The following is a 56,985-nucleotide window of genomic DNA, read 5'->3' on the forward strand; positions in this document are numbered from 1 at the left end:
TGACTATCCGCCTGAAGGCCGTGAGGCCAAGTGCCTGACCACCGTAGCGGAACAACGGGCGGGGAATATCCACGTGCATGACGGGGTGGATGAAGCGACGTTTGTAGAGATGCGCACCACCCGTGATGCCGGGCTGGGCATGCCGACGCTGTTGTTGCCGGCAATCCAGGTGAATGTGCGGGCGGGGAACATGCCGCCAGCGGAAGACAACGGCGTGACCTACCTGAAGATCCCCCTCAACCAACTTTGAAATGCAAAACCAACTGTGGGAGGGGGCTTGCCCCCGATGGCGGTGTGTCAGTCAACTTATCTGTAACTGATCCACTGCTATCGGGGGCAAGCCCCCTCCCACATTTTGTTCTGCGTTAAATCAAGAACCGAGGCTGATGCCATTGGCTGGCAGCGGCAGCGCTGTTTTGTAGCGCACTTGCTTTAAGGCAAAGCTGGAGCGAATGTTGGCCACCCCCGGCACCTTGGTCAAAAAGTCCATCATGAAACGCTCCAGCGACTGGATGGTCGGCACCAGCACGCGGATCAAATAGTCCGGGTCGCCGGCCATCAGGTAGCACTCCATCACCTCAGGCCGGTCGGAGATCGCCCCTTCGAATTGCTGCAGCGCCAGCTCGTTCTGTTTTTCCAGGCTCACATGGATGAACACATTCACGTGCAGCCCCAGCAAATCAGCATCCAACAGCGTGACCTGCTCCCGAATCAGCCCCAGTTCTTCCATCGCCTTGACCCGATTGAAACACGGCGTAGGCGACAGGTTGACCGAGCGGGCCAGGTCGGCATTGGTGATCCGTGCATTCTCCTGCAGAGCGTTGAGAATGCCGATATCGGTACGGTCCAGTTTGCGCATGAGACAAAATCACCTGTTTATTATGTTTATGCAGTTTTTTTATCCGCAAATGGCCGGCGACGCAACGAAACACAGATAAATATTCTTCTACGCCACGCCTATGATTGTTGTAGGACAAGATTTCTTCTACCCGAAGACTGACTGTCAGCTAGCGCGCCCACTACAAGAAATTCACAAGATAGAGCGTAGAAAGCCATGACCCAGCCGTATGCACCGCTGCGCCTGCACGTTCCCGAACCCTCGGGCCGCCCGGGCTGCAAGACCGACTTCACCTACCTGCGTTTGACCGACGCCGGCCTGGTACGCAAACCCGCCATCGACGTAGAGCCGGCCGACACCGCCGACCTGGCCAAAGGCCTGATCCGCGTGCTCGACGACCAGGGCCAGGCCCTGGGCCCGTGGGCCGAGGGTGTTTCCACCGAGATCATGCGCCGCGGCATGCGCGCCATGCTCAAGACGCGCATCTTCGACAACCGCATGGTGGTCGCCCAGCGTCAGAAAAAGATGTCGTTCTATATGCAAAGCCTTGGCGAAGAAGCCATCGGCAGCGCCCAGGCCCTGGCCTTGAACATCGATGACATGTGCTTCCCCACCTATCGCCAGCAAAGCATCCTGATGGCCCGCGATGTGCCGCTGGTGGACCTGATCTGCCAATTGCTGTCCAACGAGCGTGACCCGCTCAAGGGCCGCCAGTTGCCGATCATGTATTCGGTCAAGGATGCAGGTTTCTTCACCATTTCCGGCAACCTCGCCACCCAATTCGTCCAGGGCGTGGGCTGGGGCATGGCCTCGGCGATCAAGGGCGACACCAAGATCGCCTCGGCCTGGATCGGCGACGGCGCCACGGCTGAATCAGACTTCCACACCGCCCTCACCTTCGCCCACGTCTACCGCGCGCCGGTGATCCTCAACGTGGTCAACAACCAATGGGCCATCTCCACCTTCCAGGCCATCGCCGGCGGTGAAGCCACCACCTTCGCCGGACGCGGCGTCGGTTGCGGCATCGCCTCCCTGCGCGTGGATGGCAACGATTTTATCGCGGTGTACGCCGCCTCGGCCTGGGCTGCCGAGCGTGCGCGCCGCAACCTTGGGCCAACCCTGATCGAATGGGTCACCTACCGCGCCGGCCCGCACTCCACCTCCGATGATCCATCCAAATACCGCCCCGCCGACGACTGGAGCCACTTCCCCCTGGGCGACCCGATTGCCCGTCTCAAGCAGCACCTGATCAAGATTGGCCAGTGGTCCGAAGAGGAACACGCGGCGGTGAGTGCCGAGCTTGAAGCCGAAGTGGTCAAGGCGCAGAAAGAAGCCGAGCAGTACGGCACCCTGGCCGGCGGCCAGATCCCAAGCGCCGCGACCATGTTCGAGGACGTCTATAAAGAGATGCCGGAGCACTTGAAGCGCCAGCGTCAGCAGTTGGGGGTGTGACATGAACGACCACAACAACAGCATCGAACTGGAAACCGCCATGACCACCACCACCATGACCATGATCCAGGCCCTGCGCTCGGCCATGGATGTGATGCTTGAACGTGACGACAATGTGGTGGTGTTCGGCCAGGACGTCGGCTACTTCGGCGGCGTGTTCCGCTGCACCGAAGGTCTGCAGACCAAGTACGGCAGCTCGCGGGTGTTCGACGCCCCCATCTCGGAAAGCGGCATTGTCGGCGTGGCCGTGGGCATGGGTGCCTACGGTTTGCGCCCGGTGGCTGAAATCCAGTTCGCCGACTATGTGTACCCCGCCACCGACCAGATCATCTCCGAAGCGGCGCGCCTGCGTTATCGTTCGGCCGGCCAGTTCACTGCGCCCCTGACCATGCGCATGCCCTGCGGCGGCGGCATCTACGGCGGCCAGACCCACAGCCAGAGTATTGAGGCGGTGTTCACCCAGGTCTGCGGCCTGCGCACGGTGATGCCGTCCAACCCCTACGACGCCAAGGGCCTGCTGATCGCCTCCATCGAAAACGATGACCCGGTGATCTTCCTCGAACCCAAGCGCCTGTATAACGGCCCGTTCGACGGTCACCACGACCGCCCGGTAACGCCGTGGTCCAAACACCCCCAAGCCCAGGTGCCGGACGGTTACTACACCGTGCCCCTGGACGTAGCCGCCATCGTGCGCCCAGGCTCGGCCGTGACCGTGCTGACCTACGGCACCACCGTGTATGTATCGCAAGTCGCCGCTGAAGAAACCGGCATCGACGCCGAGGTCATCGACCTGCGCAGCCTGTGGCCGCTGGACCTGGAAACTATCGTCAAGTCGGTGAAAAAGACCGGCCGTTGCGTGGTGGTGCATGAAGCCACCCGCACCTGCGGCTTTGGTGCCGAGCTGGTGTCGCTGGTGCAAGAGCATTGCTTCCACCACCTGGAAGCGCCGATCGAGCGCGTCACTGGTTGGGACACCCCCTACCCGCACGCGCAGGAATGGGCGTATTTCCCAGGCCCGTCCCGAGTGGGCGCGGCGTTGAAACGGGTCATGGAGGTCTGAATGGGCACGCACGTTATCAAGATGCCGGACATCGGCGAAGGCATCGCGGAAGTTGAATTGTCGCAATGGCATGTGAAGGTCGGCGACCTGGTGGTTGAAGACCAGGTGCTGGCGGATGTAATGACCGACAAGGCGATGGTGGATATTCCCTCGCCGGTCCACGGCAAGGTGATTTCCCTCGGCGGCGAGCCGGGTGAAGTCATGGCGGTGGGCAGTATTTTGATCAGCATCGAAGTGGAAGGCGCGGGCAATACCAAGGAGGTGCCGGCGGCCGCCGAACCGGTGAAGACCGCGCCTGTGGCCGAAGCCAAACCGGCACCGGCACCGGCACCGGTAGAAAGCAAACCCGCGCCTGCCATGAAGGCGTCGCAAGCACCCGTGGCCCGTGAAGCCAGTGAGCGCCCCCTGGCCTCCCCTGCGGTGCGCAAGCACGCGCTGGATGCCGGCATTCAACTGCGCCTGGTCCAGGGCACGGGCCCGGCGGGCCGAATCCTGCACGAAGACCTGGAGGCGTACCTGCAGCAGGGGCCGGCCGCCGGTGCGAGTGCAGCCAACCCTTACACCGAGCGCAATGACGAACACCAGATCCCGGTGATCGGCATGCGCCGCAAGATCGCCCAGCGTATGCAGGACGCCACCCAGCGCGCCGCGCATTTCAGCTATGTGGAAGAAATCGACGTCACCGCCCTCGACGAGTTGCGCGTGCACCTCAATGACAAGCACGGGGCGACACGCGGCAAGCTGACCCTGCTGCCGTTCATCGTGCGCGCCATGGTGGTGGCGCTGCGCGAGTTCCCGCAGATCAACGCCCGCTATGACGACGAAGCCCAGGTCATCACCCGCCTCGGCGCCGTGCATGTGGGCGTCGCCACCCAGAGCGACGTGGGCCTGATGGTCCCAGTGGTACGCCACGCCGAAGCCCGCAGCCTGTGGGGCACTGCCGAGGAAATCGCACGCCTGGCCAACGCTGCACGCACGGGCAAGGCCAGCCGTGAAGAGTTGTCCGGGTCGACCATCACCCTGACCAGCCTTGGCGCCTTGGGCGGCATCGTCAGCACGCCGGTATTGAACCTGCCGGAAGTGGCCATCGTCGGTGTCAACCGCATCGTCGAACGGCCGATGGTGATCAAGGGCCAGATCGTGGTGCGCAAGATGATGAACCTCTCCAGCTCCTTCGATCACCGCGTGGTCGACGGCATGGACGCGGCGCAATTCATCCAGGCGATTCGCGGCCTGCTCGAACAACCCGCCAGCCTGTTCCTGGAGTAAAGGCATGACTCAGACATTGCACACCACGCTGCTGATTATCGGCGGCGGCCCCGGCGGTTATGTGGCGGCAATTCGTGCCGGTCAGTTGGGTATCCCCACCATCCTGGTGGAAGGCCAGGCACTGGGCGGCACCTGCCTGAACATCGGCTGCATTCCGTCCAAGGCCCTGATTCATGTGGCCGAACAGTTCCAGCAAACCGTGCACCACAGCCAGGGCTCGCAACTGGGTATCGAAGTGGATGTGCCGACCCTGGACATCCGCAAAAGCGTGGAATGGAAAGACGGTATCGTCGACCGCCTGACCACCGGCGTCGCCGCGCTGCTGAAAAAACACAAGGTGCAGGTGGTCCACGGTTGGGCCAAGGTGGTCGACGGCAAGACCGTCGAGGTGGGCGACCAGCGCATTCAATGCGAGCACCTGCTGCTGGCTACCGGCTCGAAAAGCGTCAACCTGCCGATGCTGCCCATTGGCGGGCCGATCATCTCCTCCACCGAAGCCCTGGCGCCAACCCGCGTGCCCAAGCGCCTGATCGTGGTGGGCGGCGGTTATATCGGCCTGGAACTGGGCATTGCCTATCGCAAGCTCGGTGCCGAGGTCAGTGTGGTCGAGGCCCAGGAACATATCCTGCCCGCCTACGATGCCGAGCTGACCTTACCGGTAGCCGAGTCCCTGAAGAAACTCGGGGTGAAGCTGTACCTTGGGCACAGTGTCACCGGCTTTGCCGACAACAAACTGCAAGTGCGCGCGCCCGACGGCGACGCTCTTGCACTGGACACCGACCAGGTACTGGTGGCCGTGGGCCGCAAGCCCAACACCCAGGGCTGGAATCTCGAAGCGCTGAACCTGGACATGAACGGCGCGGCGATCAAGATCGACAGCCGCTGCCAGACCAGCATGCGCAATGTGTACGCCATCGGCGACCTCAGCGGCGAACCGATGCTGGCTCACCGGGCCATGGCCCAGGGCGAGATGGTTGCCGAACTGATCAACGGTAAAACCCGCGAATTCAACCCGGCGGCGATTCCAGCAGTGTGCTTTACCGACCCGGAGCTGGTGGTAGTCGGCAAGACCCCGGACGACGCCAAGGCCGCCGGCCTGGACTGCATCGTGTCGAGCTTCCCGTTCGCCGCCAATGGCCGGGCCATGACCCTGGAGTCCAAAGCCGGCTTCGTGCGGGTGGTGGCGCGGCGTGACAATCACTTGATTGTTGGCTGGCAAGCGGTGGGGGCTGGGGTGTCCGAGCTGTCCACCGCGTTCGGCCTGAGCCTGGAAATGGGCTCGCGCCTTGAGGATGTGGCCGGCACCATTCACGCCCATCCGACCCTGGGCGAAGCGGTACAGGAAGCGGCGTTGCGGGCGTTGGGCCACGCGTTGCACCTTTAAAACCGCGGCGTGGCCATCGCGGGCAAGCCCGGCTCCCACATTGGAATGCGTTCCAAGTGTGGGGGCTGGCTTGCCTGCGATAGCGGTGGATCAGCCAATGCAGATGTTGAATGGTCCGCCGCCCTGCTCCCACACCGGCCAAGAATGCAGTATTGTTGCGCCCTTCCAGAAAAAAAACCGACTTGACCAGAGATAGAGGGTGTCATGGGTAACGAAAGCATCAATTGGGACAAGCTGGGTTTTGACTACATCAAGACCGACAAGCGGTTTCTCCAGGTCTGGAAAAACGGCGAATGGCAGGAAGGCACCCTGACCGACGACAACGTGCTGCACATCAGCGAGGGCTCCACCGCCCTGCACTATGGGCAGCAGTGCTTCGAGGGCTTGAAGGCCTATCGTTGCAAGGACGGCTCGATCAACCTGTTCCGCCCGGACCAGAACGCCGCGCGCATGCAGCGCAGCTGCGGCCGCCTGCTGATGCCGCAAGTACCGACCGAAGCCTTCATTGACGCCTGTAAACAAGTGGTCAAGGCCAACGAGCGCTTCATTCCGCCGTACGGCAGCGGCGGCGCGCTGTACCTGCGTCCGTTCGTGATCGGCACCGGTGACAACATCGGCGTGCGCACTGCGCCGGAGTTCATCTTCTCGGTGTTCTGCATCCCGGTCGGTGCCTACTTCAAGGGTGGCCTGGTGCCGCACAACTTCCAGATCTCCGGCTACGACCGCGCCGCGCCGCAAGGCACCGGCGCCGCCAAGGTCGGTGGCAACTACGCCGCCAGCCTGATGCCAGGCTCCGAAGCGAAGAAATCCGGCTTCGCCGACGCGATCTACCTGGACCCGATGACCCACTCGAAAATCGAAGAAGTCGGCTCGGCCAACTTCTTCGGGATCACCCACGACAACCAGTTCATCACACCGAAGTCGCCTTCGGTACTGCCAGGCATCACCCGCCTGTCGCTGATCGAACTGGCCCAGACCCGCCTGGGCCTGGAAGTGGTCGAGGGCGAAGTGTTCATCGACAAGCTGGACCAGTTCAAGGAAGCCGGCGCCTGCGGCACCGCTGCGGTGATCTCGCCTATCGGCGGCATCCAGTACAACGGCAAGCTGCACGTGTTCCACAGCGAGACCGAAGTCGGCCCGATCACCCAGAAGCTCTACAAGGAGCTGACGGGCGTGCAAACCGGTGATGTGGAGGCGCCGGCGGGTTGGATCGTCAAGGTTTGAAAATGATCTGAACCTGCCATTTCAGAAAAGGCCCATTCACCTCTGTCGGTGAATGGGCCTTTTTTTGCTGTGGAGCACTGGATGTGCAATCACCTGTGAAAGTTGACAGTAGACAGTAAAAATCGGCGCGCCTAGCTTAGGTCTCCCTTCCAGACCCAGCAGGAGCCCGCCATGGCGATCTATGAATTACGTGTTTCAGCAGAAGATTTCGAGAGCGACGGCAGTAAAGAAATCGTTATGGAAACTTACATTAACAACACGCTCGATTGGGCAGTTTACGCGTCGTCCAGCAAGCAAGACGGCATTTACGATACCGCCTCGGCTCCCGATGACGTCGACGGCGATGGAGACTACGATGACGATGACAAGGCGCATTACCTCAATGTCGCCAACGCTTTCGCCAAAATGACAGCCTATGCCATAAAGAAACGAAAAAAAGCGAAGAAGTAAAGGTCACCAGCCATGACCAGGTTGTCGTCGGTCATGCGCCTCAACCCTCAATGTTTTCCGTAATCCTCTTCCCCATACTGATCCTCGGCTCCACCCCGTACCCCAGCGCCTCATAAAATCCCACCACCACGTCATTGCCGCCGGTGATCTGCAGGTTAATCTTCATGCAGCCCAAGGCAGTCAACGCCTGCTCGGCATGGCGCACCAGCGACGATCCCAAACCATGGCGTCGATAGTCGGCATGCACAGCCACGGAGTACAGCCAGCCACGGTGACCGTCATAGCCGGCGAGTATCGTGCCGATCACGGCTTTCTTGTCGGTGGCGACGAAGAACAACCCATCGCCGACCGCCAGCTTCTTGTCAATCGCCAGACTCGGCAGGTTATGCGCGGTGTCATAGCCAAACGCCTCCTGCCATAACTCGATCACTTGGGTACGGTGCTGACGGTCTCGATAAGGGCCGATGGGATGTCGTGACAGCAGCGCCTTTTCCATCAACAGCGTGCGCTCGTTGCCATGGTAGACATCGCGCACGGTATGAAAACCCAGCCTGGTATAGAAGGGCTCCGCAGTCAGTGAGGACGGCACGCTGAGTATCGTCACGCCCGCCTCCCGGGCACGCAGTTCGATCTCGATCATCAACAATCGGCCAATGCCCTGCCCTTGCAGCGCCGGGTTGACGAACACCGAGCGCACCACATTACCATCCAGTGCGGCCGTAGCGACGATCAGTTGATCCTGAGTCGCCACCAATACCACCCGGCGCTGGAGTAAAGCCAATACCGCGTCGGGGGTGAAGTTGCTGGCAACCCGCGCAATCACATCCGCAGGGTAATCACGTGCGTTGCTGCTGTGCAGCGCAGCCAGGATGACTCGGCTGATGCCCTCGGCATCTGAAGATTGGGCAAGGCGAACAGCGGTAGACATGGCTCCTCCTGGCGGACATAACAATAACAATCACCACAATACCAATGTGGGAGCTGGCTTGCCTGCGATAGCGGTGGGCCAGCCAGATTAATGGGGCTGACACACCGCTATCGCAGGCAAGCCAGCTCCCACAGTTTGATTGCATTTCAACCTAGCAGCTGATTCGGCTGCGTCACTCCCCTTTTCAGCTTTCCCGGCTGAGCAGCCCTACTGTTTCAGCCGGGATCCTCCCCGCACAACGCACAAAATAGCGCTACAAGATCACCCCATGGATTCGTGCCCCCATGCAAACCACCAACACCGTCCTGATGATCCGCCCGGCGCGCTTTGCCTTCAACCCGGACACCGCGATCAACAACCGCTTCCAGCGCCCGCCGCTGGACCCGCTCAGTGCACAACACAAAGCGCTGGAAGAGTTCGACGGTTATGTCGACACCCTGCGCAATCACGGCGTGGAAGTGCTGGTGGTGCAGGACACCCCGGCGCCCCACACCCCGGACTCGATCTTCCCCAACAACTGGTGGAGCAGCCATGCCGACGGCAGCCTGGTGCTCTACCCCATGGAGGGCCAGAACCGCCGCCTGGAGCGCAACAAGGGTGTGCTGCAGGTGTTGGAGCAGCGCTTTGCGATCAAAGACACCATCGACCTGAGCCACCTGGAACAACAGAACATCTTCCTCGAAGGCACCGGCAGCATGGTGCTCGACCGCCAGCACCGCATCAGCTACGCCTGCCACTCCGGGCGCACCCACCACGCCGCCCTGCGCCAGTTCGCCGAACGCCTCGACTACCAGCTCTGCGTGTTCCATGCGCTGGACCGCCACCACGCGCCGATCTACCACAGCAACGTAATGATGAGTGTCGGCCGCGACCTCGCGGTGGTGTGCCTGAAAGCGCTGCCCGATGAAGGCGAGCGCCTGACGTTGGAACGCTCCCTGCGCGACACCGGCAAAGACATCCTCAGCCTGGACTTCGACCAATTGGAAGCCTTCGCCGGCAACATGCTCGAAATCCACGACCGTGACGGTCAGCCGCTGCTGGTGATGTCCGCCAGCGCCTGGGGCGCCCTGCAACCTGCCCAGCGCCAGCACGTAGAGCGCCACACACGGCCGGTGGTGGTGAATATCGACAACATCGAACGCATCGGCGGCGGCAGTGCCCGCTGCATGCTGGCCGAAGTGCATCTGCCGGCCCGTCCCTCATTTCAATAAGGAGTCTTGCCATGACCCGTTACATCGACGTCAACGACCTCAGCTACCTGGTCTCGCAGAAAGGCCTGCAAACCTGCATCACCGAGATGGCCGACTATATCCGCGCCGACTACCTGCGCTGGCAGGACTTCGAGAAATGCGCGCGCCTGGCCAACCATTCACCGGATGGTGTGATCGAGCTGATGCCGGTGTCCGACGCTTCGCTATACGCCTTCAAATACGTCAACGGCCACCCGAAAAACACCCTGGCTGGCATGCTCACGGTGATGGCGTTCGGTGCCTTGGGCGATGTGGACACCGGCAAACCGGTGCTGCTGGCGGAAATGACCCTGACCACTGCGATCCGCACCGCCGCCACCTCGGCCTTGGTCGCCCGCTACCTGGCCCGCGCCGACAGCCGCAGCATGGCGCTGATCGGCAACGGCTGCCAGAGCGAATTCCAGGCCCTGGCCTTCCACGCCATGCTCGGCATCACTGAAATCCGCTTGTTCGATATCGACCCCAAGGCCACCGCCAAGCTCGCCGCGAACCTCAAGGCGTTCCCGGCAATCAAGGTGATCCTGGCCGGCAGCGTCGCCGAAGCGGTCAAAGGCGCGGATATCGTCACCACCGTCACCGCGGACAAGGCCTACGCCACCATCCTGACGGACGAGATGATCGAGCCCGGCATGCACCTCAACGCCGTGGGCGGCGACTGCCCAGGCAAGACCGAGCTGGACCGCCGTATCGTCGAGCGCGCCAGGGTGATCGTCGAGTACGAACCGCAAAGCCGTATCGAGGGCGAGATCCAGCACATGCCGAAAGATTCGCCAGTCACCGAGCTGTGGCAGGTGATCAACGGCCAGAAACCCGGCCGCGAGAATGAGCGCCAAGTCACCCTGTTCGACTCGGTGGGTTTTGCCATCGAAGACTATTCGGCATTGCGCTATGTGCTGGACGTGGCCAAGGCCCTTGATGTAGGCAGCGAACTGGAACTGGTACCCGACCTGGCCGACCCGAAAGACCTGTTTGCCCGCCTGGCCCAGCGGCCGGCCGCACAGCAGAAAAAGCGCGCCTGAGACCGCTCTGGCCTGCCGCTTTGCGCCAAGGGCAGGCCGGATTTTCACCGATGAAAAGCCGATTCAGCGGGTGTCACAGCCGATTCAGCTGCATTGACCGTTTTAACAGCGCAATTTGCGCCTCGTGCACCGGGTAAACGACACAAAAAACGCACCATCATGAAGCATTCTCTGCTCCCAGTTATTCACTGCCCTGACATCAATTACAAAATAAAGGGACCTCCACATGACTCCACTGCGATCACTTTTCGCTGCTTTGCTGTTGCCACTGTGCGCTACTGCTGCCCACGCCCAGGAGTGGAAAGAAATCCGCTTCGGCGTTTTCCCCGAATACCCGCCCTTCGAATCCGTAGCCGCCGACGGTAGCCTGCAAGGCTTCGATATCGAGTTGGGCAACGCCATCTGCGCCAAGCTTGAAGTCAAGTGCACCTGGGTGCACAACGAATTCGACGGCATGATCCCGGCCCTGCGGGCGCGCAAGTTCGACGCAATCATGTCGTCCATGGCGGTGACCCCCGCGCGGGAAAAAGTCATCGATTTCACCGATCGGCTGTTCCTCAGCCCGACCTCGGTGATCACTCGCAAAGGCGCGGATTTCGGCGACACGCCCGAGTCGCTCAACGGCAAGCAAGTCGGCGTATTGCAAGGCTCGCTGCAGGAAGCCTATGCGCGGGCACACCTGGCCAAGCTTGGCGCGCAGATCAAGGCGTACCAATCCCAGGAGCAGAACTACGCCGACCTGCAGAACGGTCGCCTCGACGCTACCTTGACCGACAAGCTCGAAGCCCAGCTCAACTTCCTGTCCAAGCCCGAAGGCGCCGACTTCAAGACCGGCCCCGCCTTCAAGGACCCGACCCTGCCCCTGGACATCGCCATGGGCCTGCGCAAGAACGACCAGGCATTGCGTGAGCTGATCAACAAGGGTATCGCCGCCGTCCAGGCCGATGGCACCTACGCGCAGATCCAGAAGAAATACTTCGGCGATCAAGATATCTACAACGAATAACCGGCAACCCGTGCCCCTGTGAGAGCGGGCTTGCCCGCGATAGCGATGGTTCAGGCACCCACACCGTGACTGCACCACCGTTATCGCAGGCAAGCCAGCTCCCACAGTAAATCCGTGCACTCCTTCGAGATCTTCCCCATGAACGACCTCCTCAACCTGCAAGGCTACGGCCCGATGCTGGCCCAGGGTGCCTGGATGACGCTCAAGCTGGCCTTCCTGGCCCTGGCCCTGAGCCTCACCCTGGGCCTGGTCGCCGCCGGCGCCAAGCTTTCCAGCGCCAAATGGCTGCGCGTACCGGCCACGTTGTACACCACGCTGATTCGCAGCGTGCCGGACCTGGTGCTGATCCTGCTGATCTTCTACAGCCTGCAACTGTGGCTCAATGACCTGACCGAAGTGTTCGGCTGGGCCTATTTCGAAATCGACCCGTTTACCGCCGGGGTGGTCACCCTGGGGTTTATCTATGGAGCGTATTTCACCGAGAACTTCCGCGGCGCGATCCTCAGCGTGCCGGTAGGCCAACTGGAAGCCGCTACCGCCTATGGCCTGAGCCGCTGGCAGCGCTTTCACCTGGTGCTGTTCCCGCAACTGATGCGCTTTGCCCTGCCGGGCCTGGGCAATAACTGGCTGGTGCTGCTCAAGTCCACGGCGCTGGTGTCGATCATCGGCCTGTCGGACCTGGTCAAGGCCGCGCAGAACGCCGGCAAGTCCACCAGCGAGCCGCTGTACTTCCTGATTCTCGCGGGTCTGGTGTACCTGGTGATCACCACCCTCTCCAACCGCATCTTCAAGCGCCTCGAACGGCGCTACAACCTGGGCATCAAGGGGATGGCGCGATGATCGAACTGTTCCAGCAATACGGCCTGGCCTATCTGTTCAGCGATGGCACGGGGTTGTCCGGCGTGGCCATGACCTTGTGGCTGTTCATCATCTCGGTGGTGCTCGGCTTTTGCCTGTCGATCCCCCTGGCGCTGGCGCGGGTTTCGCAGCACTTCTGGCTGCGCTGGCCGGTGGAGGCCTACACCTACCTGTTCCGCGGCACGCCGCTGTATATCCAATTGCTGATTTGCTACACCGGGCTGTACAGCCTGGAGGTGGTGCAGGACAACGCCCTGCTCAATCAGTTTTTCCGCAATGCGCTGAACTGCACCCTGCTGGCGTTTGTGCTCAACACCTGCGCCTATACCGTGGAAATTTTCGCCGGGGCGATCCGCAATATTCCCCACGGCGAAATCGAAGCGGCACGCGCCTATGGCCTGCACGGCTGGCGGCTGAACCTGTATGTGGTGGTGCCCGCCGCCTTGCGCCGCGCGCTGCCGGCCTACAGCAATGAAATGATCCTGATGCTGCACGCCACCTCGTTGGCGTTCACCGCCACGGTTGCCGACATCCTCAAGGTCGCCCGCGACGCAAATGCCGAAACATTCCTGACCTTCCAGGCCTTCGGCATCGCCGCCCTGCTCTACATGCTGCTGTCCTTTGCACTGGTGGGCCTGTTTCGACTGGCCGAACGTCGCTGGATGCGTTTTCTTGTTCCTACCCGAGGCTAACCCATGAATCAGTCCGCGCAGGCCCTGGCCGCTTATCCGGTGGATGTACCCGTGACCAATACCGCAAGTGCCGCGATCAAGCTGCAAGTCGAAGGCATCCATAAACGCTACGGCGAACACGAAGTGCTCAAGGGCGTATCCCTCAATGCGCGCCAGGGCGATGTGATCAGCCTGATCGGCGCCAGCGGCTCGGGCAAAAGCACCATGCTGCGTTGCATCAATTTTCTCGAACAGCCGGACGCCGGGGTGATCACCCTGGACGGCATCAGCATCCAGATGCAGCAAGGCCGCGCCGGCAGCCGCGCACCGCATCAGGCGCAACTGCAAAACCTGCGCACGCGCCTGGCCATGGTGTTCCAGCACTTCAACCTGTGGAGCCACATGACCGTGCTGGAAAACATCACCATGGCCCCGCGACGGGTGCTGGACGTGAGCGCCGCCGAAGCGGAAAAACGCGCACGCCTGTACCTGGACAAGGTCGGCCTGCCAAGCCGCGTGGCGGACCAGTACCCGGCGTTCCTGTCCGGCGGACAGCAGCAGCGCGTGGCGATTGCCCGGGCGCTGGCAATGGAGCCAGAGATCATCCTGTTCGATGAACCGACTTCTGCCCTGGACCCGGAACTTGTAGGAGAAGTCCTCAAAGTCATACAGACGTTGGCCGAGGAAGGTCGTACCATGCTGATGGTCACCCACGAAATGGGCTTTGCCCGCCAGGTGTCCAGCCAAGTGCTGTTCTTGCATCAGGGCCGGGTCGAGGAACACGGCGGCGCCGAGATCCTCGACCATCCCAACAGCGAACGCTTGCAGCAATTTCTTTCCAACCGTTTGAAGTGAACCCATGGATACCAAGGCCAACGGACCCCATTCTTCCCCTGCGCTGGATCGCATCGACGAGGCGATCATCGACGTGCTGCGGCACCAGGGGCGTATCACCTACGAAAGACTCTCATCGCTGGTGCACCTCACCCCCAGGCCCTGCCTGGAACGGGTGCGCAAGCTGGAGCGACGCGGGGTGATCCGTGGGTATGGGGCGATCATCGATGTGCAGATGGTCTCGCCAGGGCTGTCGCTGCTGGTGCTGGTGGCCTTGTCCAACCAGAGCGGGCGTTCGGCGCAAAAGGCTTTCGAAGCCTGCGTAAAAGCCTGCCCGCAGGTGTTCGAATGCCAGCTGATCAGCGGGCCGTTCGACTACAGCCTGCGCATGCGCTGCCGGGACATGGAACATTACCGGGTGCTGACCGAGACCTGGTTGAATAATGATGAGTTGCACATTGATAAGCTGGTGGCGCATCCGGAGTTGGCGGTCGTCAAGAACACTGCGACCGAACTGGCCTGATACCCACTCCCCCAGGCTGCGAAAATCAACTGTGGGAGCTGGCTTGCCTGCGATAGCCATAGGTATCTACACAACTTTGGGGCGACGTTGGACCTGTGGCGAGGGAGCTTGCTCCCGTGACGGACTGACAGCCGACGCTGATCGAGCTGACGCACCGCGATCCAAATGTGGGAGCTGGCTTGCCTGCGAAGGCGGCCTTAAAGCCGACCAGGATCTCGGGTCAGACCGCGTACATATCCGTTCCTGCGGTAATGGCTGCTATTGGTTCCGCTTTTACAGCGGGTCACTTTTGAAAAGAGCCCAAAAGTAACCAAAAGGCTCTTGCCCCACCACTCGGCACCTCGCTCAGGCTCGGTGTGCCCGTAATTCGCCAGTGATTTGGGGGGTCGCCGCCACGCGCCATCCATGGCGCGGGGCGGCTAAACCGGCATCCCTGCCGGTTTACCCCCCAAACCCCTGTCGAATTCCGGCCAGCGTGGTTTAACGGGGCGCCTAAGATCAAAAGCAGATCAAGATCAAGAGCGACTCGCTTCGCATCGTGGTTACCGTCGGCTGCTACAGCCTACAAAGTTGTGTAGATACCTATGCTGCGATAGCGGCGCATCAGTCACCCCACATCTGACTGGTCGACCGCTATCGCAGGCAAGCCAGCTCCCACATTGACCGGGCTTGCAATTCTTTTGCCTGGCTTGGCCCCCACCCACTTCGCCTGTCCATCCTTTTGCTTCCCCGTGCGCGCCTCGCTGATCAACCCCGGTATCAACTTGCCCTCCGGCAGATTCTTCCAGAACCGGCTGGGCAAGTGCCCCTCCATCACCTTGGGGTTCAACCGCGCCGGGTTGAAGATGTGGCTGTAGTAGGTCAGCCACATCGCACTGTGGGGATCCTCGACATTCTGCGCCAGTTGCTGCCAGGACTCGGGGCACCGGCGTTGGTGAATCAACTGCTCGCCGTCGTAATACACCCCGTCCAGGGGCGTCGCGATCATCCAGCGATGGCGCCCCATGCGCCCGACAAAATGCTGGCTGGCGCTTTTGAGAATGTCGTGGGCCGGCTCATGCCAGGCCACGTACTCCGGCAGTTCTGGTCCTGCCTCGGCGGGAAGAGCAATAAAGCGCACAAACGCATGCAGGTGGTGGGCTTCCCGGCTGACCTGCTTGATGCGCCGTTGCAACTCACTGCCCAGCTTGTCCCCCGCCAGCATCGCGGTGCGGTCGCCGTGGCTGACCCGCCACAGCACCTCGTACAACAGGCTCCAACGCTGATCGCCGTGGTAACAGGCGGCTGACGCCAACAGCTCCAGCAACGCCTTGGGAATCCGTGCCTGGAACGGCCCCAGCCCTGGCGGAATCGGCTCATCGGTAGCGAACAGGTCCGCCGCCTGCGTCTGGCCCCAACTCACCTGGCTGGGGTCGACCTGATGGCTGAGCAGCCAGCGCGCCTGTTCGCGCCAGGTGCTGAACAGGTTGTCGCATTCCAGGCTGATCATCCCCACAACCCCATCTGTTGCGGCTGCGGGCGGTCGCGCAATTGCTCGCGCAACAACACGCTGGTGCTGTCGGCCTGTTGCGGGTGGTAGTCGCTGGTGATGAAAAACGGCTTGGCCTTGGCCAGCACGCAGCGCATGCGTGCGAGGTCTTCGAAGCGGATCTTGCGTTCGCGGCGCAGGTCCACCAGGCGCTGGGTGGTGCGCAGGCCGATGCCGGGAACACGCGCAATCAGGGTCGGCTCGGCGCGGTTCAGGTCCAGTGGGAACACCTCGCGGTGCTCAAGGGCCCAGGCCAGCTTGGGGTCGATATCCAGGGCCAGGTGGCCGGGGCCTGTAAACAGTTCGTTGGCGCTGAAACCGTAGCTGCGCAGGAGGAAATCGGCCTGGTACAAGCGGTGTTCGCGCATCAGCGGCGGCGCGGCCAAAGGTACGCTTTTCGGGCTGTTGGGGATGGGGCTGAACGCCGAGTAATACACGCGGCGCAGCTTGAAATTGCCATACAACGCCTCGGCACCGTGCAGGATGGTGCTGTCGTCGGTGTCGTCGGCGCCGACAATCATCTGCGTGCTCTGCCCGGCCGGGGCGAAACGTGGCGCGCGCGGCTCGTTCAGCACCGTTTGCTCGCCGGTGTAGATGGTCTGCATGGCCTGCTTGATCGAGACGATCTGTTTCTCCGGCGCCAGGGTTTGCAGGCTGGCGTCGGTGGGCAATTCGATATTCACGCTGAGGCGGTCGGCATAGCGCCCGGCCTCGGCGATCAGCGCCGGGTCGGCCTCGGGGATGGTCTTGAGGTGGATATAGCCACGAAAGTCATGCTCCTCGCGCAGCAGCTTGGCCACCCGCACCAGTTGCTCCATGGTGTAGTCGGCCGAACGGATGATGCCGGAACTGAGGAACAGCCCGCTGACGCAGTTGCGCTTGTAGAAATCCAGGGTCAGGGTCACCACCTCTTCCGGGCTGAAACGCGCACGGGGCACGTCGCTGGAACGGCGGTTGACGCAGTATTGGCAGTCGTAGAGGCAGAAGTTGGTGAGCAGCACCTTGAGCAACGACACGCAGCGCCCGTCGGGTGTGTAGCTGTGACAGATGCCCATGCCATCGGTGGAGCCCAGCCCCGCCTTGCCCTCGGAGCTGCGCTTGGGCGCGCCACTGCTGGCGCAGGACGCGTCGTACTTGGCGGCATCGGCGAGGATGCTGAGTTTTTCGATCAACTGCATGACGGGCTACCGATACTGGTTTTTTGTACAGTACCAATAGCCACACCTTGTCACAAGTGCCGTCTGTAGGAGCGGTAGTTCAACTGGCGGTGGCCAGGAGCAGGTCCTGCACCGAACGGCCCTTGTCACGGTTTCGATCGTTCTCATACAACGACGCCGCAATCTCATCGGCGCGAATCGGCAGTACCGACAACAGGGTATCGCTCAAACCATGGCTGGCCTGGCTGAAGCCCTGGATGTAAATGCCGGCCTTGCAGCGCTCGTCAGTGACGATGCGATAGTCGCGGGCCACTTCGAAGTCGCCCATATAGGCCTGCAGTGGCGCCAGCAGTTCGCGGTGCATCTGGCGCTCGTAGCCGGTGGCCAGGATCACTGCGTCGTAATGGTTGAGGCTGGTTTCGCCAGTGGCGTTGTTGCGCAGCACCAGTTCGATGCCCAGCGGGCCGGCGGTGGCTTTCTCCACCACGGTCATGGTGCGGAACGCCTGGCGGGCGATGCCGGAGACTTTCTGGCGGTAGAAAATCCCGTAGATGCGCTCGATCAGGTCCAGGTCCACCACCGAATAGTTGGTGTTGCGGTACTCGGCGACCAGGCGCTCGCGCTCGGCACCGACTTGCTGGAACACCAGGTCGGTGAAGGCCGGCGAGAACACTTCGTTGACGAACGGGCTGTCATCGGCCGGCTTGAGTGCCGAGCCGCGCAGGATCATATCCACCTGCACCGACGGGAAGCTGTCATTGAGGTCGATAAACGCTTCAGCCGCGCTCTGGCCGCCACCGATCACCGCAATGCGCATGGCCTTGCCGTTCACGCAGGGCTGGCTGGCCATGCGGTCCAGGTAGTGGGAATGGTGGAACACACGGGTATCGTCCTTGAGCGCCTTGAACGCCTCGGGAATACGCGGCGTGCCACCGGCGCTGACCACTACCGAGCGAGTGGTGCGCACATGCTGCTCACCCTGGGCATCACGGGAGATCACCCGCAACGCCTCGACCTGCTGCTGATGCAGGATCGGCTCGATGGCCAGCACTTCCTCACCGTAGCTGGCCTGGGCCTGGAACTGTCCCGCGACCCAGCGCAGGTAATCGTTGTACTCCATGCGGCAGGGGTAGAAGGTGCCCATGTTAATGAAGTCCACCAGACGGTCATGGGCCTTGAGGTAATTAACGAAGGAATATGGGCTGGTGGGGTTGCGCAGGGTCACCAGGTCCTTGAGGAAGGAAATCTGCAGTTCACTCTGGGTCACCAGGGTGTTGCCGTGCCAGCGGTAGTCGGCTTGCTTGTCGAGAAACAGCACGTCCAGCTTGCCCTGGGCCTTTTCACGTTCCTGCAGGGCGATGGCCAGCGCCAGGTTCGAGGGGCCGAAGCCGATCCCGATCAAGTCATGAACCGCGGGCGAAGCAATTGCCTGTGTCATTCCAGTGTCCTCTGGATAAGCCCCTTGGCGGTGGGGGCGGGAATACCTTTCATGGCCTGAACAACCGGCCGTGTGTTGATAGGAAACGAGGACAGTGAAATAAAATTTAACCAACAGCTGATCAGTGCGCTTCCCACTCGCGCATGCGCACCCGGCAATGCTTCATCGCGTTGACGATGTGTTTTTCCACCAGACTGCGGGAAATGCCCAGGCGCGCGGCGATCTGCAGGTGGGACAGGCCCTCGAGTTTGCGCAGCAGGAAGCTGTCGCGACAGGCGGCCGGCAACTCGGCCAGGGCGCGCTCAAGCATCTCCAGGCGTTGGCGCTGGTCGTGGCTGGTGTGGGGTGAACAAGGGGCGAAACGTTCTTCGCTGTCCAGCACCTCAAGGGGTTCGCACTGACGCAAGGCATTGCGTCGATGGCCGTCAATTACCAGGTTCAAGGCCGTGCGGTAAAGAAACGCACGGGGCTGCTCGATCGGGGTATCGCTGGCGCGCTCCAGCACCCGCACATAAGCGTCATGCACCACATCTTCGGCCACCTGACGGTTGCCCAGCTTGGCGTTGAGGAAACACACCAGCTCGCGATAGTAGTTTTCCAACCTGACTCCTGACCCCATGGCCGTGGTGCTGACGATGCCCGCCCGAGCAGGAGCGAGGCCATCGATGATGGCAGTTTGAGTGCGTGCAATTTATAGTAATTCTCATCTACTTTTAAAGAAGTCTTGCATCAACGTAGGGTTTTTTTCTCCGCAGACCTGTTTCAGCTTGTGTAACAGCCTAAATCCCTGGGGCTTTTTCTCGTTTAACTGTCAGCTCTGCGCAACTGCGCCCCGATCTTTCCTGGCTGGAACCTATCCATGAAACGCCCTCGACCTGCCCGACGCGCCCTGCTAGCGGTAGCGTGCCTGATTCCCATTGTTGCGTTCGCCACCTGGCAGGGCCTGGCGCCGGGCCGCGACGCCCTGGCGACCGTCACCGTGACCCGCGGCGATATCGAAAGCAGCGTCACCGCCCTGGGCACCCTGCAACCGCGACGGTATGTGGACGTCGGCGCCCAGGCCTCCGGGCAGATCCGCAAGATCCATGTCGAGGCCGGCGACCAGGTCAAGGAAGGCCAGTTGCTGGTGGAGATCGACCCCTCGACACAACAAGCCAAGCTCGATGCCAGCCGCTACGCCATCGAAAACCTCAAGGCCCAATTGCAGGAGCAAAAGGCCCAGCACGCGCTGGCCCGCCAGAAGTATCAGCGCCAGCAGCGCCTGAGCGCCGGCAATGCCACCCGCGAAGAAGACGTGCAGACCGCCCAGGCCGAACTCAGCGCGACCCAGGCCCGGGTCGACATGTTCCAGGCCCAGATCCGCCAGGCCCGGGCCAGCCTGCGCAGCGATGAGGCCGAATTGGGCTACACGCGTATCTACGCACCGATGACCGGCACCGTGGTGGCCGTGGATGCGCGGGTCGGCCAGACCCTCAACGCACAACAGCAAACCCCGCTGATCCTGCGCATTGCCAAGCTGTCGCCGATGACCGTATGGGCCGAAGTCTCCGAAGCCGACATCGGCCACGTCAAACCCGGCATGCGTGCGTATTTCACCACGTTGAGCGGCGGCAGCCGGCGCTGGGCCAGCACCGTGCGCCAGATCCTGCCGATCCCGCCCAAGCCCCTGAACGAAACCCAGGGCAGTGGCAGCCCGAGCAGTTCCAGCAAGAGCGGGACCGGCCGAGTGGTGCTGTACACCGTGCTGCTGGACGTGGACAACGCCGATAACGCGCTGATGGCGGAAATGACCACCCAGGTATTTTTCGTCTCAGGCCAAGTCAAGGACACCCTGACCGTGCCCGTCGCCGCCCTGCAGGGCACACCCGGCGCAGACACACAGACCGCCCGGGTCGTGGCACAAAACGGCGCCATCGAAGAGCGCAAAGTGCGCCTGGGTATCAGCGACCGCCTGCGCATCGAGGTGCTCGAGGGTCTCAATGAGGGCGATCACCTGTTGATCGGCCCGTCCGACAGCAGTGGGGGTTGACGTGACCACGCCGCTGATCGAGCTCAGGAACATCTGCAAATCCTACGGCGGCGGCGACAGCCCGCAGGTCGACGTATTGCGCGGCATCGACCTGTCGATCCATGCCGGGGAATTCGTCGCCATTGTCGGTGCCTCCGGTTCCGGCAAGTCGACGCTGATGAATATCCTTGGCTGCCTCGACCGCCCGACCGAAGGCGACTACCTGTTCGCCGGCGAAAACGTCGCCCACCTGGGCAGCGACGAGCTGGCCTGGCTGCGCCGTGAAGCCTTCGGGTTTGTGTTCCAGGGCTACCATTTGATTCCCTCAGGCTCAGCCCAGGAAAACGTCGAGATGCCGGCGATCTATGCCGGCATCAGCGCTGCCCAGCGGCATGCCCGCGCCAATGCCCTGCTCACCCGCCTGGGGCTGGCCGAACGCACCGGCAATCGCCCGCACCAGCTTTCCGGCGGGCAACAGCAACGGGTATCCATCGCCCGCGCCCTGATGAACGGCGGCCATATCATCCTCGCCGACGAACCCACCGGCGCCCTCGACAGCCACAGCGGCGCCGAGGTCATGACCCTGCTCGACGAACTGGCGGGCCAGGGCCATGTGGTCATCCTGATCACCCACGACCGCGAAGTGGCGGCGCGGGCCAACCGTATCATCGAGATCCGCGACGGCCAGATCATCAGCGACTCGGCCGACACCTGCACGGTCAAGCCAGCCCTGGCGGCCGGCGCCCTGCACGCCGTGGACCTGCGCCAGCGCCTGGCCGACGGCGCCGAGCACAACGGCGCATGGAAGGCCGAGCTGCTGGACGCGGTGCAAGCCGCCTGGCGAGTGATGTGGGTCAACCGCTTCCGCACCGCCCTGACCTTGCTGGGGATCATCATCGGCGTGGCGTCGGTGGTGGTGATGCTGGCAGTGGGCGAAGGCAGCAAACGCCAGGTCATGGCGCAGATGGGCGCGTTCGGCTCCAATATCATCTACCTCAGCGGTTCTTCGCCCAACCCGCGTACGCCACTGGGTATCGTGACCCTCAAGGATGTCGAGGCCCTGGCGGCGTTGCCCCAGGTCAAGCGCATCATGCCGGTCAACGGCGCCGAAGCCGGGGTGCGCTTCGGCAATGTCGACTACATGGCCTACGTGGGTGGCAACGACACCAACTTCCCGCACCTCTTCAACTGGCCGGTGGCCGAGGGCAGCTACTTCACCGAGGCCGACGAACAGGCTGCCGCCACGGTCGCAGTGATCGGCGCGCGCATCCGCCAGAAACTGTTCAAGGACGTGCCCAACCCGATCGGCCAGTACATTCTGATCGAGAATGTGCCGTTCCAGGTGATCGGCGTGCTCGCGGAAAAAGGCGCAAGCTCCGGCGACAAGGACAGTGACGACCGTATTGCCATCCCCTATAGCGCCGCCAGTGTTCGCCTGTTCGGCAGCTATAACCCCGAATACGTGGTGATTGGCACCACCGATGCACGCAAGGTGCATGAAGCCGAAGTGGCGATCGACCAGCTGATGTTGAAGCTGCACAACGGCAAGCGCGACTACGAGCTGACCAACAACGCCGCGATGATCCAGGCCGAAGCGCGGACCCAGAACTCACTGTCGTTGATGCTTGGCTCGATTGCCGCGATTTCATTGCTGGTAGGCGGTATCGGCGTGATGAACATCATGTTGATGACCGTGCGTGAGCGCACCCGCGAAATCGGCATTCGCATGGCCACCGGGGCACGCCAGCGCGACATCCTGCGCCAATTTCTCACCGAGGCGGTGATGCTCTCGGTGGTCGGCGGCCTGTTCGGTATCGCCCTGGCGTTACTGGTGGGCGGCGTGCTGGCGCTGGTCGAAGTGGCGGTACAGTTTTCCCTGGTGGCAGTGTTCGGTGCGTTTGGCTGTGCACTGGTCACCGGCGTCGTATTCGGCTTTATGCCGGCCCGTAAAGCTGCCCGGCTCGATCCGGTTAAGGCGTTGACCAGTGAATAATCGATCCATTCCAGCACGGCTGTCAGCGCTCAGCCTGTGCCTGTTGCTCAGTGCCTGTACCGGCAACCCGCCCACGCTCGACAGCGGCATCGCCCCGCCCGCCGCCTGGCAATACGCCGAACGCGAGGCGACCCAGGCCACCAACCAGCGCTGGTGGACGCAGTTTGGCAGCCCGGCGCTGAACCGCCTGATCGACCAGGCCCGGCGCGACAGTTTCGATGTGGCTGCCGCCATGGCGCGGGTGCGGCAGGCCCAGGCCACGGCAGTGATCGCTGGTGCGCCGCTGTTGCCGGAGGTGAAATTCAACCTCGCCAGCAGTCACCAGAAGCTGCTGCGCGGCCAGGGCGGGCCTGACCTGGACGCCTCGCAAAGCGATGAAACGGTGAATAATTTCGGCGCCAACTTCAGCGCCAGCTATGAAGTGGACTTCTGGGGCGGCCGCGCGGCCGCCCGCGACAGCGCGCTGTACAGCCTGCGCGCCAGTGAGTCGGACCAGGCCACGGTGGAGCTGACCTTGCTCAGCAATGTGGCCGACCGCTATGCGCAAACCCTGGCCGCCCAGCAACGCCAACAAATTGCCGAGCTCAACCTGGCCAATGCACGCAACGTCCTCGGCCTGGTGCAGACCCGCTACGACGCAGGCTCTGCCACCGCCCTGGAGCTGGCCCAGCAGCGAAGCCTGGTGGCCAGCCAGCAACGGCAATTGCCGCTGATCCAACAGGTGGCCGAAGAAGCGCGGATCACCCTCGCCGCCCTCCTCGGCCAGCCAGTGCAGGCCCTCGACCTGGGCCATGAAGCCTTCCAGACACTTACCTGGCCGGCGATCGGCCCGGGTGTGCCCAGCCAACTACTGAGCCGGCGCCCCGACCTGGCCAAGGCCGAAGCCGAGCTGGCCGCTGCCCAGGCGGATGTCAGCGTGGCCCGGGCCGCCATGCTGCCCTCCGTGACCCTCGGCGCCACGCTCGGCTCCGACGCCTATAAGGCTGGGCAAATCCTGCGCAGCCCCTACTACACCCTGACCGCCGGCCTGGTCGCACCCATCTTCAACAACGGCCGTTTGAGCGCCGAGCGCGACAAGGCCCGGGCGCGCCAGGATGAACTGCTGCAAACCTACCGAGGAGCGATCATCAACGGCTTTGCCGATGTAGAGAAAGGCCTCAGCAGCATCACCCGCCTGGACCAGCAACGCCAATGGCAGACCCAAGAGCTGCAACAGGCGCAGGCGGCCTTCCAGATTGCGCAAAACCGCTATGAAGCCGGGGCGGAGGGCTTGCTTACGGTGCTGGAGACCCAACGCACCCTGTACGCCGCCCAAGACTTGAACGTGCAATTGCGCCTGTCGCGCATGCAAGCCAGCATCGCCCTGTACAAGGCATTAGGGGGGGGATGGAACACCGAAAGCTGATAAACAAACTCTCATTTCATACACGAGCTGTTTCTTCACCTTACATTTTCCAACCCAAGGTCCTTGGTAAAAAAGCCGTTATCACACGGCTGCCCGGGACCTCTTAATGAAACCCAGCGTTTTCGTAAAAAGTCTGGCCTGCATCTGCTGCTGGCTGATACCCAGCGTGGCACTGGCCGAGCCCTTGATTGCCCCTACTGCGATCGACTGGCTGCTGGACTGCCCCCTGCCCACGACGGCGCGCCTGGACCCCGAGGTCGTGGAACGCACCCAATGCGGCCTGGTCAGCGTACCCCGCGACCATGCCGCCCCCGAGCGCGGCCGTATACGCCTGAGCGTGACCCGTGTCGGCGCGCGGCAACCGCTCAACCGCGAGGGCGTGGTGTTCATCCAGGCCGGCGAGCCCTCACCGGCCAGGGAAGCGCCTTTCGCCCTGCATCTGGCCAGCCGCTGGGAATCCCTTGCCACCCGCGCCTATCGCACACTGGTCGACCATTACGACGTCATCGAACTGAGCGCCCGCGACCTGCGGCAGATCAATGCGGTCGAGCAAGCCGCACGGGACATGGAGTTCGTACGCGGGCAACTCGGCGAGGCACGCCTCAACTACCTCGGCAACGCCACCGCCGCCCGCCTCGGCAGCCGCTACGGCGCACTGTACCCCGAGCGCGTGGCGCGCATGGTGCTGATCAATGTCGAGCCTGGCGAACCTATCGCCATGGGCGTCGAGCAACTCCTGCTCAAGGAGTCGAACGCCGACGGCTGTGTCAGCCGCTGGCTGGGGGATTTTCTCGCCTTCGGCAAACAACCACCACCGTCCGCCCGTTGCCTCGACCTCGGAACCTGGCGTTGATCAGCGCATTTACGACCTGTTGCCACCGAAAACGACACCCTGCGTTGACGCTCAAGCCCAATCGTTATTAAGTGCTATTTATCCGCATTAATATGATAAATCGCACCCATGCTGACTCGTCCGCTGCGCCGCAAACGCCAGAAGCTTTCCGACGTAATTGTCGAATCGGTCAAGCGCTCCATCGTCACCGATGCCTTGAAGCCCGGCGACCGCCTGCCCACCGAGCGCGAACTGATGGAGAGTTTCCAGTGCTCCAAGGGCTCGGCCCGTGAAGCGCTCAAGGCGCTGGAGGTCGAGGGCCTGGTGAGTACGCGCACCGGCCCCAGTGGTGGCGCCTATCTGAACCAGGCCGGCACCGAGCCGGCCAGCCGCGCCTTGCGCAACTACCTGCACTTCCAGCATCTGGATGGCGAGCAGGTCTATCAATTGCGCAAGGTCATCGAAGTGGAACTGGCGGTGTCAGTACTCGGGCGCTTGGGCGAAGACGACTACCAAGCCCTGCAAGCCAACGTGGATTTCTGCAGCGCCCCCGAAGACAGCGAAGCCGGCCAGCGCGAACAGCGCCTGGCGGAACTGGAGTTCCACAATCTGCTGGCCAGGGCTTGCCCCAATCCGCTGCTGAGCTTTATGGCGCAGTTTCTCAACGACCTGCTGCGCGACCTGGTGGTGCTGAAAAAAGCCTACAAGCCCAAGCGCAAGCAGTTCGACGCGGCCAACCTCGACTATCACAAGCAACTGCTGGTCGCTTTTCGCGCAGAGGATGAAAACGCCGTACGCAGTTTGATGCATGAGCATATGTGCGATGCCGAACACCATATGACGGCCCTGGAAGGCCAGGTCAGCCCGCACTTCCTTCTGGAGTTCGATCACCGTTAGGAACAAAACCCGATCAATGTGGGAGCTGGCTTGCCTGCGATGGCATCGACTCGGTCCCCCTGTAACACCGAGGCGCCCGCATCGCAGGCAAGCCAGCTCCCACATTTGACCCAGCTCACCCGCTGAACCGAGTTATCCAATAACAAGCCTGCCCACAGGCCCTTGCACCACCGTATCGCCCTTGCCGCTCCTGCCAATAACTAAACCAGGGAGTCACCCCATGCAGCGTCGTACGTTATTGAAAGCCAGCCTCACCGCGGCCGCCGCCCTCAGCTTGCCGCTGAGCGTGCGTTCGGCATTCGCCGCCGAGCCCTTTACCTTTTACGGCCTCAAGTCCATGTCTGGTGCCTTTGCCAGCTATGGCAAATTTGCCGACATGGGTTCGCGCCTGGCAGTGGACCAGCACCCCGAGCTGCTCGGGCGCCCGCTGAACTACAAGGTCATCGACACCGAAGGCAACGCCGGCAAGGCGGTGCGCAAGGTGCAGGAGGCAATCGCGCAGGACGGCGCACGGTTCTTCCAGGGTTGCACCTTGTCATCCTCGGCCCTCGCGGTGGCCAAGGAAGTCGACAAGGTCGGCGGCGTGTTCATGACCCCGGTGGGCGCCGATGAAGTCACCGGTAAAGACTGCAACAAGGCGACCTTCCGCTGGTCGGTGCCCACCTACGGCGCGATCCGCGAAACCATGGTGCCGTTGATCAAGCTGCTGCCGGACGCCAAGCGCTGGTACACCATCACCCCGCAATATGTGTTCGGCGAAGCCTTGCTCGAAGGCGCCAGGAACGTGCTCAAGGAACACGGCCTGGAACACGTCGGCAACAGCTATCATTCGCTGCAGGAGCAGGAATTCTCCGGCTACCTGACCAACGCCATTTCCACCCGGCCCGATGTGCTGGTGCTGCTCAACTTCGGCAGCCAGTCGTCCAACACTCTGCGCCAGGCGGTGAACTTCGGCATCAAGGAGCGCATGAAGGTACTGCTGGTGTGGTCGGCCGGCCTCGATCAGTTCCAGGAACTGGGCAGTGATGTGCTCGAAGGCGTGTACCTCGGCGCGCAGTACTGGCACCAGGTCGACACCCCGCTCAACCGTGAACTGGTCAAGCTGACCCAGGCCAAATACGGAATCAACCCCACCTACCCGCTGGCCGCCGACTACATCAGTACCAAGGTCATGCTCGACACCATCATCGCCACCGGCAGCTTCGACGGCGCGACTGTAGCCAAGGCCATGCAGGGCTTGAGCTACGAAGGCCCGACCGGCAAAGAGTCGATCCGTGCCGGCGACCATCAGGTGATCAAGGATTACTACCTGCTGATCGGCAAGGCCAGCGGCGACATGGCCGACAAGGACGACCTGGCCAAAGTGCTCAGCGCCGGCCAATCGTTCCCTGCGGTCGAGGCGACGGGCTGCTCGCTCGGCTGATCCCCTGAATATGTAGCGCAGGGCCGCGCAAGCGGCGTCCTGCCGAGGGTTCCTGCATGCTTAATCTTTACCTGTTCCAGATCCTCAACGGCCTTGGGCTGGGGATGATCTATTTCCTGATTGCGGTCGGGCTGACGATCATTTTCGGCCTGCTCAACTTCGTCAATTTTGCCCACGGCGCGTTCTTCCTGCTGGGGGCCTACATCTGCTACACCGCCGTCAGCCTCACCGGCAGCTTCTGGCTGGCGCTGCTGATCGCGCCGCTGGTGGTCGCCGCGCTGGCCTGGGTGATCGAACGCTTGCTGATCCAACGGATCTACCACTTGCCGCACATGTTCCAGATCCTGGTGACCCTGGGCATCGCACTGATCATCCAGGAAGCCAGCGTGATGATCTGGGGCCCGGTGGGCAAGAGCGTCGCCGTACCGGAACTGCTGCGCGGCGTGCTGGTGCTGGGGGACTTCGTCTACCCCTACTACCGCCTGTTCCTCATTGTGTTTTCCGGGCTGGTGGGCCTGGGCCTGTGGCTGCTGCTGGAGCGCACGCGCTTCGGCGCCCTGGTGCGCGCCGGCAGTGAGAGCACCGAAACCGTGTCGCTGCTGGGCACCAACATCTTCCGCCTGTTCTCCATGACCTTCGCCCTCGGCGTAGCCCTGGCCGGTGTCGCCGGCGTGCTGTTCGCACCGTTGCGCGGCGCCCAGCCCTTTGTCGGCCCGGAGATTCTCGGGGTGGCGTTCGTGGTGGTGGTGATCGGCGGCATGGGTTCCTTCAGCGGTGCGCTGGTCGGCGGTTTGCTGGTGGGCGTGGTGCAAAGCCTGATGACCACACTCTGGCCCCAGGGTGCGAGCCTGATGATCTACGGCGCGATGGCCGTGGTGATTCTGGTGCGCCCCTACGGCCTGTTCGGGAGAGCCTGACATGAGCGAGAAAAACCCCCTGCCATTTGCCAAGACGCAATCCAAAGCCATGCTGCTGTGGGTATTGGCGGTGCTGATCGGCCTGCCGTTGCTATTGCCCTCGGCGACCCTGGCCACCGAGATCCTGATCTTTGCCATGGCTGCCCTGGCGTGCAACCTACTGCTGGGCTACACCGGGCTGTTGTCGTTCGGCCAAGGCATCTTCTTTGGCGCCGGCGCCTATTGCGCAGCACTGCTGATGATTCACCTGCAACTGGGGTTGTTCACCGCACTGCTGGGTGCCGCCATCGCCGGCGGTTTCCTGGCGTTGCTGGTGGGTGCCCTGGCGATTCGTCGCACCGGCATCTACTTCGTGATGCTGACCTTGGCGTTCAGCCAGATGGCCTACTTCGTCGCCTACACCTTGAGCGATTGGACCGGCGGCGACAACGGGCTGCTCAGCGTGCCACGCCCGGAAATCCGTATCGGTGACACCGTACTGTTATCGCTGGCCGACGCTCGGGCCTTCTATGGTTTTGTCGCGGTGCTGTTCCTGCTGATCTTTATCGGCGCACGCCGGGTGATCGCTTCGCCGTTCGGCAGCACGCTGATGGCGATCCGCGAAAACGAAACCCGCGCCTCGGCCATCGGCTACGACACGCGGCACTTCAAGATCCTGGTGTTCGTGCTGTCCGGCGCGGTCACCGGGATTGCCGGAGCGCTGTACGCCATGTTGCTGCACTTTGTGCCGCTGTCGAACATCGACCTGGCGATGTCCGAGAACATCCTGATCATGACCATTGTCGGTGGCACGGGCTCGCTGTTCGGCTCCCTGCTCGGCGCCGGCTCCATCGTGCTGCTGGGGGATTTCCTCTCCGACCTGTGGCCGCGCTGGCTGATGCTGCTGGGGGTGATCCTGATCCTGGTGGTGATCTTCATGCGCGGTGGTTTGTGGGGCGGCCTGGCGTCGCTGTTCGAGAAGGTGCGCGGCAGCCGCAAACCCGCCGCCGTCGCCAAGGAGCAAGAGCTATGAGCATCCTGCTGGAAACCCGGAACCTGGAACTGGCCTACGGCGCGTTCCATGCAGTCAATGGCGTCAACCTCAAGGTCGAGGCCGGCACCATCCACACCATCATCGGCCCCAACGGCGCCGGCAAGACCAGCCTGTTCCACTGCCTGACCGGCGAACGCCAGGCCACCGCTGGGGCAATGCATTTCGACGGCAAGAACCTGATGCGCAAACCGGCCCACGCCCGTGTCGGCCTGGGCATGGCGCGTTCGTTCCAGCTCACCAGCCTGTTCCAGAACCTCAGCGTGCGCGAAAACCTGCGCCTGGCCGCCCAGGGCCGCGACGGTGCACGCGCGCTGAATTTCTGGCGCCGTGTGGACAGCAAGCGCGAACACCTGGAGATGGCCGACCAGGTGCTGGAACGCCTGCAACTCACCGCCCGCGCCGACACCCTGGCCGGCGAGTTGTCCCACGGCCAGCAGCGAGTGCTGGAGGTGGGCATGTCGATCTGTTCCAAACCGAAACTGCTGATGCTCGACGAGCCCACTTCGGGCATGGGCATCGACGATATCCCGATCATGACCCAACTGATCAGCGACCTGGGCCGCGACCACACGGTGCTGCTGATCGAACACAACATGAGCATCGTCATGTCCATCAGCCAACGCATCACGGTGATGAGCCATGGGCAGATCCTGGTGGAAGGCACGCCGGAGTTCGTGCGCGCCGATGAACGTGTGCGTACTGCATACCTTGGGGAGGCTGCCTGATGCTGATCGTCGAGAATATCCATTCCTACTACGACAAGAGCCATGTGCTGGAGGGCGTGTCATTGACCGTCAACCCCGGTGAGCTGGTGACCCTGCTGGGTCGCAATGGCGCCGGCAAGACCACCACCCTGCGCAGCATCCTGGGCATCATATGCCCGCGCCGGGGCCAGATTCACTTCAACGGCCAGGCACTGGTGGGGCAGAAGATCTTTGAAATTGCACGCCAGGGCTTGGCGCTGGTGCCGGAGAACCGTGGGATTTTCCGTCTGCTGACCGTCGAGGAAAACCTGCGCATCGCCGCCCGCAAGAACAGCCGCTGGCAGTTGGAAGACGTCTACGCCATGTTCCCACGGCTCAAGGAACGGCGCAAAAACGCCGGCCATGCGTTGTCCGGTGGCGAACAGCAGATGCTCGCCATCGCCCGCGCCCTGCTCAACGATCCCAAGCTGCTGATCCTCGACGAACCCACCGAAGGCCTGGCCCCGGTGATTGTCGACGAGCTGGTGAAGATCCTGCGCAAGGTCAAGGACGACGGCCTGCCGGTGCTGCTGGTGGAACAGAACCTGATGGTCTGCGACAAGCTCGCCGACCGCCATTACGTACTCGAACAGGGCCGCGTGGTGTACGAAGGCAGCGCTGCTGACTTCCGTGCCGACCCGTCGATCAAGAACCGCTATCTGGCCTTGAGTGCCTGACTGGAGATCTCTGATGAATAGTGTTGCGCAACCGCTCCAGAGCAACGCCCCGCTGATCAACCGCGAGCGCCTATGGCAATCGCTGATGGACCTGGCCCGACTCGGCGCCACCGCCAAGGGTGGCGTGTGCCGCCTGGCCCTCACCGATCTGGACCGCCAGGCCCGCGATCTGTTTGTGCAGTGGTGCGAAGCGGCCGGGTGCAGCGTCACTGTCGACGCCATCGGCAACATCTTTGCGCGTCGTGCCGGACGCAACCCCGCCCTGCCCCCGGTGATGACCGGCAGCCACATCGACACCCAACCCACCGGCGGCAAGTTCGACGGCTGCTACGGGGTGATGGCCGGGCTGGAAGTGATCCGTACTATGAATGACTTGCAGATCGAGACCCAAGCGCCGATTGAAGTGGTGGTATGGACCAACGAAGAAGGCTCGCGCTTCCCGCCGTGCATGATGGGTTCCGGGGTATTTGCCGGAAAGTTCGACTTGCAGGACACCCTCGACAAACGCGACGACCAGGGTCTTTCGGTAGGTGCCGAATTACAGCGCATTGGCTATGCCGGTTCCCGTGCAGTATTGGGCCATCCGGTCGGCGCCTACTTCGAAGCCCATATCGAGCAAGGCCCGGTACTGGAAGACCAGGCCACCACTATCGGCGTGGTCATGGGCTGCCTGGGCCAGAAGTGGTTCGACCTGACCCTCACTGGCGTGGAGGCGCATGCGGGCCCTACGCCCATGCACCTGCGCAAGGATGCCCTGGTGGGCGCTGCCGAGGTGGTCAGCGCGGTCAACCGTATCGCCCATCAGCATCAGCCTCACGCCTGCGGCACCGTTGGTTGCCTGAGCCTGCACCCGGGTTCACGCAACGTGATTCCCGGCCAGGTGCAGATGACCCTCGACTTGCGCCACCTGCATGCCGACAAGTTGCAAGCCATGGTCGATGAAGTGCGCGCAGTGATCGAAGACTCCGCCGCCCGCCACGGCTTGACGTTCGAACTGACACCCACCGCCGACTTCCCGCCGCTGGACTTTCACCCGACCTGCGTCAATGCCGTGCGCGAGGCTGCCCAGGCATTGGGTTTGAGCCATATGGACATTGTCAGCGGCGCCGGGCATGACGCGATCTTCGTCGCTGAACTGGGCCCGGCCGGGATGATCTTTGTGCCGTGCGAGGGCGGTATCAGCCATAACGAAATCGAAAACGCCGCGCCGGATGATCTGGCGGCGGGTTGCGCAGTATTGCTACGCGCCATGGTCAATGCGGCACAGGGGGATGTGGCATGAGCGAGATTGGCCAACTGACAGCGGTGCAACTATTGCAGCATTTTCGCGAAAAGAGCTTGTCACCCGTAGAGGTCACCGAAGACGCTTTGCTGCGCATCGAGCGCTATAACCCGGTGGTGAATGCCTACTGCCATGTCGACCCGCGAGGCGCGCTGGAGGCTGCGCGAGCGTCGGAACAACGCTGGTTGAAAGGTGAACCCTGCGGCGCGCTGGATGGCGTGCCGGCGTCGATCAAGGACCTGACGTTGACGGTCGGTATGCCCACGCGCAAAGGCTCGCGCACCTCATCCGCCGAGGGCCCGTGGGACATGGACGCGCCCTTCTCGGCCTTCATGCGCAAGGCCGGCGCGGTGCTGCTGGGCAAGACCACCACCCCTGAATTCGGCTGGAAAGGCGTCACCGACAACCCGCTGTACGGCATCACCCGCAACCCGTGGGACACCCGCACCACGGCGGGCGGTTCCTCCGGTGGCGCCGGTGCGGCAGCGGCGCTGAACCTGGGGGTGCTGCACCAGGGCAGCGACGCCGGTGGCTCGATCCGCATTCCCTGTGCCTTTACCGGCACCTTCGGGATCAAGCCGACCTTCGGTTATGTGCCGCAATGGCCGGCCAGTTCCATGACCATCCTGTCGCACCTGGGCCCCATGACCCGCACCGTGGAAGACAGCGTGCTGATGCTGCAAGCCGTGGCGCGGCCGGATGCACGGGACGGCTTGATCGGCGCGCCGCGAACCAGGCCCTGGCTCGTTCCGGGAACGGACTTGAAGGGGTTGCGTGTCGCCTATAGCCCCACCTTCGGCTATGCGAGAGTCGACCCGCAGGTCGCCCAGGTGGTGGATCAGGCGGTGCACGGCCTGGTGCAACTGGGTGCCCATGTCGAACAGATCGACCCTGGCTTCAGCGACCCCTTGGATATCTTCAGCACCTTGTGGGCCGCCGGTGCCGCTCGCCTGACCGGCGCGATGAGCCAAGCGCAAAAGCAACTGCTCGACCCCGGATTGCTGCGCATTGCACAGCGGGGCGAGCGCTTGAGCCTGGATGATTTCAACGCAGCCCTCGAAGCGCGAGCGGCGCTGGTTGCACGGATGGCAGCCTTCCATGAGCATTACGATGTGCTGGTGTCGCCGATGATGCCGATCACCGCGTTCGAAGCCGGGCACAACGTACCGCCGGGCTCGGGGATGACTGAGTGGATGGAATGGACGCCGTTCACCTACCCGTTCAACCTCACCCAGCAACCGGCGGCGTCAGTCCCCTGTGGGTTGGCGGCAAACGGCTTACCAGTGGGCTTGCATGTGGTGGGCGCGCGGTTTGCCGATGAGCAGGTGTTGAGGGTGTGTCACGCGTATGCACAGGCATTCCCCACAGAGCACTTGCACACACCGAGAAGCCCGACCTGAAATATCCACAACTGTGGGAGCTGGCTTGCCTGCGATAGCGCGGGTTCAGTTAGCCCATTGGCCTCTGACACACCGCTTTCGCAGGCAAGCCAGCTCCCACATGGATCGCATTCCAATCCTGCATCGCTCTACAATGCCCCATTCATTCCCGGGGGCTTCATGGACATCGAACTGGCACGCACCTTCCTCGAAATCACCCGCTGCGGCAGCCTGGCCGCAGCGGCCGAGAAACTGCACGTCACCCAGACCGCTATCACCGCTCGTGTCAAAAACCTTGAGAACCAGCTCGGCTGCACGCTGTTTGTGCGCAACCGTGCCGGTGCGCGGCTGACCGCCGACGGCGAGGCCTTCGTGGTGTACGCCAACCAGTTGCTGCAGACCTGGGAAGCGGCGCGACGCGACCTGCCGTTGCCCGATGGCTATCGCAATGTGCTGCATATCGGCGGAGAGGTCAGCTTGTGCAACCCATTGATGCTCGGCTGGGCCAAGGCGCTGCGCGAACACATCCCGGGGCACGCGCTGCGCACCGAGGTGCGTGAAGGCGAGTACCTGCTGCGCCAACTGGAGTTGGGTGTGCTCGACGCCGCCCTGGTGTTTCAGCCTCAGTATTGGCCGGGCTTGCAGGTGGAGCAGGTACTGGAAGAAAAACTGATCCTGGTGCAGCTGGCAAGCCAGCCGGAGCCTTACGTGTATATCGATTGGGGCCAGGGTTTTCGCCAGCAACATGACGCCGCCTTGCCCGACCGCGCCCGCGCCGCGCTGAGCTTCAACCTCGGGCCGTTGGCGTTGCAGTACATCCTGGAAAATGGCGGTGCCGGCTATTTCCGCACGCGAGTGGTGCAGAGCTACCTGGACAGCGGCGTGATGCAGCGGGTGGCCAAGGCACCGGAATTCAGCTTCCCTACCTACCTGGTGTATTCACGGGCGCGGGATTCGGCGGTGCTGCAACAGGCATTGGCGCTGCTGCGCGAAGTGGTCAAGGCTGAAAGTGACTGGTCGCAACGCTGGGATCCGCTGATTTGAAGCACCGGATACCGCCGCGCATGCTAGCCTGCGGGTGTGTCCTTTTGCAGCCTTACCGATGAACAAGAAAAAGTCCGTCACCATCAGCGACATCGCCAAACGCGTCGGCATGACCACCATCACGGTGTCCCGGGCGCTGAGCAAACCCGACCTGGTCAAACCCGCCACCCTGGCGCGCATCCTGGAGGTGGCGCGGGAGCTGGACTATGTACCCAACGCCTTCGCCCGGGGGCTCAAGCGCAGTGAAAGCCTGATCATCGGGGTGATTACCGCGTCGGTGGACAACCCGTTCTACAGCGAGATGATCAAGGCGATTTCCCGCGAGGCGAAAAAGCACGGCTACACCATCATGCTCGTGGACACCGATGAGCTGGAGGAACTCGAGAGCAAAGCGGTGGATACCCTGCTGGGCTACCGCGTTGCGGGGATTATCCTGTCGCCGGTCTCCGATGAGCCGAGCTACCAGCCCGACTACCTGGAACGCCTGGGCAACGGCAAGACCCCGGTGGTGCTGCTCGATCGCACGATCCACGACAGCCCGTTCAGCCGCGTGGTGCTCGACAACTACCACAGCGGCCTGCAAGCCGCACACTACCTGCTGCGCCAGACCCCGAACTTCAAGCGCCTGCTGGTGCTGACCGGCCCCGAACATTCGCGTATCACGGTGGAACGCCTCAAGGGCCTGCGCGAAGTGCTGGCCGAACACCCGCACATTCAGGTCGAGGTGCAGGCCGGCGACTACACTTTGATGCCGGCGTATTTGCACACCCTCGACTACCTGGCCACCCACTCGGCGCCGGACGCGATCATGGGTTTCAACCAGTTGATCACCCTGGGAGCCTTGCGCGCGTTGCGCATGCACAACATCCCCCACGACAGCCTGACCATCTGCGGCATCGACCGCCTGCCCTTCGCCGATATCTTTGGCGTACCCATCGCCTGCGTGGCCCACGACGCCTCCCTGGCCGGCAGCAGCGCGGTACGCCTGCTGCTCGACCGCCTGCAAGACCCATATAAACCACGGGACAAAGTGGTCATCGCCGGCCAGTTGGAGAACGGCTAGCGGCTGGTGTAGCCACCGTCGATAGGCAAACTCACGCCGCTGATCATGCTTGCCGCATCGCTCAGCAGGAACAGCACCGGCAACGCCACTTCCGCCGGTTGCGCAAAACGCCCCAACGGAATCGCAGCCAGTGCCGGCTCGCGCTTGGCCGGCTCGGACCAGGCCATGGTCGCCATCGGGGTCAAGGTCACGGTGGGGTTGACGCTGTTGACGCGTATGCCAAAACGGCCCCACTCGGCGCATTGCACGCGGGTGATCGCATCCAGTGCAGCCTTGGAGGCGCAGTAGCTCAGGTGATCGTCCAGCGCCACCAGCGACGCCTGGCTGGAGACGTTGACAATACTGCCGGCAATGTCCGCCTCGATCATCTTCGCCGCGACCCGGCTGGCCACTTGCGCAGCGGCGCGGGCATTGACGCTCATCACCTGGTCGAAGATCTCGGCGCTGATAGCGGCGGCGGGTTCCAGGCGTGAGATACCGGCGCAGTTGACCAGGCCGTGCAGGGGCGGCAGGTCTTGCAGGGCTTTGTCGAGGGCGATGCTGTCAGCGATGTCCACGCACAGGGTGTGGCAGCCTAATACCGCCAACGCCTGGGCGTCGCGACCGAGAGCGAAAACTTCGGCGCCGCTGGTGATCAGTTGCTGGGCAATTTCGCGACCGATGCCGCTGCTGGCACCGGTGACGAGGATGCGCTGGTGAGAGAGGTCGAAGGTAGTGGTCATAAATAAAGATCTCAAAACCAATGAAGATCCACTGTGGGAGCTGGCTTGCCTGCGATAGCGGAGTGTCAGTCTCCTTATCGGGTGCTGATACACCGCTATCGCAGGCAAGCCAGCTCCCACATTTTTGGATCGTGTTGAATCAGGTGGTTTGCAGGTTGTGCATGATCGGTTTCAGGGCGGGGTACAGCCTCAGGTACTCGGCAAACGCCCGGTCATAGCTCATGACATTCTCCCGCTTGGGCTGCGCCCGCAATTGCAACTGCACCCAGCCGGTGTCCATCTGCCCATCACTCACCAGCCCCACCGTATGTGCCGCCAGCAACGCCGCGCCCAGGGCTGCTTCAACCTCCTGCACAATGGTGTAGACGGGGTAGCGTGTGACATCGGCGATGATCTGCATCCATAGATCCGAATGGCTGGCCCCACCCACCACGATCAAGCGCAGGTCCAGGGAGTGCGCGCCTTGAGTACCCGCTTCGATATTATGGCGCAGGGCAAAACTCACCCCTTCCAGCACTGCGCGATACAAGTGGATGCGGCTGTGATACAGGTTGAGCCCGACAAAACTGCCGCTGGCGCGGTCGTCCCACACCGGGCTGCGCTCCCCCATCAGGTACGGCAGGAACAACAGGCCTTCGCTGCCCGCCGGGATCTTCGTCGCGCTCTGCTCCAGCAGCACCAGGCTGTCTTGCCCCCTCGCCTGGGCCTGTTGCTCTTCGGCCTGGCAGAACTGCTCGCGAAACCAACTGACCGAGGCCCCGGCGGTGATCGCGCCGCCGAAGATGTACAGGTCGCGATGACCGTTGTAGACGTGGGGCATGCTGACCAAGCCATGGCGGGCATCCACCTGCTGGTTGAGGTAACCCCAGCACATGCTGGTGCCGATCATTGCCACATGATTGCCCGGCTGAGTCACGCCTGCAGCCAGGGTCGCCATGGCCGCGTCCACACCGCCCGCGAGGATCGGCATGCCCGCCTGCAAACCCAGGCGTGCCGCCCAGTCCGGCAACAGCCCACCCACCACCTCGCCGGAATACAACAGGCGCTCGGGCATCATAGCCAGGGGAATCTCCAGCGCCGCGAGCATCTCTTCGGACCAGCCGCGCCTGGCCACGTCATACACACCGCCGATATTGCCGGCGCTGCTATGGTCCACCGCCAGCTCGCCGGTCAGGCACCAGTTGATATAGCTGTTGGGCGGCAACAGGTAGCGGGTGTTCGCCCACACCTGCGGCTGATGCTGCTTGAGCCAGAGCATCTTGGTGAAGCCGTAGTAGCTGTCCACCGAGTTGCCGGTCACCGCACACAGCCGGTCCAGGTCCACGTGCTCACGCACCCACTCGACCTGTTCGCCGGCGCGGCGATCCATCCAGATCAGGCACGGGTGCAGCGGGGTCATCTGTGCATCCACGGCAATCCCCGAACCGCCGTACAGGCTGCTGATGCACAGCGCCTTGACCTGCTGCGCCGGCATGCCGGCCTTGGCCATGCACTCGGCCACGCAAATCTGGACTGCATCCAGCCACACCTGCGGCCATTGCTCGGCCCAGCGCACTTTCGGGGTATCCACGCGATAGCCCTGGCTGTGCTGGGCGATGATCGTGCCCTGGGCATCCACCAGCAGCGCCTTGGTGCTCTGGGTGCCGATATCGACACCCATGACGTAGTGCATGCCGTTACTCATGAGCGGGCAGCACCGGCTTCAACAGCACCTTGATCGACTTGGTGGAGTTGGCCAGCTCAAAGGCTTCGGCAAAATCGTCCAGCGGGAAATCATGGGTGACGATGCCTTTGGAGGTGACCAGGCCACGTTCGAACAGGTCGATGGCGATCGGGTAGCAATACGGCCCAAGGTGCGCGCCACGCACATCGAGTTCCTTGCGGTCGCCGATGATCGACCAGTCGACACTGGTCTCGGCGCCGAACACGCTGAACTCGACAAACCGCCCGAGTTTGCGGATCAGGTCCAGGCCTTGGGTGACGCCGGCCGGTACGCCGGTGGTTTCGATGTAGACGTCACAGCCGTAGTTGTCAGTGAGGCCGTTGATGATCTCGCGAGCGTTGTCCCGGGCCGGGTTGATCACCACATCGGCGCCGAATTTTTTCGCCAGTTCCAGACGCTCGTCGACCATGTCGATCACCACCAGTTTTTTCGGGGTCTTCAGCGCGGCTACCTGGACCATGCACAGGCCCAGGGTGCCCGCGCCGGCAATCACTACCACGTCGTCGAGCTGGATATCGCCACGGTTGACGGTATGGATCGAGCAGGCCATGGGCTCCACCAGCGCCGAATCCTCCAGGGACACTGCCTCGGGAATCCTGTGCACGATGGCAGTCTTGGGAATGCGCATGTACTGGGCCATGCCGCCTTCGGCCACTTCGCGCTGGAAGCCGAAGATGTTGTGCACTTCGCACATCCAGTATTTGCCCGATTTGCAGAAGCGGCACTTGCCACAGGGCACGATCTGTTCGGCGATGACCTTGTCGCCGACCTTGACCTCGAAGTGTTCCTCGGCGCCCTCGCCCGCTTCCACCACGTAGCCGAAAAATTCGTGGCCCGGCACCACCGGCGCCTTGACCCAGGGGTTGTCGCCGCCCCAGAACATCGCCGCCCCCGAGTGGCACTTGCAGTCGCTGGCGCAGATGCCGCAGGCGGCGATACGGATCACCAGTTCATTGGCGCGGGCCTGGGGCTTGCCGATGCGTTCCAGGCGGTAGTCTTTCGGGCCGTGGCAGACGACGGCTTGCATGTGGGTGTGCTTGTCCATGGTGTTCAGTCCTGTGTGATGAGGTATTTATCGATGGCGCTGACGGCTGATAAAGATCGCCAGCAAAATGATCCCGCCCTTGATCACGCTCTGCACGTAAGGCGACACGCCGAGCATATTCAAACCGTTGTTCAACACGCCCAGCAGCATGGCGCCGAGCAAGGTGCCGACGATCACCCCGCGTCCGCCGGCAATCGATGCGCCGCCAAGCACCACGGCGGCAATCGCATCCAGCTCGAACGACACGCCGGCATTCGGCTGGCCGCTCATCAGCCGCGAGGTGAGCACCAGCCCGGCAATCGCCGCGGTGAAGCCGCTGATGCCATACACCAGCAGCTTGAAGCGCGCTGCGCGCACCCCGGACAAACGCACTGCTTCTTCATTGCCACCGATGGCGTAGATGTAGCGGCCGATGCGCGTGTGCTGCAGCAGCACATAGGCCGCCAGGTAAGTGAGCAGCATGATCAGGATCGGCACCTGCATGCCGAACACACTGGCGCGACCGAAAAAGGCGAACCACTCCGGCAACCCGGAAATCGGGTAACCGTCGGTGTACATCAGCCCGAACCCACGGGCGATGCCCATGGTCGCCAGGGTGACGATGATCGGCGGCATGTGCAGGTAAGCCACGAACAAGCCGTTGCCGATGCCGAACGCCACGCCCACCAGCAGCCCGGCACCAATCGCCAGGCCGGGCGGCACACCCGCGACCATCAGCCCGGCAGTCAAGGTGCCGGACAACGCCATCACCGGCCCCACCGACAAATCGATGCCACCGGTAAGAATCACGCAGGTCATGCCCACCGCGATAATCGCGTTGATCGACACCTGGCGGGCGATGTTGGACAGGTTGCTGGCGGTCAGAAACGTGTCGCTGGCAAGGATCATGACCAGGGTCACCACCACCAGCCCGACAAACGGATAAAACGCCGGCGAGCGCAGCAGCCGCGCCAGGTTCAGGCGCAAGCGGCTGGCGCCTGCGGTGTTAATGGACGTATTCACTTGAGCCCCCTGTTGCATGGCGCATGACCTCTTGAGGATTGACGGCGGACGCTTCCAGGACCTTGACGATCGCGCCCTTGTGGAACACCGCAACGCGGTCGCACATGCCGATGACTTCCGGCAGTTCGGAGGAAATCATGATGATGGCGTAGCCTTGTTCGGTGAGGCTGCGCATCAAGGCGTAGATCTGCGCCTTGGCGCCGACGTCGATGCCGCGTGTAGGTTCGTCGAACACCAGCACGTCGCAGTGGTGATTGATCCAGCGTGCGATCACGACTTTTTGCTGGTTGCCGCCGCTGAGGTTAAGCACCCGGCTTTCGCCGCTGGGCGCCTTGATCGACAGCTGGCGCATCAGCGCTTCGACGCTGGCGCATTCCTTGACCGTGTCGATCAGCCCGCTGGCGTTCTGGTACTTGGGCAGGTTGTTCAGGGAGATGTTTTCGCGAATGCTGAAATCGGTGATCAGCCCTTCGCTCTTGCGGCTTTCCGGCAGCAGGCCGATGCCATGGGCGAGTGCCTCGGCCGGGTCACTGAGGCTGATTTTTTCGCCGCGCAGCCACACGTCCTTGCTCACCGACGGCAGCGCGCCCATCATGCCCAAGGCCAGTTCGGTGCGGCCCGAGCCCACCAGCCCGGCGAAGCCGAGGATCTCGCCCTTGTGCAGTTGGAAGCTGTTGTGCGGACCGTTGCGTACCAACTGGATGTCCTTGACCTCCAGCAACAGCGGGCCGCGCTCGCCGCTGGGCTTGGGCGGAAAGCTGCATTCCAGGCGCCGCCCCACCATCATCTCCACCAGGCGGTCGATATCGCTGTCGGCCACATCGGTAACGCCCACATTGGCGCCGTCGCGCAGTACGCTGATGCGATCGCACACCTGGAAAATCTCCTCCAGGTGGTGCGAGATAAAAATCACCGCCACGCCCTGACGCTTGAGTTCGCGCATGATCTCGAACAGCAGCTCGGCTTCGCTGGGGGTCAGGGTTGCAGTCGGTTCATCGAGTACCAGCAAGCGCGCATCCAGGGCCAGGGCCTTGGCGATTTCGACGAACTGCTGCTCGGCCACGCTCAGATGCTTGACCGCGCAGTGCAGGTCTATGCTCACCCCAAGGCGTTGGAACAACGCCTGCGCCGCCTCGACCATTTCGCGCTTGCGCAACAGACCGAAACGGTTGCTCAACTCATGGCCGAGGAAGATATTTTCCACGGCCGTGAGGTAGGGAATCAGGCTGAATTCCTGGAACACGATGCCGATACCGGCGGCAATCGCGTCACGGTAAGTCGCAAATTGCCGGGCCTGACCATCGATGAGGATCTGCCCTTCGTCCTGATGCTCGACACCGCCGAGGATCTTCATCAGCGTGGATTTGCCCGCGCCGTTTTCGCCGAGCAAGGCGTGGATTTCGCCGCGCTCCACTTGCAGGTTGATCGACTTGAGGGCCTGCACGCCCGGGTAACGCTTACAGATGTTTTCCAGCTTCAGAAGACTGCTCATACCGCCGACCTCGCGTTCAGAAGGTTTGCCTGGGCCCCACGGCGAGCGAGGGGCTTGAGGGGTTTACCAGCTGAAATCCTTGGCCTTGGCCTGGTCGATCAGAGTGATGTCCACCGGAATGGTGGCGGGTACTTGCGAGCCCCACTTCTTGGCCAGGGCAATGCCCAAAGCCAGGCGGATCTGGTCACGGGGGTATTGGGCGGAGGTGGCGATGAAATGGCTGCCGGGCTTCTGGATCGCCTTGATCGCTTCCGGCGCGCCATCGACGCTGACCAGTTTCACATCCATGCCGCTGGCTTCGATGGCCGAGAGTGCACCGAGGGAGCCGTTGTCATTGACGCTGAAAATGCCCTTGAGGGTGGGCTGGGCCTGCAACATGTTTTCGGTGACGGTCAGCGCCTGGTCACGTTCCTGCTTGCCATTCTGGATGCTGACGATCTTGATGTCCGGGTGCTTGGCCACCGCCTCTTTGCAACCGCGCACACGTTCGAGAATCGGCACCACGGCAATGCCGTCGAGGATGGCGATATTGCCTTTGTCACCGATGTTTTTCGCCAGGTACTCACACGCCTGGAAGCCAGCGTCGAAGTTCTTCGAGCCGACGAACGAATCCAGCGGGCCGTCCGCCTGGGCGTCCACCGCCACCACCACGACGCCAGCGGCATGGGCCGACTTGACGGCCGATTGCACGCCGACCGAATCGGTAGGGTTGATCAGCAGGATATCAATGCCTTTTTGCAGCATGTCTTCGACATCACTGACCTGCTTGGACACGTCATGGCGGGCGTCGGTGATGATGAGCTTTGCACCGATGGTCGCGCTGGCTTCTTCCAGGGCGTTTTTCATGGTGACGAAATAGGGGTTGTTGATTTCCTGGAACGATGCGCCGATGCGGATGGGCTTGGCGGCCTCGGCAAACGCGGGTGTCGCGCTGCCTAGGGTGATGCTGGCAGCCAGTAAACACAGGGTTTTTGGGAGCATTTTCATGGCGTGGGTCTCTGTTTTGTTTTTATTTTTAGAGCAAATGTTATCGTTAACATTTCGCCAGAAACTAACAAGTAATTCAGACCTGTGCAAGCCTCCACTGGTCGGTCTCGGGCAAAAATGTGGGAGCTGGCTTGCCTGCGATAGCGGTGTATCAGAACCAGATAAGGAGGCTGACACTGCGCTATCGCAGGCAAGCCAGCCCCCACAAGGGGATGGGGTTGCCAGTAAAAACTCGCACATCCGCCCACGGCAACTAAGCTCAGCCTCAAATAAAAACACAGCGAGCAGCCGGCCATGGCACACCCCACCGAGACCTTCCGCGCCCGTTACCGCGCGAGCGTCAACCGGCATTACAACCCCTGGCTGCACGCAGCGTTCGTGCTTGGCTATGGGATTGTCTGCATCATGCTGGCCTGGTCGTCCATCGCGGATATCACCGCCCTCCAGTGGCTGACCGTGCCCTTGACCCTGCTGTTCTTCAATCTGTGCATCTACCTCGTGCACCGCCATCTGGGCCATCACAAACATGCGTTCGCCCAGCTGTTCTACGCACGCCACACCGGCGACCACCACAGCTTCTTCACCCCCGGCCACATGACCTATGACAGCCCCCGGGACTGGCGCGTCATCCTGTTTCCCGCCTGGCTGATCGTGCTGCACAGCCTGGCCATCACCCTCCCCGCCTGGTGGCTGCTCAAGCAATTAAGCCCCAACGTCGCCGGGCTGTTTGCCGGGTGCATGATCCTCGGCTACCTGCTCTACGAAGTGTTCCACGCCTGCGAACACTTGCCCGCTGAACACGCGGTGGCGCGTCTGCCGTGGATTCGCCAGATGCACCGCCTGCACGCCCTGCATCACCGTCGCGAGCTGATGCAGGGGCGTAATTTCAATATCGTGCTGCCGTTGATGGACTATCTGTTCGGCACGTTGCATTGGGAGCCGGCGTTACCCCAAAAAAAGGGGCAGCCCAATGGACTGCCCCCTGCTTCACTCGAGTAAATCCATCAGCGCACGATGCGTTGGCTGCAGATATGACCCATGCTGACGGTCTGCACGATGTTGCCGCCTACCCCAACGCCCGGGAACTCTTTGAGCTCAAGGCGCCAGCCCCCTTCGTTGAACCAGGTCTCCCAGTTGTAGGTCTGGCCCGACCCACTGTCCGGGTAGACCACGCGGTAATCACCGGAGCAGGTGCCCAGGTCGACGTTGCCCGATGCTGCACCCGTGATGCCGGTCCTGGCCTCGTAGTTGGTGAAGTTGTAGGGGCCATTGAAGTGCTTGTCGACCCTGAGGACCGGCGTGACACCCCGCAACGGCTCGCCCGTGCTGTCGGACCACTGGGTGCTCCAGCTCAGGCTTCTGGCCGCCTGGGTGGCCAGCTGCGCGATTGAACTGGGAATGCGCACCACGTTGTCGCCGTTGACGTTGTGCTGGTTCAGCCGTGGCGCCGAGCCCAGGGTCAACTTGTATTGCGCCTGGGGGTTGAGCGCCACGTCCGGGTTGGCCCGCACGCGGACTTTAACGGTATAGCCTGGGGTCAGGCTTGGGTAAGTAGACGTCGTTTGCGGCGGAATCACTACCCATTTGGTGCCATCGAACCGCTCGAAGATCCACTGGTTGCGCGTACCTTCTTCGTCATCGCCGAGGAACATGCCCACCCCTTGACCACGCAACGAAGTGAAAGCGAAGTAATCGACATCATTGACAGTGTCGAGATTGCCGGTCACCTGATTCAGCGCATCCGGCAGCACAAACGCGGTTTGCTCGGTGTCGTTGGGCTCGTAGGCATCAATGTTGCTGTCCACCGCCACGCCGAAACTGAACTGCGCGTTACTCGCGGTATTGGCCACCATGAACCAGTAGTAGTCACCGGCCGGCAACACACCGTTGAGGTATTCATCGGCACTGCCAGGGTTATCAGAAGTGCCCAGTGGCGTCAGGTTACCCTGGCCGTCGTCGTGGAACAGGGTCAACGACATGTCCGTACCGGCGCTCTGGTTCAGCAGTTGCACCTGGATTCGCGAGTTTTTCGCCAGGTTGAAGTGGTAAGCGATTTGCGCGCCGGTCTCCACCCCGGTAACGGTGTAAAGGGTATTGATATCCAGGGTCGGAAACAGCGGCGTGAATGCAGCAATTGCAGCCTGCTTCGCTTGCGCCGGATCAGGTTTTTGCAACGCCTCAACCTTAGTGTCAATCGCCACGTTGCTGGCGACTGCTTTGCTCTTGACGACTTTGGACTGGCCGCTCTTGGCCGCATTGAGCTTTTGCTTGAGCGCATCCGAAACGGTGGCCGTCTCCAGCGTGCCGCCAGGTTTCAACGCTTTATCCACGGCCTGCTTGACCGTCTGCGCGCTGAGTTTCAGAACGGGTTGCTCGGCCAGGGCGAAGGCCGAAACGAAGCAGGAGGCGGCCATGGCCGCGCCCAGCATAAAGGCTTTTTTCGATTTCATTTTTTTATCCATCCATAGTTAAAAAATTGAAGCTCAGGTAACCGGTGACATCCGGTCACCTGGGATGGACTGTAGGACAATGCTGTATGGATGTACAGTATTTTTTGAATGTTTTATGGGACGGCTTCGCTCGGGTCGTAGGAAGAGTCGGCGAGACTGCAGCGTTCTAATACCCCGTCATCTCCAGATACCCCACACCACCGTCAAACCACACCGGCCCCTCCCAGTACGGGATGCTCAAATTCATCCACGCCTTTGGATTGACCGCCTGGGTAGTGATATCCAGGTGTTTGCCGGGAATCTTCAGCGACCAGCGCGTGGGAATGCTGCGCCCGTCAATCTCGGTGGTGGTCAGCGGTACAAGTTGAATATCTGCGTTGTGCAGGGTCTCGGTGCGTCCCTGAGCATCGATCCAGGTGCCGGTGAGATAACCGCCACCGTCTTTTTGCCGCACGCGAAACAGCATCAGTTGCTCGCCACGGTCCAGGTGCAGGGAAAACCAGTCCCAGCCGGTCTGGCTGGCGGCCAGGGGTTGGCTGCTCCATTCGCGGTCGAGCCAGGCCGGGCCGCTGACCTGGTAAGTCTGGCCGTCGAGACTGACGCTGCCATTGGCAGTGAAAAACGGCTGGCTGTAGTAGTACGACGCCTGGCCCTGGTCGGATTTGCGGCTGTAGCCATTGTCGCCTTGCAACACCAGCGGGCGGCTGGAGGTCAGGCGCAGGTCGTAGGCGAATTGGGCACCGCTGGCCTTGAGCTGCATATCGGCCAGGGTGCTGGCGGCGCCGGGTTGGGTGGCGAAGTTCCAGTCGTCGATCCAGGCGTTGAACGGCACCGCCTGGGCCCCGGCCTGGCCGACGCCGCCGCGGGCCAGGCGTTCGGCGGCGTAGTGGCGGGTGGCCGAAGTGACGGCAGCATGGCCGAGCCACACCGTTGAATCGTGCCAGCCCGGTTGCGTGGGACCGGCCTTCAGGGCGTTGCGAAACAGCGTCCATTGCACACCGAAGACATTGCCCTGGGCATCCTTGAGGTTGGCGGTGACGTACCACCATTCGATACGAAAGCCTGGGTGCGGGCCATGGTCCTCGGGAAAGCTGAAGACTTTGCCGGGCACCACCTGAGTAAAGTCCGCCGCCTCACTGCCCAAGCCGGCGAAGCTGGTCTCAGGCGCGGGCGTCTTGTCGCATGCGCTCAGCAGTAACAAGGCGGCGCAGCACAATGCCTTAATCTTCATGGGCAAAGGTCCTCAACAAATCCGCCGGGCGGCTGCGGTACAACTGCCACAAGGGCCAGGCAGACGCCAGCAACGTGGCAACCATCGCCAGCCCCAGCAATTGCGCAAGCTGCCAGGGGAACACCTGCAACGGCAGGCGCCAACCGAAGGCCTGGACATTGATCACCGCATCCAGGCACCACGCCAGCAGCAGCCCCAACGGCAACGCCAGGATCAGCGTGAGCAACGCCAGCAGCCAGGTCTGGCCCAGGTTGAGCAGCATCAGCTGGCGCCGTGTCACACCCAATGCCCACAGCGGCGCGAGTTGGCCGAGGCGGCTCTGGCTCTGGGTCAGCAGGCTGATGAACAATGCCACGCCAGCCACGCCCAGCGTAAGGCTGTTCAACGCGGCAGTGGCGGCGAAGGTGCGTTCGAAGACTTGGCTGGACCAGCCCTTGAGTTGCTGTTGATCGACAATGCGGCTGTCTTCGAGGGCAAATGCACGCTGCACTTCACCCACCAGTGCCGGCACGTTCTGGGGCGCAACCCGCAGGTTGAAACGCGCCGGTGACAGTGTCGGCCAATGCGCCAGCAAGTGCCGGGCATTGACCAGCAGATGGCCCTTGGGGTTGCCATAGTCGGCGTAGATCCCGACGATCTGCGGCGCCCAGCTTCCTTGTGGTGTAGGGATCGAGAGGGTATCGCCCAATTGAACGTTCAAGCGTCGCGCCAATTGCTCGCTGAGCATCACGCTGTCGTCTTGCAGCAAGCGGTCCCAGGGTGCGTTTGCAGCCTCAAGCAACGGCCAGTGCTGACGGTAGGTGGGGTCGTCGACCACGCCGAACACTTCTGCCGGCCAGCCTTGCAGCTGCACCGCCACCTGCCAGGTAGGCAACACTGCCTGCACCAGCGGCTGGCGTGCCAGCCAGACATTCAGTTGCTCGGCCTGGGCCGGGTTCTGCGGGTTGAGGTACAGCTCGGCGGTCAGGCGCTGCTCCAACCAATGGTTGAAGGTCTGGCGGAAACCCGAGGTCATGGAACCGGCGCCGATATTCGCCGCCAGGGCCAACAGCAGCGCCATCAACGCCAGGCTCAGGGCCGGCAGTTGCTGGCGGCAATCGGCGAGGAACCATTGGCCGAGCACCGCGCGACTGCGGCCCAGCACGATTTTCAACAGCCCGTTGAGCAGCACCGGTAAGCCCAGCGCGGCGCCCAGCAACAACGCCGCCATCAGCACAAAACCGGCGGCCAGGCTATCGCCCAGCCATAGCGCCAGCAGCGCGATCAGCAGTGCCGCGCACGCCACCCAGCCCTGGCGCCGCAACCAGCGCCCATGGGCCTCATGCCAGGCCTGGGCGTTGGCCAATGCCAGTAAGGGCAAGCGGGCGGCACGCCACAGGCTGCTGGCCCCGGCGAGCAGTGCGCCAAGCAGGCTCAAGCCCAGGCCGGCGAGCCACCACCAGGGGCTCAAGCTCAATTGGCCCGGGACTTCAGCGCCATACAGGCCACGCAAACTGGCGGCCACATCCGGCAGCAACAGGCTGGCCAACACATACCCGCTGGCGATGCCGAGCAAGCCGCCCAACAACGATAAAACCCCCAGTTCCACGCCCAGGCTCAGGATCAGCATCCGCGCGCTGACGCCACAGGCACGCAAGGTGCGCAGCAGGCCACGGCGTTGTTCCAGGGCCAGGCCGATGGCCGCGTGCACGATAAACAGCCCTACCACAAAGGACAGGAAGCCCAATGCATCAAGGTTCAGGTGAAAGCTCTCGGTGAGGCGCGCGAGGTTGTTGTCCTCACCCTGCTTGAGTTGCAGCGCGGCGGGTGGCGTGGGGTGGCGGGCGGCGAAGGTGTTGTCCAGCAACAAGCGTGACAGTTGCCCCTGCATGTGGAGCAAGGGTTGGGCAAACCCGATATCGGTCAGCAGCAAACCCGGCGCCATGTCCGCCTGTACCTGCAATGGCGGCAGGGGGTGCCCGTTGACTGTCTGCGGCTGATCGCCCTCGTGCAACCCAAGCGCCTGCAAGGTTTGCGCAGCCACCCAGGTACGCCCTGGCGGGGTGAAAAAAGCCAGCATCTGCGCCTGGCTCAAGCGTTGCCCCGCCACACTGCCACTGCCGGGCAACGACACCGGGTCGATGCCCATCAGTTGCAGGCGCTGTTGCTCATGCCCCTTGAGTGCCAACCGTCCCTGCACCGCCGGGGAAACCGGCCACCCGGCGCGGCGCAGTTGGGCAAACAGCGCTTGCGGGAAACTGGCGGCGTCCGGCGCACTCAGGCTGGCTTGGGGCTCACCACCGATCAATTGGCTGGCGCGTGCATAACTGTCCCGTGCCTGGCTGTTGAGGGCCTGCACGCCGGTCAATAAAGCCGTGGCCAGCCACAGACCGGTGAGCACGCTGAAAAACTGCACTGGGTGACGTCGCCAATGGCTTACCAACGCACGCAATGTCCAGTAGAACAGTGCCATCTCAGCGCGCATCCATCGGCACGACGCGGCCGTGATGCAGCACCACCTGGCGGTCCAGGCGCGCGGCCAGGCGTGGGCTGTGGGTGACCATCAACAGACTCGTAGGGCTGTCGCGCAGCAGGTCCAACAGCAGTTGCAGCACTTCATCGCTGGTGGTTTCGTCGAGGTTGCCGGTGGGCTCATCGGCCAACAGCAAGCCCGGGCGCGAGGCCAGCGCCCGCCCTACCGCCACCCGTTGCTGCTGGCCTCCGGACAGTTGCTCGGGGTAACGCTTGAGCAAATCGCCAAGGCCCAGGCGCTCCACCAACTGCGCCTGCCACTGTGCATCGAAACGCCCGGCCAACCGCGCCTGGAACGCCAGGTTGTCCTCCACGCGCAAGCTGCCGATCAGGTTGAACTGCTGGAACACCAGGCCGATTTCAGTGCGCCGCCAATGGGCCAGTTGCGCCTCCGTCAGTTGGTCGAGACGCTGCGCGCCGATCCGAATGCTGCCGCCATCCACACGGTCCAGTCCGGCCACCAGGTGCAACAGCGTACTTTTGCCGCTGCCCGATTCGCCCATCAGCGCCAGGCTGCTGCGCTCCCCCAGGTAGAGGTCGACACCCGCCAGGACGGCCAGCGGGCCTTGGGGGGTGGCGTAGTTTTTTACAACACCTTGCACCTGCAACATAAAAACGCTCACTGGAAGGACTGCCAACGAGAATAACGGCTGATTGTGCAGCCCATGCAAATTTTTCACATGGATTTCACTGCCTGCCCATCCTCGGCACTTTAGATTGCGCGTCAAACGGCGATAAGCCGCAACTTATTAGTTAGTGCATAGCGTGTATTTAATAGGCAGGTGTTCAGCAAAAAGACAGCAGCGCTATGACAGGCTCCTGTTCCACAACGGGCAACTGCCCATTCACTGTGCGTGTTTATAAACCCAACAATAGTGCCAAAGGTGAACAGCGTGGCAGATATGACCCTGGCCAAGCCTAAACTCAAATGGGCACGGTTAAAGCGCCTGAAAAAATACCGCCTGCAACTGCTGGGTATCACTGTTACCGTCGTTCTTCTGACGGGCTTCCTGTTATGGCCGGCCTCGCCGCTGGACCTGGGCGTCGGCAACCGACTGGTAACCTCGGGGGTGCTCGCCAGTTGGCGCAATGGTGACGTGGTAGTGCTGGTGCGCCATGAAGAGCGTTGCGACCGTTCCACCAACCCTTGCTTCGGCCCCGCCGGCGGCCTCACGGTCCAGGGCAGCCAACGTGCCACGCAACTGGGCAAAGCCTTTGATTCATTGGGCATGGAGCTTACCGACGTGCTCAGCAGCCCCACCACGCGCACCGCCCAGACGTCACTGTTCATGTTCGGCAAGACCGAGCTTTCGCCGGGGCCCCTCGCCATCTGCGGTGACGCCATGGGCGAGGAAATCCTCGGCCACAAACGCAGCGGTCGCAACCTGATGCTGATCACCCACAGTGCCTGCATGAGCGACTTCCAAAAGTCGCTTGGCTTCCCCCACGCTGCCGCGGCTGAATACGGCAGCGCACTGTTCGTCAAGGTATTGCCCAACGGCGAATTCGAGGCATTGGGCACTATGAACATGCGGCAATGGAAGGCTGCACTAAAACAACTTTAAACACACTTTTTTACATATACCACGACTATTACGTTCAGCAAAACGACAGCCCTGTTATGGCATGTTCGCTTGCACCTGTTAGTTAAGTTCCCCCTCAATGGTTCAGTGAACATCGTGACTCTTCGCCCTACGCATTTAATTGCCTCAATGTGTCTTATTGAACGTCATGGAGCGACGTACTCATGACCCGCTTGAATCCCGTGTCCTGGTTATTATTCGGCTTCGCCGTCTTCTTCCTGCTGCCCTTGGGCTTGCATGGTTTGTGGACCCCGGATGAAACCCGCTATGCCCAGGTCAGCCAGGAAATGCTGATGAGCGGCAACTGGGTGGCGCCGCACTTTATGGGGGTGCGTTATTTCGAGAAACCCGCCGCCGGTTATTGGCTGATAGCCCTCGGCCAGGCCGTGTTTGGTGAAAACCTGTTTGGGGTGCGCATCGCCTCGGCCCTGAGCACCGGCCTGAGTGTGCTGCTGGCCTACCTGCTCGCCCGGCGCTTGTGGAACGATCCGCGCAAGAGCTTCGCCTGCGCCCTGCTGTACATGAGCTTTGGCCTGGTGGCCGGGCAAGCGGGATATGCCAACCTCGACCCGCAATTCACCTTGTGGGTGAACCTGAGCCTGGTAGCGCTATGGTTTGCCCTGGATAGCCGCACGCCCGGCGAGCGCCTGGGGGCCTGGGCAGTGTTGGGGTTGGCCTGCGCCATGGGGTTTATGACCAAGGGTTTCCTGGCATGGCTGCTGCCGGTACTGATCGCTGTGCCTTACCTGCTCTGGCAGCGCCGCGTGGGCGAGTTGATGCGCTACGGCCCGCTGGCAGTGCTGGTCGCCGTGCTGGTGTGCCTGCCGTGGGCCCTGGCGATCCACCTGCGGGAACCGGATTACTGGCATTTTTTCTTCTGGCATGAACACATCCGCCGCTTTGCTGCCGACAACGCACAACATGCGCGGCCGATGTGGTTCTTCCTGCCGATCATGGTGGTGGCGTGCCTGCCGTGGGCCGCCTTGTTACCCGCCACATTGCTCAAGACCTGGCAGGAAAAGCGCCAGCCGGCGATTGCCTTTCTCACCCTGTGGCTGCTGCTGCCCCTGGGCTTTTTCAGCCTGAGCAAAGGCAAGCTGCCGACCTACATCATGCCGTGCCTGTTGCCCCTGGCGCTGTTGATGGGCCACGGATTGGTCGACCTGATCAAGCAAGGCAAGGCGCGCACGATTGTGATCAACGGCGCGGTCAATTTCACCCTTGGCATGGCCGCCATGGTGCTGCTGATTTACCTGCAAATCATCGACCCGCTGTACGGCAACAGCCATGCCGAGATGTTCAGCCTGTCCCTGGTGTTTATCGTGCTGTTGGGCTGGATCCTCGCCAACCTGCTGCAAGCAGTACGGCCAATGACGTTATGGGCGATGCCGGCCCTGGGCATCGGCCTGCTGGTGGCATTGTTGCCGGCGGGCATGCCGGCGCTGATCGCGGATAACGAAATGCCCGACCAGTTCGTGCTTGAGCACCTGGACGAACTGCAGCAAACCCAGGCTTTGCTGAGCAACGAACTGGGGGCTGCGTCGGCCTTGTCATGGCGCTTGCGGCGGCCGCAAGTGGCCTTCTATAACACCGTGGGCGAGCTGCGCTACGGCCTGCATTACCAAGACTCGGCACACCGCAAGATCACGCTGGATAACGTCCAGGCCTGGTTGGCCGAGGCTCGCCAGCAGGGTTCGGTCGGCGTGCTGATGCGGGTCAGAAGCACCAGCGAACATCGCGAAGAAGGGCAACTGCCTCCCGGTGGCAAGCGTTATCGCAAAGGCAACCTGGTGCTGACGATTTACCCACGACAACCTTAATGCAGCGCCTGCCACAGGGAAAACCCATGAGCTTCTGGAAAACCGAACGCGGCGCCTTGGCTTTATTGCTGGGCACCTCGGCCTTGCTGTTGCTGCTGGGCCTGGGCAGCCGCGACCTGTGGGGGCCGGAAACCCGCTGGGCGAACATCGCCTTGCAGATGCTGCAAAGCGGTGACTACTTCGATCCCTATCTAAAAGGCACGCCCTACTACGACAAACCCCTGCCCTCCTACTGGCTGATTACAGGCTTCGCCCACTTGATGGGCGGCCTGGGGCCGTGGTCGCTGCGCCTGTCATCGGTGATTGCCGCATGGCTGAGTATCTGGCTGATTTACCTGATTGGCGAACGCCTGTTCCGCAAGGGCACCGGGTTGATTGCCGGCTGGATGCTCGCTACCACCTTCTACTTCCTGTTCTGGGGGCGGGTAGCCACCGCTGATGTGCTGACTGTTTGCGGTGTGCTGGCGGCGGTATGGTGGTATTGGCGTGGGCCGGACGACACACGACTGGGGCGCTACACGGTATTTTTCCTGCTGTTGGCAGCCACCTCACTGTTCAAAGGCTTGATCGGTTTCGTGTTGCCGGGGCTGCTGCTGTTGCCGCACCTGCTCAACGAGCAGCGCTACAAACGTCACCTCAATCTGCGCATGCTGTTGGCCGTGCTCATCGCCGCAGCGTTCTATGCGATCCCTTTCGTACTGTCCCACCACTATGGCGCGCCCACTTACGGCCAGAGCGGCCTGGAACTGGTATTGCGGGAAAACGTGGTGCGCTTCTTCGACCCCTTCGACCATATGGGGCCGATCTACACTTACCTGATCTACCTGCCGGTCTACACCCTGCCTTGGGCGCCCTGCTGGCTGCTCGGCCTGTGGTTGGCCGTGCGGCAGTGGCGCCACACCCCGCCCAACGTGCGCTGGCTGGTGTGGGGCCTGGGCCTGTTATTTGTGTTCTTCACCGCCAGCGGCAGCCGTCGCAGCTACTACGTACTGCCGCTGGTGCCCTTTGCCCAATTGCTCGCCGCCTGGTGGTTGAGTGAACGCCTGCAAACAAAACCGGCGAGTTGGCCGCGTTGGCAAAAAGGTTTTGGACTCAGCGCAGGCTTGATGGTGTTGGTGCTGGGCGTGATCTACCCCTGGACCACCGGCAAGGGCGGCGTGACCCACTTCGCCGCAGACCTGCAGGCCCAAGCGCTGAAAAGCGCCCCCTGGAGCCAGTGGCAATTGGTGCTGGTGGAGGTCGACAACAAGCTGCCGATGTACTTGCAAAACCATGGCAAGCCCTTCTACTACGTCAGCGAAACCCAGGACTTCCCCCGCCAGGGTGACAGCGCCGCATTCATGGCCTGGCTGGACAAAACCAGCGGCCAACGCTTCGACCCGCAGCGCACGATTATCGTCGTGCAGTATTCCAAGCAAGAGCCGATGCCGCTGGCGTTCCTGGGGGTGGATCATCAGATGGTCAGGACGCAGCCGGATAATGGCGAGCGGTTGTTTCAGCCGCGCGAGGATGGGAGCGTAGCGTTTGTGCCCGCCCCGCGGTGAGCCTGTGTAGCTACTGGCCTTTCATCATGGTTTGTAAAGGGCCAGCAAGTCGTATCCCTTTAAGGGGATGATTACGTTGCCACAGCCGACATCAGCAGCTTGCGAATTTCCCCGGTAATTGCACTTTTGGTGCCTTGCTCCAAGATCCCTACTCGGCGCACCGCCAAGTCTCCCGGCAATGGCAGTACACGCAGGCTTGGGTCTTTGTGCCAGTCGAAATTTTTCAGCAGCGGCACAATAGCAACTCCGACTTGCTGGCGTACCAGGTCTGCGATGCCGATGATCGAGTTCAGCTCGAGGATTTCCAGCGGTTCGACCGATTCACTCTTGATGATCGACTGCACCTTGCGACCCACGGCGGTGGAACGGTCATAGCGAATGAACGGCTGGGTCCTGAGCAGTTCCACAGCGTCATTGATGCCTGCGGTTTGCGCAGTATTGGCGAGCATGACGATGGGCTCGTTGTAGAGCAGGGTCCAGCTCAATCCATCGAAGTTCTGCCGCGCGGTCTCGATCAGCAATGCCGCGTCGAGCTTGGCGGCGTGTACCAGGTTGACCACTTCGTCGGAGCGGGCGGTCATCAGGTTGACCGATATGCGCGGGTGCAGCTTTTTCAGTTGCACCAGGCAATTGGCGAGCAGGCCCATGCCGGAGGTAATGCCGCCGATGGACACTTCACCTTCCATGGCCATGCCATCGGGCGCCTCTGCAATCATTTGCTCGTAGTCCGCCAACAGGCGCTTGGCCTTGGGCAGCAACAACACGCCATCACGGCTCAGCTTGATCTGCCGCTGGCTACGGTCGAACAGCGGTCGGCGCATCTCTTCTTCGAGGGCGCGCATTTGCTGGCCGACGGCGGCGTTGGTGAGGGCCACACGGTCGGCGGCGGCGGCAAAACTGCCGTACTCGGCGACGGCGATAAACGTCTTGAAGAAACGAATGTTGCTCATGGGTAGGCCCGCGCTCATGGGTACGCCGGCATAGTAAAGCTTTTGTTTACCCTGGCTAAAGTTAAATTAGTTTTTCTTTTTATAGTGCTCGACCAATACTCAAGTCCGAACTGACTCGGCGAACTTTCCAAATGAGCAATCCAGATATCAGCCCTGAAAACGCAGCATTACGTGCGGCAAAAAACGTGTATCACCTCGGCGCCACCACCGTGTACTCCCACTATGAGGACAGCCGGTTTGCCTACACCCTTTACGTGCCTGAAAGCATCGAGGACCGCACCCGGCCGGTAGACCTGGTGGTTTCGCTGCACGGCTCGACCCGCGCGATGGAGATTTATCGCAATGGTTTCGCGGAATTTGGCCGCTGGAACGATTGTGTGATCCTGTCGCCGCTGTTCCCGGTCGGCGTGTTGGGCGACGGCAATGGTGATGGCTACAAGCAGATGGTCGAAGGCGATATCCGTTACGACCAAGTGTTGCTCGACATGATCGCCAACGTTGGCAAGCGCTACGGTCGCAGCTTCGATACCTTTGCACTGTTCGGCTATTCCGGTGGTGGGCAATTCACCCATCGCTTCTGCTACCTGCATCCCGAAAAACTCTGGGCGGCGTCCATCGGCGCACCGGGTTCGGTGACCCTGCTCGATGCCGATCAGGACTGGTGGGTCGGCGTGCGGGACTTTGCCACACGCTTTGGCAAACCGTTGAACCTGCCTGCTTTGCGGCGATTGCCCGTGCATATGGTGGTGGGGGATTCAGACCTCGAAACCTGGGAAATTACCCACCGTGAAGGCGGCAAGCACTTCATGGCCGGTGCCAACGCTGCTGGACGTACGCGACCGGAACGTCTGGCTACCTTGAAGGCCAGCTTCGAGGCCGCCGGTGTGCAGGTGCACTTTGACCTGCTGCCCAACGTCGCGCACCAGGGCATCAAGGCCATGCCGGCGGCCCAGGATTTTTTCGCCAAGGTGTTGCGCCACAAGCGCAGCCTGGGCTGATTTACCGCTGCACGCTGCACTCAGAACAGACCGTATAACAATAACCAAGGATTCACGCATTCTGATGCCGGTCCTGCCTTGGCCCACGCCAACGACCGGAACATTTCTTCAAGGAGTCTTTCTCCCGTGAACAATTACGTAAAGACGGCACTGGCCGTCGCGCTATCGGCGTGCACGTTTTCCATGGCCGTCGCCCAAGACAAGGTCATCAGCGTTGGCCTCAACGGTGATATCCGCAGCACCGACCCGGGCGTCAACCGTGATGACAATACCGATGCGGTAATGATGCATATCGTCGAAGGCCTTGTGGCGTACCGCGAAGACACCAGCGTCGCGCCGATGCTCGCCAGTGCGGTCGCCGTGTCGCCGGATGGCCTGCGCTACACCTTTACCCTGCGCGACGGCGTGCACTTCCAGAATGGCCAGTTGCTGACCGCCAAGGACGTGCAATGGACTTGGCAGCGTTACCTCGACCCCAAGACCCAGTGGCGTTGCCTGGCGGAGTTCGATGGGCGCGGTGCGGCCAAGATCGTCGACGTCGCCGCCCCCGACGCAAACACCGTGGTGTTCACCCTGGACCAGGCCAACGGCTTGTTCCTCGCCGCCATGGCTCGCCCGGATTGTGCCGGCAGCGGCATCCTGCACCCGGACTCCCTGGCTGCCGATGGCAGTTGGCGCGCACCGATTGGCACCGGGCCGTTCACCCTGGGCAAATGGCAGAAGGGCCAGTACGTCGAGCTGGAGCGTTTCAAGGCCTACAGCCCACGGGCCGAGGCCACGGCGGACGGCTACACCGGCAACAAGCAGGCGTTTGTCGACAAGGTGCGGTTTGAAGTGATCCCCGATTCCGCCTCGGCCAAGGCCGCGTTGCTGTCGGGTGGCGTGGACCTGCTGCCGGATGTCACGGCGATGGACGCTGCGCAACTCAAGCAGGTGAAGAATCTGCAGGTCCAGGTCAGCCCGATCATGACCATCAGCGGCCTGCTTTTCCAGACCCGCGACCCGTTGCTCAAGGATGTGCGTATCCGCCGTGCGGTGGCGTTATCCCTGGATTACTCGCAGATGGTCGCGGCGTTGTCCGACGGCTTGTCGGTGCCCAACAACTCAATCATTCCCACTGCCAGTCCGTACTACGACAGCACCGCGCACCAGGGTTATACCTACAACCTCGACGAGGCCCGGCGCCTGTTGAAGGAGGCCGGCTACCGCGGTGAAAAAATCCGCATGCTGGTCAACAAACGCTACCCGCAGATGTTCGACATGGGTTTGCTCAGCCAAGCCATGACCCAGGCGGCAGGGCTGAACATCGAGATGGAAACCCTGGAGTGGGGCACACAGTTGG

Annotated in this window: 51 protein-coding genes (2 of these 51 running past the window's edge); 34 read left to right on the forward strand and 17 right to left on the reverse strand. The window is 62.2% G+C overall.

Translation table 11 applies throughout. The features are described 5' to 3' along the window. Positions 1-250, forward strand: the end of a protein-coding gene (locus tag TU73_RS18935; RefSeq protein ID WP_057013501.1) for an MBL fold metallo-hydrolase. Its footprint begins 614 nt before the window's first position; 250 of the gene's 864 nt are visible here — the last part of the coding sequence; the start codon falls outside the window, past its left edge; the stop codon is at positions 248-250. A 120-nt stretch (positions 251-370) separates the two neighbouring features. On the opposite strand, the gene bkdR is transcribed toward TU73_RS18935, so the two are convergent. After that, a complete protein-coding gene (gene bkdR, locus TU73_RS18940; RefSeq protein WP_003174877.1) occupies positions 371-859 on the reverse strand; it encodes a Bkd operon transcriptional regulator BkdR in 489 nt (162 codons plus the stop codon). Positions 860-1,054: 195 nt separating this feature from the next. On the opposite strand from bkdR, the gene TU73_RS18945 reads away from it, so the two are divergent. From TU73_RS18945 to TU73_RS18970, 6 genes are all read left to right on the forward strand, one after another. Next, complete coding sequence (locus TU73_RS18945; protein WP_057013502.1) at positions 1,055-2,290, forward strand: 3-methyl-2-oxobutanoate dehydrogenase (2-methylpropanoyl-transferring) subunit alpha; 1,236 nt, start codon at positions 1,055-1,057, stop codon at positions 2,288-2,290. 1 nt (position 2,291) lies between these two features. Beyond that, entirely contained in the window at positions 2,292-3,350 is a 1,059-nt protein-coding gene (locus TU73_RS18950; protein WP_005789444.1) for an alpha-ketoacid dehydrogenase subunit beta, read from the forward strand. Next, complete coding sequence (locus tag TU73_RS18955; protein ID WP_057013503.1) at positions 3,351-4,619, forward strand: dihydrolipoamide acetyltransferase family protein; 1,269 nt, start codon at positions 3,351-3,353, stop codon at positions 4,617-4,619. A 4-nt stretch (positions 4,620-4,623) separates the two neighbouring features. Continuing rightward, positions 4,624-6,003 carry a dihydrolipoyl dehydrogenase gene (gene lpdA / locus TU73_RS18960; protein WP_057013504.1) on the forward strand — a complete coding sequence of 460 codons (1,380 nt, stop codon included), beginning with the start codon at positions 4,624-4,626 and terminating at the stop codon, positions 6,001-6,003. 204 nt (positions 6,004-6,207) lie between these two features. Then, positions 6,208-7,227, forward strand: a complete 1,020-nt coding sequence (locus TU73_RS18965; protein ID WP_057013505.1) for a branched-chain amino acid aminotransferase — start codon at positions 6,208-6,210, stop codon at positions 7,225-7,227. Between the two features lie 171 nt (positions 7,228-7,398). Further along, positions 7,399-7,677 carry a hypothetical protein gene (locus TU73_RS18970; RefSeq protein WP_057013506.1) on the forward strand — a complete coding sequence of 93 codons (279 nt, stop codon included), beginning with the start codon at positions 7,399-7,401 and terminating at the stop codon, positions 7,675-7,677. A 40-nt stretch (positions 7,678-7,717) separates the two neighbouring features. On the opposite strand, the gene TU73_RS28490 is transcribed toward TU73_RS18970, so the two are convergent. Next, positions 7,718-8,605 (reverse strand): GNAT family acetyltransferase, encoded by an 888-nt coding sequence (locus TU73_RS28490; RefSeq protein WP_082642638.1) that lies wholly within the window; start codon positions 8,603-8,605, stop codon positions 7,718-7,720. Between the two features lie 284 nt (positions 8,606-8,889). Here TU73_RS28490 and ctlX point away from each other — a divergent pair, with 284 nt between their 5' ends. The 7 genes from ctlX (at position 8,890) to TU73_RS19015 (ending at position 14,766) form a co-directional block, all read left to right on the forward strand. After that, positions 8,890-9,816, forward strand: a complete 927-nt coding sequence (gene ctlX / locus TU73_RS18985; RefSeq protein WP_057013507.1) for a citrulline utilization hydrolase CtlX — start codon at positions 8,890-8,892, stop codon at positions 9,814-9,816. Positions 9,817-9,827: 11 nt separating this feature from the next. After that, the gene (locus TU73_RS18990) at positions 9,828-10,874 is read left to right on the forward strand and encodes an ornithine cyclodeaminase (RefSeq protein ID WP_057013508.1); all 1,047 of its coding nucleotides are present in this window, start codon (positions 9,828-9,830) and stop codon (positions 10,872-10,874) included. Between the two features lie 226 nt (positions 10,875-11,100). Further along, on the forward strand, positions 11,101-11,880 hold the full coding sequence (locus TU73_RS18995) for an ABC transporter substrate-binding protein (RefSeq protein ID WP_057013509.1): 780 nt from the start codon (positions 11,101-11,103) through the stop codon (positions 11,878-11,880). A gap of 138 nt (positions 11,881-12,018) precedes the next feature. Next, entirely contained in the window at positions 12,019-12,720 is a 702-nt protein-coding gene (locus TU73_RS19000) for an ABC transporter permease (RefSeq protein WP_057013510.1), read from the forward strand. Then, positions 12,717-13,430 carry an ABC transporter permease gene (locus tag TU73_RS19005; protein WP_057013511.1) on the forward strand — a complete coding sequence of 238 codons (714 nt, stop codon included), beginning with the start codon at positions 12,717-12,719 and terminating at the stop codon, positions 13,428-13,430. The genes TU73_RS19000 and TU73_RS19005 overlap by 4 nt, the downstream gene beginning before the upstream one ends. Before the next feature lie 3 nt (positions 13,431-13,433). Beyond that, positions 13,434-14,264 carry an ABC transporter ATP-binding protein gene (locus TU73_RS19010; RefSeq protein WP_057013512.1) on the forward strand — a complete coding sequence of 277 codons (831 nt, stop codon included), beginning with the start codon at positions 13,434-13,436 and terminating at the stop codon, positions 14,262-14,264. 4 nt (positions 14,265-14,268) lie between these two features. After that, positions 14,269-14,766, forward strand: a complete 498-nt coding sequence (locus tag TU73_RS19015; protein ID WP_043048767.1) for an Lrp/AsnC family transcriptional regulator — start codon at positions 14,269-14,271, stop codon at positions 14,764-14,766. Between the two features lie 607 nt (positions 14,767-15,373). Here the strand turns inward: TU73_RS19015 and TU73_RS19020 are convergent. The 4 genes from TU73_RS19020 to TU73_RS19035 all read right to left on the reverse strand — a co-directional run bounded on the left by TU73_RS19020 (position 15,374) and on the right by TU73_RS19035 (position 19,508). Further along, positions 15,374-16,255 carry a TIGR03915 family putative DNA repair protein gene (locus tag TU73_RS19020; protein WP_057013513.1) on the reverse strand — a complete coding sequence of 294 codons (882 nt, stop codon included), beginning with the start codon at positions 16,253-16,255 and terminating at the stop codon, positions 15,374-15,376. Then, positions 16,252-17,472 carry a putative DNA modification/repair radical SAM protein gene (locus TU73_RS19025; protein WP_057013514.1) on the reverse strand — a complete coding sequence of 407 codons (1,221 nt, stop codon included), beginning with the start codon at positions 17,470-17,472 and terminating at the stop codon, positions 16,252-16,254. The genes TU73_RS19020 and TU73_RS19025 overlap by 4 nt, the downstream gene beginning before the upstream one ends. Positions 17,473-17,551: 79 nt before the next feature. After that, positions 17,552-18,889, reverse strand: coding sequence for a lysine N(6)-hydroxylase/L-ornithine N(5)-oxygenase family protein (locus TU73_RS19030; RefSeq protein WP_057013515.1), 1,338 nt, complete (start codon positions 18,887-18,889; stop codon positions 17,552-17,554). A 121-nt stretch (positions 18,890-19,010) separates the two neighbouring features. Next, positions 19,011-19,508 carry a sigma-70 family RNA polymerase sigma factor gene (locus tag TU73_RS19035; protein WP_057013516.1) on the reverse strand — a complete coding sequence of 166 codons (498 nt, stop codon included), beginning with the start codon at positions 19,506-19,508 and terminating at the stop codon, positions 19,011-19,013. Between the two features lie 240 nt (positions 19,509-19,748). On the opposite strand from TU73_RS19035, the gene TU73_RS19040 reads away from it, so the two are divergent. From TU73_RS19040 to TU73_RS19105, 14 genes are all read left to right on the forward strand, one after another. Beyond that, complete coding sequence (locus TU73_RS19040; RefSeq protein ID WP_057013517.1) at positions 19,749-20,918, forward strand: efflux RND transporter periplasmic adaptor subunit; 1,170 nt, start codon at positions 19,749-19,751, stop codon at positions 20,916-20,918. Between the two features lies 1 nt (position 20,919). After that, a complete protein-coding gene (locus tag TU73_RS19045) occupies positions 20,920-22,890 on the forward strand; it encodes a MacB family efflux pump subunit (RefSeq protein WP_057013596.1) in 1,971 nt (656 codons plus the stop codon). Next, positions 22,883-24,295 (forward strand): efflux transporter outer membrane subunit, encoded by a 1,413-nt coding sequence (locus TU73_RS19050; protein WP_057013518.1) that lies wholly within the window; start codon positions 22,883-22,885, stop codon positions 24,293-24,295. Before TU73_RS19045 ends, TU73_RS19050 begins: the two co-directional genes overlap by 8 nt. A gap of 106 nt (positions 24,296-24,401) precedes the next feature. Next, a complete protein-coding gene (locus TU73_RS19055) occupies positions 24,402-25,148 on the forward strand; it encodes an alpha/beta fold hydrolase (RefSeq protein WP_057013519.1) in 747 nt (248 codons plus the stop codon). A 108-nt stretch (positions 25,149-25,256) separates the two neighbouring features. Then, the gene (locus tag TU73_RS19060; protein ID WP_057013520.1) at positions 25,257-26,024 is read left to right on the forward strand and encodes a FadR/GntR family transcriptional regulator; all 768 of its coding nucleotides are present in this window, start codon (positions 25,257-25,259) and stop codon (positions 26,022-26,024) included. Between the two features lie 220 nt (positions 26,025-26,244). Then, positions 26,245-27,447: an ABC transporter substrate-binding protein gene (locus TU73_RS19065; RefSeq protein WP_057013521.1), complete on the forward strand. Its 1,203-nt coding sequence runs from the start codon at positions 26,245-26,247 to the stop codon at positions 27,445-27,447. Between the two features lie 56 nt (positions 27,448-27,503). Next, on the forward strand, positions 27,504-28,364 hold the full coding sequence (locus TU73_RS19070; RefSeq protein WP_057013522.1) for a branched-chain amino acid ABC transporter permease: 861 nt from the start codon (positions 27,504-27,506) through the stop codon (positions 28,362-28,364). A gap of 1 nt (position 28,365) precedes the next feature. Then, positions 28,366-29,376: a branched-chain amino acid ABC transporter permease gene (locus TU73_RS19075; RefSeq protein ID WP_057013523.1), complete on the forward strand. Its 1,011-nt coding sequence runs from the start codon at positions 28,366-28,368 to the stop codon at positions 29,374-29,376. Then, the gene (locus TU73_RS19080; protein ID WP_057013524.1) at positions 29,373-30,122 is read left to right on the forward strand and encodes an ABC transporter ATP-binding protein; all 750 of its coding nucleotides are present in this window, start codon (positions 29,373-29,375) and stop codon (positions 30,120-30,122) included. The genes TU73_RS19075 and TU73_RS19080 overlap by 4 nt, the downstream gene beginning before the upstream one ends. After that, positions 30,122-30,817 (forward strand): ABC transporter ATP-binding protein, encoded by a 696-nt coding sequence (locus TU73_RS19085; protein ID WP_057013525.1) that lies wholly within the window; start codon positions 30,122-30,124, stop codon positions 30,815-30,817. Before TU73_RS19080 ends, TU73_RS19085 begins: the two co-directional genes overlap by 1 nt. 13 nt (positions 30,818-30,830) lie before the next feature. After that, positions 30,831-32,099 (forward strand): Zn-dependent hydrolase, encoded by a 1,269-nt coding sequence (locus TU73_RS19090; protein WP_057013526.1) that lies wholly within the window; start codon positions 30,831-30,833, stop codon positions 32,097-32,099. Continuing rightward, the gene (locus TU73_RS19095; protein ID WP_057013527.1) at positions 32,096-33,499 is read left to right on the forward strand and encodes an amidase; all 1,404 of its coding nucleotides are present in this window, start codon (positions 32,096-32,098) and stop codon (positions 33,497-33,499) included. Before TU73_RS19090 ends, TU73_RS19095 begins: the two co-directional genes overlap by 4 nt. A 159-nt stretch (positions 33,500-33,658) precedes the next feature. Continuing rightward, positions 33,659-34,522, forward strand: coding sequence for a LysR family transcriptional regulator (locus TU73_RS19100; protein ID WP_057013528.1), 864 nt, complete (start codon positions 33,659-33,661; stop codon positions 34,520-34,522). A 58-nt stretch (positions 34,523-34,580) separates the two neighbouring features. Beyond that, positions 34,581-35,585, forward strand: coding sequence for a LacI family DNA-binding transcriptional regulator (locus TU73_RS19105; RefSeq protein WP_057013529.1), 1,005 nt, complete (start codon positions 34,581-34,583; stop codon positions 35,583-35,585). Here the strand turns inward: TU73_RS19105 and TU73_RS19110 are convergent. From TU73_RS19110 to TU73_RS19135, 6 genes are all read right to left on the reverse strand, one after another. Next, positions 35,582-36,307, reverse strand: coding sequence for an SDR family oxidoreductase (locus TU73_RS19110; RefSeq protein WP_057013530.1), 726 nt, complete (start codon positions 36,305-36,307; stop codon positions 35,582-35,584). The two genes, TU73_RS19105 and TU73_RS19110, sit on opposite strands and share 4 nt — an antisense overlap. A gap of 139 nt (positions 36,308-36,446) precedes the next feature. Further along, positions 36,447-37,979 carry an FGGY-family carbohydrate kinase gene (locus TU73_RS19115; RefSeq protein WP_057013531.1) on the reverse strand — a complete coding sequence of 511 codons (1,533 nt, stop codon included), beginning with the start codon at positions 37,977-37,979 and terminating at the stop codon, positions 36,447-36,449. 4 nt (positions 37,980-37,983) lie between these two features. Next, a complete protein-coding gene (locus TU73_RS19120) occupies positions 37,984-39,075 on the reverse strand; it encodes an alcohol dehydrogenase catalytic domain-containing protein (RefSeq protein ID WP_043048784.1) in 1,092 nt (363 codons plus the stop codon). Positions 39,076-39,102: 27 nt separating this feature from the next. Continuing rightward, a complete protein-coding gene (locus TU73_RS19125; RefSeq protein ID WP_057013532.1) occupies positions 39,103-40,095 on the reverse strand; it encodes an ABC transporter permease in 993 nt (330 codons plus the stop codon). Next, positions 40,061-41,569, reverse strand: a complete 1,509-nt coding sequence (locus TU73_RS19130; protein WP_057013533.1) for a sugar ABC transporter ATP-binding protein — start codon at positions 41,567-41,569, stop codon at positions 40,061-40,063. Before TU73_RS19130 ends, TU73_RS19125 begins: the two co-directional genes overlap by 35 nt. A gap of 63 nt (positions 41,570-41,632) precedes the next feature. Further along, complete coding sequence (locus TU73_RS19135) at positions 41,633-42,556, reverse strand: substrate-binding domain-containing protein (RefSeq protein WP_057013534.1); 924 nt, start codon at positions 42,554-42,556, stop codon at positions 41,633-41,635. A gap of 294 nt (positions 42,557-42,850) precedes the next feature. On the opposite strand from TU73_RS19135, the gene TU73_RS19140 reads away from it, so the two are divergent. Beyond that, positions 42,851-43,555, forward strand: coding sequence for a sterol desaturase family protein (locus TU73_RS19140; protein ID WP_057013535.1), 705 nt, complete (start codon positions 42,851-42,853; stop codon positions 43,553-43,555). Between the two features lie 5 nt (positions 43,556-43,560). On the opposite strand, the gene TU73_RS19145 is transcribed toward TU73_RS19140, so the two are convergent. The 4 genes from TU73_RS19145 to TU73_RS19160 form a co-directional block, all read right to left on the reverse strand. Further along, the gene (locus TU73_RS19145; protein ID WP_057013536.1) at positions 43,561-45,006 is read right to left on the reverse strand and encodes a hypothetical protein; all 1,446 of its coding nucleotides are present in this window, start codon (positions 45,004-45,006) and stop codon (positions 43,561-43,563) included. A 166-nt stretch (positions 45,007-45,172) separates the two neighbouring features. After that, positions 45,173-46,237: a lipocalin-like domain-containing protein gene (locus TU73_RS19150; RefSeq protein WP_057013537.1), complete on the reverse strand. Its 1,065-nt coding sequence runs from the start codon at positions 46,235-46,237 to the stop codon at positions 45,173-45,175. Beyond that, complete coding sequence (locus TU73_RS19155; protein WP_057013538.1) at positions 46,227-48,689, reverse strand: ABC transporter permease; 2,463 nt, start codon at positions 48,687-48,689, stop codon at positions 46,227-46,229. The genes TU73_RS19150 and TU73_RS19155 overlap by 11 nt, the downstream gene beginning before the upstream one ends. Position 48,690: 1 nt before the next feature. Then, the gene (locus TU73_RS19160; protein ID WP_057013539.1) at positions 48,691-49,359 is read right to left on the reverse strand and encodes an ABC transporter ATP-binding protein; all 669 of its coding nucleotides are present in this window, start codon (positions 49,357-49,359) and stop codon (positions 48,691-48,693) included. Between the two features lie 273 nt (positions 49,360-49,632). Here TU73_RS19160 and pmrG point away from each other — a divergent pair, with 273 nt between their 5' ends. The 3 genes from pmrG (at position 49,633) to TU73_RS19175 (ending at position 53,695) form a co-directional block, all read left to right on the forward strand. Next, positions 49,633-50,313 carry a lipopolysaccharide core heptose(II)-phosphate phosphatase PmrG gene (pmrG, locus tag TU73_RS19165; protein WP_057013540.1) on the forward strand — a complete coding sequence of 227 codons (681 nt, stop codon included), beginning with the start codon at positions 49,633-49,635 and terminating at the stop codon, positions 50,311-50,313. A gap of 182 nt (positions 50,314-50,495) precedes the next feature. Beyond that, positions 50,496-52,151, forward strand: a complete 1,656-nt coding sequence (gene arnT, locus TU73_RS19170; protein ID WP_057013541.1) for a lipid IV(A) 4-amino-4-deoxy-L-arabinosyltransferase — start codon at positions 50,496-50,498, stop codon at positions 52,149-52,151. Positions 52,152-52,177: 26 nt separating this feature from the next. After that, positions 52,178-53,695 carry an ArnT family glycosyltransferase gene (locus tag TU73_RS19175; protein ID WP_057013542.1) on the forward strand — a complete coding sequence of 506 codons (1,518 nt, stop codon included), beginning with the start codon at positions 52,178-52,180 and terminating at the stop codon, positions 53,693-53,695. A 71-nt stretch (positions 53,696-53,766) separates the two neighbouring features. Here TU73_RS19175 and TU73_RS19180 read toward each other — a convergent pair whose 3' ends face one another. Beyond that, a complete protein-coding gene (locus tag TU73_RS19180) occupies positions 53,767-54,645 on the reverse strand; it encodes a LysR family transcriptional regulator (protein ID WP_043049434.1) in 879 nt (292 codons plus the stop codon). Between the two features lie 131 nt (positions 54,646-54,776). Between TU73_RS19180 and TU73_RS19185 the strand changes: the two genes are divergently transcribed. Further along, entirely contained in the window at positions 54,777-55,643 is an 867-nt protein-coding gene (locus TU73_RS19185; RefSeq protein WP_057013543.1) for an alpha/beta hydrolase family protein, read from the forward strand. 126 nt (positions 55,644-55,769) lie between these two features. Continuing rightward, positions 55,770-56,985 carry the 5' portion of an ABC transporter substrate-binding protein gene (locus tag TU73_RS19190; RefSeq protein ID WP_057013544.1) on the forward strand. It continues 353 nt past the right edge of the window, so the window shows 1,216 of its 1,569 coding nt (coding positions 1-1,216); its start codon is at positions 55,770-55,772; the stop codon falls past the right edge of the window.

The organism is Pseudomonas libanensis, assembly GCF_001439685.1.
GTDB lineage: Bacteria > Pseudomonadota > Gammaproteobacteria > Pseudomonadales > Pseudomonadaceae > Aquipseudomonas > Aquipseudomonas libanensis.

What these genes read in the sequence shown, in the direction of transcription:
- bkdR (WP_003174877.1), bottom strand. Translation starts at nt 859, where the DNA reads ATGCGCAAACTGGACCGTACCGATATCGGCATTCTCAACGCTCTGCAG.
- TU73_RS18945 (WP_057013502.1), top strand. Translation starts at nt 1,055, where the DNA reads ATGACCCAGCCGTATGCACCGCTGCGCCTGCACGTTCCCGAACCCTCG.
- TU73_RS18950 (WP_005789444.1), top strand. Translation starts at nt 2,292, where the DNA reads ATGAACGACCACAACAACAGCATCGAACTGGAAACCGCCATGACCACC.
- TU73_RS18955 (WP_057013503.1), top strand. Translation starts at nt 3,351, where the DNA reads ATGGGCACGCACGTTATCAAGATGCCGGACATCGGCGAAGGCATCGCG.
- lpdA (WP_057013504.1), top strand. Translation starts at nt 4,624, where the DNA reads ATGACTCAGACATTGCACACCACGCTGCTGATTATCGGCGGCGGCCCC.
- TU73_RS18965 (WP_057013505.1), top strand. Translation starts at nt 6,208, where the DNA reads ATGGGTAACGAAAGCATCAATTGGGACAAGCTGGGTTTTGACTACATC.
- TU73_RS18970 (WP_057013506.1), top strand. Translation starts at nt 7,399, where the DNA reads ATGGCGATCTATGAATTACGTGTTTCAGCAGAAGATTTCGAGAGCGAC.
- TU73_RS28490 (WP_082642638.1), bottom strand. Translation starts at nt 8,605, where the DNA reads ATGTCTACCGCTGTTCGCCTTGCCCAATCTTCAGATGCCGAGGGCATC.
- ctlX (WP_057013507.1), top strand. Translation starts at nt 8,890, where the DNA reads ATGCAAACCACCAACACCGTCCTGATGATCCGCCCGGCGCGCTTTGCC.
- TU73_RS18990 (WP_057013508.1), top strand. Translation starts at nt 9,828, where the DNA reads ATGACCCGTTACATCGACGTCAACGACCTCAGCTACCTGGTCTCGCAG.
- TU73_RS18995 (WP_057013509.1), top strand. Translation starts at nt 11,101, where the DNA reads ATGACTCCACTGCGATCACTTTTCGCTGCTTTGCTGTTGCCACTGTGC.
- TU73_RS19000 (WP_057013510.1), top strand. Translation starts at nt 12,019, where the DNA reads ATGAACGACCTCCTCAACCTGCAAGGCTACGGCCCGATGCTGGCCCAG.
- TU73_RS19005 (WP_057013511.1), top strand. Translation starts at nt 12,717, where the DNA reads ATGATCGAACTGTTCCAGCAATACGGCCTGGCCTATCTGTTCAGCGAT.
- TU73_RS19010 (WP_057013512.1), top strand. Translation starts at nt 13,434, where the DNA reads ATGAATCAGTCCGCGCAGGCCCTGGCCGCTTATCCGGTGGATGTACCC.
- TU73_RS19015 (WP_043048767.1), top strand. Translation starts at nt 14,269, where the DNA reads ATGGATACCAAGGCCAACGGACCCCATTCTTCCCCTGCGCTGGATCGC.
- TU73_RS19020 (WP_057013513.1), bottom strand. Translation starts at nt 16,255, where the DNA reads ATGATCAGCCTGGAATGCGACAACCTGTTCAGCACCTGGCGCGAACAG.
- TU73_RS19025 (WP_057013514.1), bottom strand. Translation starts at nt 17,472, where the DNA reads ATGCAGTTGATCGAAAAACTCAGCATCCTCGCCGATGCCGCCAAGTAC.
- TU73_RS19030 (WP_057013515.1), bottom strand. Translation starts at nt 18,889, where the DNA reads ATGACACAGGCAATTGCTTCGCCCGCGGTTCATGACTTGATCGGGATC.
- TU73_RS19035 (WP_057013516.1), bottom strand. Translation starts at nt 19,508, where the DNA reads ATGGGGTCAGGAGTCAGGTTGGAAAACTACTATCGCGAGCTGGTGTGT.
- TU73_RS19040 (WP_057013517.1), top strand. Translation starts at nt 19,749, where the DNA reads ATGAAACGCCCTCGACCTGCCCGACGCGCCCTGCTAGCGGTAGCGTGC.
- TU73_RS19055 (WP_057013519.1), top strand. Translation starts at nt 24,402, where the DNA reads ATGAAACCCAGCGTTTTCGTAAAAAGTCTGGCCTGCATCTGCTGCTGG.
- TU73_RS19060 (WP_057013520.1), top strand. Translation starts at nt 25,257, where the DNA reads ATGCTGACTCGTCCGCTGCGCCGCAAACGCCAGAAGCTTTCCGACGTA.
- TU73_RS19065 (WP_057013521.1), top strand. Translation starts at nt 26,245, where the DNA reads ATGCAGCGTCGTACGTTATTGAAAGCCAGCCTCACCGCGGCCGCCGCC.
- TU73_RS19070 (WP_057013522.1), top strand. Translation starts at nt 27,504, where the DNA reads ATGCTTAATCTTTACCTGTTCCAGATCCTCAACGGCCTTGGGCTGGGG.
- TU73_RS19075 (WP_057013523.1), top strand. Translation starts at nt 28,366, where the DNA reads ATGAGCGAGAAAAACCCCCTGCCATTTGCCAAGACGCAATCCAAAGCC.
- TU73_RS19080 (WP_057013524.1), top strand. Translation starts at nt 29,373, where the DNA reads ATGAGCATCCTGCTGGAAACCCGGAACCTGGAACTGGCCTACGGCGCG.
- TU73_RS19085 (WP_057013525.1), top strand. Translation starts at nt 30,122, where the DNA reads ATGCTGATCGTCGAGAATATCCATTCCTACTACGACAAGAGCCATGTG.
- TU73_RS19090 (WP_057013526.1), top strand. Translation starts at nt 30,831, where the DNA reads ATGAATAGTGTTGCGCAACCGCTCCAGAGCAACGCCCCGCTGATCAAC.
- TU73_RS19095 (WP_057013527.1), top strand. Translation starts at nt 32,096, where the DNA reads ATGAGCGAGATTGGCCAACTGACAGCGGTGCAACTATTGCAGCATTTT.
- TU73_RS19100 (WP_057013528.1), top strand. Translation starts at nt 33,659, where the DNA reads ATGGACATCGAACTGGCACGCACCTTCCTCGAAATCACCCGCTGCGGC.
- TU73_RS19105 (WP_057013529.1), top strand. Translation starts at nt 34,581, where the DNA reads ATGAACAAGAAAAAGTCCGTCACCATCAGCGACATCGCCAAACGCGTC.
- TU73_RS19110 (WP_057013530.1), bottom strand. Translation starts at nt 36,307, where the DNA reads ATGACCACTACCTTCGACCTCTCTCACCAGCGCATCCTCGTCACCGGT.
- TU73_RS19115 (WP_057013531.1), bottom strand. Translation starts at nt 37,979, where the DNA reads ATGCACTACGTCATGGGTGTCGATATCGGCACCCAGAGCACCAAGGCG.
- TU73_RS19120 (WP_043048784.1), bottom strand. Translation starts at nt 39,075, where the DNA reads ATGGACAAGCACACCCACATGCAAGCCGTCGTCTGCCACGGCCCGAAA.
- TU73_RS19125 (WP_057013532.1), bottom strand. Translation starts at nt 40,095, where the DNA reads ATGCAACAGGGGGCTCAAGTGAATACGTCCATTAACACCGCAGGCGCC.
- TU73_RS19130 (WP_057013533.1), bottom strand. Translation starts at nt 41,569, where the DNA reads ATGAGCAGTCTTCTGAAGCTGGAAAACATCTGTAAGCGTTACCCGGGC.
- TU73_RS19135 (WP_057013534.1), bottom strand. Translation starts at nt 42,556, where the DNA reads ATGAAAATGCTCCCAAAAACCCTGTGTTTACTGGCTGCCAGCATCACC.
- TU73_RS19140 (WP_057013535.1), top strand. Translation starts at nt 42,851, where the DNA reads ATGGCACACCCCACCGAGACCTTCCGCGCCCGTTACCGCGCGAGCGTC.
- TU73_RS19145 (WP_057013536.1), bottom strand. Translation starts at nt 45,006, where the DNA reads ATGAAATCGAAAAAAGCCTTTATGCTGGGCGCGGCCATGGCCGCCTCC.
- TU73_RS19150 (WP_057013537.1), bottom strand. Translation starts at nt 46,237, where the DNA reads ATGAAGATTAAGGCATTGTGCTGCGCCGCCTTGTTACTGCTGAGCGCA.
- TU73_RS19155 (WP_057013538.1), bottom strand. Translation starts at nt 48,689, where the DNA reads ATGGCACTGTTCTACTGGACATTGCGTGCGTTGGTAAGCCATTGGCGA.
- TU73_RS19160 (WP_057013539.1), bottom strand. Translation starts at nt 49,359, where the DNA reads ATGTTGCAGGTGCAAGGTGTTGTAAAAAACTACGCCACCCCCCAAGGC.
- arnT (WP_057013541.1), top strand. Translation starts at nt 50,496, where the DNA reads ATGACCCGCTTGAATCCCGTGTCCTGGTTATTATTCGGCTTCGCCGTC.
- TU73_RS19175 (WP_057013542.1), top strand. Translation starts at nt 52,178, where the DNA reads ATGAGCTTCTGGAAAACCGAACGCGGCGCCTTGGCTTTATTGCTGGGC.
- TU73_RS19180 (WP_043049434.1), bottom strand. Translation starts at nt 54,645, where the DNA reads ATGAGCAACATTCGTTTCTTCAAGACGTTTATCGCCGTCGCCGAGTAC.
- TU73_RS19185 (WP_057013543.1), top strand. Translation starts at nt 54,777, where the DNA reads ATGAGCAATCCAGATATCAGCCCTGAAAACGCAGCATTACGTGCGGCA.